The 55,795-nt window shown below is 63.4% G+C and carries 58 protein-coding genes and 1 pseudogene (2 of these 59 running past the window's edge); 32 read left to right on the top strand and 27 right to left on the bottom strand.

All coding sequences use genetic code 11. The annotated features are described in order from the left end of the window. On the top strand, positions 1-156 hold the 3' portion of the coding sequence (locus O7B34_RS12490; protein WP_337146337.1) for a hypothetical protein. The gene continues 21 nt to the left of window position 1, outside the view; 156 of the gene's 177 nt are visible here — the last part of the coding sequence; its start codon lies beyond the left edge, outside the window; the stop codon is at positions 154-156. Between the two features lie 3 nt (positions 157-159). Here the strand turns inward: O7B34_RS12490 and O7B34_RS12485 are convergent, their stop codons facing one another. Then, complete coding sequence (locus O7B34_RS12485) at positions 160-1,104, bottom strand: glycine--tRNA ligase subunit alpha (protein ID WP_337146336.1); 945 nt, start codon at positions 1,102-1,104, stop codon at positions 160-162. A gap of 198 nt (positions 1,105-1,302) precedes the next feature. On the opposite strand from O7B34_RS12485, the gene O7B34_RS12480 reads away from it, so the two are divergent. Next, positions 1,303-1,764, top strand: coding sequence for a GNAT family N-acetyltransferase (locus O7B34_RS12480; protein ID WP_337146335.1), 462 nt, complete (start codon positions 1,303-1,305; stop codon positions 1,762-1,764). 100 nt (positions 1,765-1,864) lie between these two features. Here the strand turns inward: O7B34_RS12480 and O7B34_RS12475 are convergent, their stop codons facing one another. The 5 genes from O7B34_RS12475 to O7B34_RS12455 all read right to left on the bottom strand — a co-directional run bounded on the left by O7B34_RS12475 (position 1,865) and on the right by O7B34_RS12455 (position 6,723). Continuing rightward, positions 1,865-3,640, bottom strand: a complete 1,776-nt coding sequence (locus O7B34_RS12475; RefSeq protein WP_337141630.1) for a tetratricopeptide repeat protein — start codon at positions 3,638-3,640, stop codon at positions 1,865-1,867. Between the two features lie 143 nt (positions 3,641-3,783). After that, positions 3,784-4,233, bottom strand: coding sequence for a DUF1284 domain-containing protein (locus tag O7B34_RS12470; protein WP_337146334.1), 450 nt, complete (start codon positions 4,231-4,233; stop codon positions 3,784-3,786). After that, positions 4,230-4,823, bottom strand: coding sequence for a biotin transporter BioY (locus O7B34_RS12465; RefSeq protein ID WP_337146333.1), 594 nt, complete (start codon positions 4,821-4,823; stop codon positions 4,230-4,232). Before O7B34_RS12465 ends, O7B34_RS12470 begins: the two co-directional genes overlap by 4 nt. A 107-nt stretch (positions 4,824-4,930) precedes the next feature. Further along, complete coding sequence (locus tag O7B34_RS12460) at positions 4,931-5,599, bottom strand: GntR family transcriptional regulator (RefSeq protein ID WP_140507868.1); 669 nt, start codon at positions 5,597-5,599, stop codon at positions 4,931-4,933. Positions 5,600-5,706: 107 nt separating this feature from the next. After that, on the bottom strand, positions 5,707-6,723 hold the full coding sequence (locus tag O7B34_RS12455) for a polyprenyl synthetase family protein (RefSeq protein WP_337146332.1): 1,017 nt from the start codon (positions 6,721-6,723) through the stop codon (positions 5,707-5,709). A gap of 189 nt (positions 6,724-6,912) precedes the next feature. Between O7B34_RS12455 and O7B34_RS12450 the strand changes: the two genes are divergently transcribed. The 6 genes from O7B34_RS12450 (at position 6,913) to moaB (ending at position 10,617) form a co-directional block, all read left to right on the top strand. After that, positions 6,913-7,137 (top strand): putative signal transducing protein, encoded by a 225-nt coding sequence (locus O7B34_RS12450; RefSeq protein WP_027142312.1) that lies wholly within the window; start codon positions 6,913-6,915, stop codon positions 7,135-7,137. Further along, on the top strand, positions 7,137-7,937 hold the full coding sequence (locus tag O7B34_RS12445) for a tRNA1(Val) (adenine(37)-N6)-methyltransferase (protein WP_337146331.1): 801 nt from the start codon (positions 7,137-7,139) through the stop codon (positions 7,935-7,937). Before O7B34_RS12450 ends, O7B34_RS12445 begins: the two co-directional genes overlap by 1 nt. 77 nt (positions 7,938-8,014) lie before the next feature. Next, complete coding sequence (locus tag O7B34_RS12440; protein WP_140507976.1) at positions 8,015-8,878, top strand: S49 family peptidase; 864 nt, start codon at positions 8,015-8,017, stop codon at positions 8,876-8,878. Positions 8,879-8,961: 83 nt separating this feature from the next. Further along, positions 8,962-9,147, top strand: coding sequence for a hypothetical protein (locus O7B34_RS12435; protein WP_127277518.1), 186 nt, complete (start codon positions 8,962-8,964; stop codon positions 9,145-9,147). 26 nt (positions 9,148-9,173) lie between these two features. Beyond that, entirely contained in the window at positions 9,174-10,061 is an 888-nt protein-coding gene (locus O7B34_RS12430; protein ID WP_337146330.1) for a 4-(cytidine 5'-diphospho)-2-C-methyl-D-erythritol kinase, read from the top strand. 1 nt (position 10,062) lies between these two features. Next, positions 10,063-10,617, top strand: a complete 555-nt coding sequence (moaB, locus tag O7B34_RS12425; RefSeq protein ID WP_337146329.1) for a molybdenum cofactor biosynthesis protein B — start codon at positions 10,063-10,065, stop codon at positions 10,615-10,617. A 31-nt stretch (positions 10,618-10,648) separates the two neighbouring features. Here moaB and O7B34_RS12420 read toward each other — a convergent pair whose 3' ends face one another. After that, on the bottom strand, positions 10,649-11,176 hold the full coding sequence (locus O7B34_RS12420) for a glycosyltransferase (protein WP_337146328.1): 528 nt from the start codon (positions 11,174-11,176) through the stop codon (positions 10,649-10,651). Between the two features lie 151 nt (positions 11,177-11,327). Between O7B34_RS12420 and O7B34_RS12415 the strand changes: the two genes are divergently transcribed. Next, the gene (locus O7B34_RS12415) at positions 11,328-12,482 is read left to right on the top strand and encodes a PA0069 family radical SAM protein (protein ID WP_337107942.1); all 1,155 of its coding nucleotides are present in this window, start codon (positions 11,328-11,330) and stop codon (positions 12,480-12,482) included. Between the two features lie 152 nt (positions 12,483-12,634). Continuing rightward, complete coding sequence (locus tag O7B34_RS12410) at positions 12,635-13,333, top strand: ribonuclease HII (protein WP_337141547.1); 699 nt, start codon at positions 12,635-12,637, stop codon at positions 13,331-13,333. Between the two features lie 118 nt (positions 13,334-13,451). Here the strand turns inward: O7B34_RS12410 and O7B34_RS12405 are convergent, their stop codons facing one another. The 7 genes from O7B34_RS12405 to O7B34_RS12375 form a co-directional block, all read right to left on the bottom strand. After that, on the bottom strand, positions 13,452-13,943 hold the full coding sequence (locus O7B34_RS12405; RefSeq protein WP_337146327.1) for a F0F1 ATP synthase subunit B: 492 nt from the start codon (positions 13,941-13,943) through the stop codon (positions 13,452-13,454). Positions 13,944-13,953: 10 nt separating this feature from the next. Then, positions 13,954-14,553, bottom strand: a complete 600-nt coding sequence (locus O7B34_RS12400) for a F0F1 ATP synthase subunit B (RefSeq protein ID WP_140507881.1) — start codon at positions 14,551-14,553, stop codon at positions 13,954-13,956. A 62-nt stretch (positions 14,554-14,615) separates the two neighbouring features. Continuing rightward, positions 14,616-14,840, bottom strand: coding sequence for a F0F1 ATP synthase subunit C (locus O7B34_RS12395; protein WP_013896722.1), 225 nt, complete (start codon positions 14,838-14,840; stop codon positions 14,616-14,618). 85 nt (positions 14,841-14,925) lie between these two features. Then, positions 14,926-15,684, bottom strand: a complete 759-nt coding sequence (locus O7B34_RS12390; protein ID WP_337146326.1) for a F0F1 ATP synthase subunit A — start codon at positions 15,682-15,684, stop codon at positions 14,926-14,928. Positions 15,685-15,741: 57 nt separating this feature from the next. Next, on the bottom strand, positions 15,742-16,143 hold the full coding sequence (locus O7B34_RS12385; protein ID WP_140759954.1) for an AtpZ/AtpI family protein: 402 nt from the start codon (positions 16,141-16,143) through the stop codon (positions 15,742-15,744). A gap of 257 nt (positions 16,144-16,400) precedes the next feature. Beyond that, positions 16,401-17,582, bottom strand: a complete 1,182-nt coding sequence (locus tag O7B34_RS12380) for a cell wall hydrolase (RefSeq protein WP_337146325.1) — start codon at positions 17,580-17,582, stop codon at positions 16,401-16,403. Positions 17,583-17,725: 143 nt separating this feature from the next. Continuing rightward, positions 17,726-19,018: an MFS transporter gene (locus tag O7B34_RS12375; RefSeq protein WP_337146324.1), complete on the bottom strand. Its 1,293-nt coding sequence runs from the start codon at positions 19,016-19,018 to the stop codon at positions 17,726-17,728. Between the two features lie 116 nt (positions 19,019-19,134). On the opposite strand from O7B34_RS12375, the gene O7B34_RS12370 reads away from it, so the two are divergent. After that, entirely contained in the window at positions 19,135-20,055 is a 921-nt protein-coding gene (locus O7B34_RS12370) for a LysR substrate-binding domain-containing protein (RefSeq protein WP_337146323.1), read from the top strand. An 18-nt stretch (positions 20,056-20,073) separates the two neighbouring features. Here the strand turns inward: O7B34_RS12370 and der are convergent, their stop codons facing one another. Together der and O7B34_RS12360 are read right to left on the bottom strand one after the other, a co-directional pair. Continuing rightward, a complete protein-coding gene (gene der / locus O7B34_RS12365) occupies positions 20,074-21,504 on the bottom strand; it encodes a ribosome biogenesis GTPase Der (RefSeq protein ID WP_337141536.1) in 1,431 nt (476 codons plus the stop codon). Beyond that, positions 21,501-22,166, bottom strand: a complete 666-nt coding sequence (locus tag O7B34_RS12360; RefSeq protein WP_027142295.1) for a tetratricopeptide repeat protein — start codon at positions 22,164-22,166, stop codon at positions 21,501-21,503. The genes der and O7B34_RS12360 overlap by 4 nt, the downstream gene beginning before the upstream one ends. 192 nt (positions 22,167-22,358) lie before the next feature. Here O7B34_RS12360 and O7B34_RS12355 point away from each other — a divergent pair, with 192 nt between their 5' ends. After that, positions 22,359-23,366, top strand: coding sequence for a polysaccharide deacetylase family protein (locus O7B34_RS12355; RefSeq protein WP_337146322.1), 1,008 nt, complete (start codon positions 22,359-22,361; stop codon positions 23,364-23,366). A gap of 30 nt (positions 23,367-23,396) precedes the next feature. On the opposite strand, the gene sbmA is transcribed toward O7B34_RS12355, so the two are convergent. The 3 genes from sbmA to O7B34_RS12340 all read right to left on the bottom strand — a co-directional run bounded on the left by sbmA (position 23,397) and on the right by O7B34_RS12340 (position 26,231). Beyond that, positions 23,397-24,656, bottom strand: coding sequence for a peptide antibiotic transporter SbmA (gene sbmA / locus O7B34_RS12350; protein ID WP_337146321.1), 1,260 nt, complete (start codon positions 24,654-24,656; stop codon positions 23,397-23,399). A 114-nt stretch (positions 24,657-24,770) separates the two neighbouring features. Continuing rightward, positions 24,771-25,931 (bottom strand): YbfB/YjiJ family MFS transporter, encoded by a 1,161-nt coding sequence (locus O7B34_RS12345; RefSeq protein WP_337146320.1) that lies wholly within the window; start codon positions 25,929-25,931, stop codon positions 24,771-24,773. A gap of 75 nt (positions 25,932-26,006) precedes the next feature. Continuing rightward, on the bottom strand, positions 26,007-26,231 hold the full coding sequence (locus tag O7B34_RS12340) for a hypothetical protein (RefSeq protein ID WP_337146319.1): 225 nt from the start codon (positions 26,229-26,231) through the stop codon (positions 26,007-26,009). Between the two features lie 96 nt (positions 26,232-26,327). Here O7B34_RS12340 and O7B34_RS12335 point away from each other — a divergent pair, with 96 nt between their 5' ends. From O7B34_RS12335 to O7B34_RS12325, 3 genes are read left to right on the top strand one after another with little or no spacing between them, the layout of a single operon-like run. Further along, entirely contained in the window at positions 26,328-27,320 is a 993-nt protein-coding gene (locus tag O7B34_RS12335) for a LysR substrate-binding domain-containing protein (protein WP_337146318.1), read from the top strand. Next, the gene (locus O7B34_RS12330) at positions 27,317-28,582 is read left to right on the top strand and encodes an aminopeptidase (RefSeq protein ID WP_337146317.1); all 1,266 of its coding nucleotides are present in this window, start codon (positions 27,317-27,319) and stop codon (positions 28,580-28,582) included. Before O7B34_RS12335 ends, O7B34_RS12330 begins: the two co-directional genes overlap by 4 nt. 14 nt (positions 28,583-28,596) lie before the next feature. After that, positions 28,597-28,953, top strand: coding sequence for a DUF488 domain-containing protein (locus O7B34_RS12325; RefSeq protein ID WP_337146316.1), 357 nt, complete (start codon positions 28,597-28,599; stop codon positions 28,951-28,953). Positions 28,954-29,014: 61 nt separating this feature from the next. Here the strand turns inward: O7B34_RS12325 and O7B34_RS12320 are convergent, their stop codons facing one another. Continuing rightward, a complete protein-coding gene (locus O7B34_RS12320; protein ID WP_337146315.1) occupies positions 29,015-29,368 on the bottom strand; it encodes an ArsC family reductase in 354 nt (117 codons plus the stop codon). A 116-nt stretch (positions 29,369-29,484) separates the two neighbouring features. After that, positions 29,485-29,838, bottom strand: a complete 354-nt coding sequence (locus O7B34_RS12315; protein ID WP_337146314.1) for a nuclear transport factor 2 family protein — start codon at positions 29,836-29,838, stop codon at positions 29,485-29,487. Between the two features lie 166 nt (positions 29,839-30,004). Here O7B34_RS12315 and O7B34_RS12310 point away from each other — a divergent pair, with 166 nt between their 5' ends. Continuing rightward, a complete protein-coding gene (locus tag O7B34_RS12310) occupies positions 30,005-30,709 on the top strand; it encodes an SOS response-associated peptidase (RefSeq protein WP_337146313.1) in 705 nt (234 codons plus the stop codon). Between the two features lie 449 nt (positions 30,710-31,158). On the opposite strand, the gene O7B34_RS12305 is transcribed toward O7B34_RS12310, so the two are convergent. The 5 genes from O7B34_RS12305 to O7B34_RS12285 all read right to left on the bottom strand — a co-directional run bounded on the left by O7B34_RS12305 (position 31,159) and on the right by O7B34_RS12285 (position 35,819). Further along, complete coding sequence (locus O7B34_RS12305) at positions 31,159-32,244, bottom strand: ABC transporter ATP-binding protein (RefSeq protein WP_337146312.1); 1,086 nt, start codon at positions 32,242-32,244, stop codon at positions 31,159-31,161. Then, complete coding sequence (locus tag O7B34_RS12300) at positions 32,234-32,842, bottom strand: cupin domain-containing protein (protein ID WP_337146311.1); 609 nt, start codon at positions 32,840-32,842, stop codon at positions 32,234-32,236. Before O7B34_RS12300 ends, O7B34_RS12305 begins: the two co-directional genes overlap by 11 nt. Before the next feature lie 173 nt (positions 32,843-33,015). Beyond that, positions 33,016-34,086, bottom strand: a complete 1,071-nt coding sequence (locus O7B34_RS12295) for an ABC transporter substrate-binding protein (protein ID WP_337146310.1) — start codon at positions 34,084-34,086, stop codon at positions 33,016-33,018. A gap of 27 nt (positions 34,087-34,113) precedes the next feature. Then, entirely contained in the window at positions 34,114-34,935 is an 822-nt protein-coding gene (locus tag O7B34_RS12290) for an ABC transporter permease (RefSeq protein ID WP_337146309.1), read from the bottom strand. Next, entirely contained in the window at positions 34,932-35,819 is an 888-nt protein-coding gene (locus O7B34_RS12285; RefSeq protein ID WP_337141511.1) for an ABC transporter permease, read from the bottom strand. The genes O7B34_RS12290 and O7B34_RS12285 overlap by 4 nt, the downstream gene beginning before the upstream one ends. 197 nt (positions 35,820-36,016) lie before the next feature. Here O7B34_RS12285 and O7B34_RS12280 point away from each other — a divergent pair. From O7B34_RS12280 to O7B34_RS12250, 7 genes and pseudogenes are all read left to right on the top strand, one after another. Next, positions 36,017-36,377 (top strand): annotated as a pseudogene (locus O7B34_RS12280) (SDR family oxidoreductase); the annotation flags it as partial. Continuing rightward, complete coding sequence (locus O7B34_RS12275) at positions 36,364-37,263, top strand: aldose 1-epimerase (protein ID WP_337146308.1); 900 nt, start codon at positions 36,364-36,366, stop codon at positions 37,261-37,263. The pseudogene O7B34_RS12280 and the gene O7B34_RS12275, both read left to right, overlap by 14 nt. A 96-nt stretch (positions 37,264-37,359) precedes the next feature. After that, positions 37,360-38,517, top strand: a complete 1,158-nt coding sequence (locus O7B34_RS12270) for a fumarylacetoacetate hydrolase family protein (RefSeq protein ID WP_337146307.1) — start codon at positions 37,360-37,362, stop codon at positions 38,515-38,517. A 292-nt stretch (positions 38,518-38,809) separates the two neighbouring features. Next, positions 38,810-39,745, top strand: a complete 936-nt coding sequence (locus O7B34_RS12265; RefSeq protein WP_023794606.1) for a substrate-binding domain-containing protein — start codon at positions 38,810-38,812, stop codon at positions 39,743-39,745. Positions 39,746-39,860: 115 nt separating this feature from the next. After that, a complete protein-coding gene (locus O7B34_RS12260) occupies positions 39,861-40,847 on the top strand; it encodes an ABC transporter permease (protein ID WP_337146306.1) in 987 nt (328 codons plus the stop codon). A 3-nt stretch (positions 40,848-40,850) separates the two neighbouring features. Then, positions 40,851-41,642: an ATP-binding cassette domain-containing protein gene (locus tag O7B34_RS12255; RefSeq protein WP_337129943.1), complete on the top strand. Its 792-nt coding sequence runs from the start codon at positions 40,851-40,853 to the stop codon at positions 41,640-41,642. Between the two features lie 27 nt (positions 41,643-41,669). Continuing rightward, a complete protein-coding gene (locus tag O7B34_RS12250) occupies positions 41,670-42,692 on the top strand; it encodes a LacI family DNA-binding transcriptional regulator (RefSeq protein WP_337146305.1) in 1,023 nt (340 codons plus the stop codon). A gap of 315 nt (positions 42,693-43,007) precedes the next feature. On the opposite strand, the gene O7B34_RS12245 is transcribed toward O7B34_RS12250, so the two are convergent. After that, entirely contained in the window at positions 43,008-43,598 is a 591-nt protein-coding gene (locus O7B34_RS12245; protein WP_337146304.1) for a TetR/AcrR family transcriptional regulator, read from the bottom strand. A 508-nt stretch (positions 43,599-44,106) separates the two neighbouring features. On the opposite strand from O7B34_RS12245, the gene O7B34_RS12240 reads away from it, so the two are divergent. The 9 genes from O7B34_RS12240 to O7B34_RS12200 all read left to right on the top strand — a co-directional run. Continuing rightward, positions 44,107-47,283: an efflux RND transporter permease subunit gene (locus O7B34_RS12240; RefSeq protein WP_337146419.1), complete on the top strand. Its 3,177-nt coding sequence runs from the start codon at positions 44,107-44,109 to the stop codon at positions 47,281-47,283. A gap of 15 nt (positions 47,284-47,298) precedes the next feature. Further along, positions 47,299-48,450, top strand: a complete 1,152-nt coding sequence (locus O7B34_RS12235; protein ID WP_337146303.1) for an efflux RND transporter periplasmic adaptor subunit — start codon at positions 47,299-47,301, stop codon at positions 48,448-48,450. Positions 48,451-48,640: 190 nt separating this feature from the next. Further along, positions 48,641-49,333, top strand: a complete 693-nt coding sequence (locus tag O7B34_RS12230; protein ID WP_337146302.1) for a GntR family transcriptional regulator — start codon at positions 48,641-48,643, stop codon at positions 49,331-49,333. A gap of 35 nt (positions 49,334-49,368) precedes the next feature. Next, positions 49,369-50,475 (top strand): mandelate racemase/muconate lactonizing enzyme family protein, encoded by a 1,107-nt coding sequence (locus tag O7B34_RS12225; protein WP_337146301.1) that lies wholly within the window; start codon positions 49,369-49,371, stop codon positions 50,473-50,475. A 259-nt stretch (positions 50,476-50,734) separates the two neighbouring features. Continuing rightward, complete coding sequence (locus O7B34_RS12220) at positions 50,735-51,319, top strand: hypothetical protein (RefSeq protein ID WP_337146300.1); 585 nt, start codon at positions 50,735-50,737, stop codon at positions 51,317-51,319. A 58-nt stretch (positions 51,320-51,377) separates the two neighbouring features. Next, positions 51,378-52,142, top strand: a complete 765-nt coding sequence (locus tag O7B34_RS12215; RefSeq protein ID WP_337146299.1) for an SDR family oxidoreductase — start codon at positions 51,378-51,380, stop codon at positions 52,140-52,142. Between the two features lie 435 nt (positions 52,143-52,577). Then, positions 52,578-53,552, top strand: coding sequence for an ABC transporter substrate-binding protein (locus O7B34_RS12210; protein WP_337146298.1), 975 nt, complete (start codon positions 52,578-52,580; stop codon positions 53,550-53,552). Between the two features lie 77 nt (positions 53,553-53,629). Next, complete coding sequence (locus O7B34_RS12205) at positions 53,630-54,700, top strand: quaternary amine ABC transporter ATP-binding protein (protein WP_337146297.1); 1,071 nt, start codon at positions 53,630-53,632, stop codon at positions 54,698-54,700. Next, a protein-coding gene (locus O7B34_RS12200; RefSeq protein ID WP_337146296.1) for an ABC transporter permease crosses the window boundary here: on the top strand, positions 54,697-55,795 show its 5' portion. The gene runs 884 nt beyond the window's last position; only the first 1,099 of its 1,983 coding nucleotides appear in the window; it begins with the start codon at positions 54,697-54,699; its stop codon lies off the right edge, out of view. Before O7B34_RS12205 ends, O7B34_RS12200 begins: the two co-directional genes overlap by 4 nt.

The raw sequence follows: 55,795 nt of genomic DNA, 5'->3' as shown, positions 1-55,795 counted from the left end.
CTACAGATCCTCGCGCTCAGCGCCTGCTTCGCCGCGCAGGCTCACGGCGCCTTCTCGATGCCGGGAGTGCGGCAGGCGCTGCGGACGATGGCTGGTCCGGGCGGTCAGATCCTGCCGCCGATCAACGCTTCCCTCGAAATGATCAACGGCGGTTGAGACTCAGGCCGCCAGGCCACCGGCCTGCGTCTTCAAGAACGCCTCGCCGCAGGCTTTCGCCAGATTGCGCACCCGCAGGATGTAGCTCTGGCGCTCGGTGACCGAGATCACACCACGCGCGTCGAGCAGGTTGAAGACATGGCTCGCCTTGATGCACTGGTCGTAGGCCGGGAAGACCATCTTGTGCATCGGCAGATTGTCGTTTGAGGCAGGCGCGCCGGCCTCGAGCAGCGCCTTGCACTCGGCCTCGGCGTCTTCGAAATGCCTGAGCAGCATCGCCGTGTTGGCGTATTCGAAATTGTGGCGCGAATATTCCTGCTCGGCCTGCAGGAACACATCGCCATAGGTGACCTTGTCGGCGCCCTCGCGCCCATTGAAGTTGAGGTCGTAGACATTGTCGACGCCCTGCACATACATGGCCAGGCGCTCCAGGCCGTAGGTGAGTTCGCCCGCGACCGGCGCGCATTCGATGCCGCAGACCTGCTGGAAGTAAGTGAACTGCGACACTTCCATGCCGTCACACCAGCATTCCCAGCCGAGGCCCCAGGCGCCCAACGTCGGGCTTTCCCAGTCGTCCTCGACGAAGCGGATGTCGTGCAGCAACGGGTCGACGCCTATCGCCGCAAGCGAGCCGAGGTAAAGCTCCTGCAGGTTCGGCGGATTGGGCTTCAGGATCACCTGATACTGATAGTAATGCTGCAGCCGGTTGGGATTCTCGCCGTAGCGGCCGTCCTTCGGACGTCGCGATGGTTGGACATAGGCGGCGTTCCAGCGCCTGGGCCCGAGCGCGCGCAGCGTCGTTGCGGGATGAAACGTGCCGGCCCCGACCTCCATGTCATAGGGCTGCAGGATAACGCAGCCATAAGCCGCCCAGTAATTGTGCAAGGTCAGGATCAGCCCCTGGAAGGAGCGGCTGGGATGCAGATGGGCTGATATTTCAATCGTCACGGTGGCCTCGGCGACACGGGCTAGCTTGCGGCCACGTCCTAGAGACACGGCGGCGAAGCGTCAAGCAAGGCGCGTCCGATGCCGGCCGCCGTGGGCATGCCGGGCGATGTTGAAGACTTTGCGTGCGACTGGCCCATTGCTCGCCGCCACGGTCCGCGATCCAACAAAGCGTCCGCTTCAAGCACAGCAGGTTCAGCCATGTCCAACCCGATCACCATCCGCCCCGTCACGCGCCAGGATTTCGACCGATGGATGCCGCTGTGGGACGGCTACAATGCGTTCTATGGCCGTTCGGGCGAGACGGCTCTGGCAAGCGACATCACCGCGATGACATGGTCGCGCTTCTTCGACGCCTACGAGCCGGTCCATGCGCTGGTCGCCGAGAGCGGGGGCCAGCTTCTTGGCCTCGTCCATTACCTGTTCCACCGCAGCACCACGGCGATCGCGCCGAACTGCTATCTGCAGGACCTTTTCACCCACGAGGGCTCGCGCGGCAAAGGCATCGGCCGGGCCCTGATCGAAGGCGTCTACGAGCGCGCCCAGGCGGCTGGTTCCGGCCGGGTATATTGGCTGACGCATGAAACCAATCACACGGCGATGAAGCTCTATGACACGGTCGGCGAACGCTCGGGCTTCGTCGTCTATCGTAAGATGTTCTGAGGACGTTTCCGGCGCGCCGGCAGGCATTTTTGAGCGGAACGGATATCAAAACGAAAACGGGGCCCTGAGAGCCCCGTTCGCATTCCAAAAAAGGCGATTTTCAGCCCTTGGGGGCCGGAACCGGCTCAGGCTTGACCTTCGGGGTCTCCTGCGCCGTGTTGGATTCGATCGGCGGCAGGCCCTTCATCAGCTTCTGCTGCAGGGTGGCCAGCACGTCGGGATCGGGCTTCAGGTCGCGGGCCTGGTTCCACTGGAAGGTGGCTTCCAGCTTGCGGCCGACGCGCCAATAGGCGTCGCCGAGATGGTCGTTCAGAACCGGATCTTCCGGCTTCAGCGCGACCGCGCGTTCCATCTCGCGCACGGCGTCATCAAAGCGGCCGAGGCGGAAATAGGCCCAACCCAGGGAATCGACGATGTAGCCGTCGCTTGGCCTGAGATCGACGGCCTTCTGGATCATCTCCAGGCCTTCCTTCAGGTTGGTGTTCATGTCGACCCAGGAATAGCCGAGATAGTTCAGCACCTGCGGCTGATCCGGCTGCAACTCCAGCGCCTTGCGGAAATTCGGCTCGGCCTTCGGCCATTCCTTCAGCCGCTCATAGGCGATGCCGCGCTGATAGAAGATGTTCCAGTTGGCGGCGGTTGGCGTCTTCAGCGCCTCGACGGCCTTGTCGTAGAGATTTGCGGCGGAGCGGAAATCATCCTTCGAGGAGTAGACACCGCCGAGCGCCAGATAGGCGCGCATGTCGTTGGGATGGGCTTCGACGAAAGCCTTCAGATGCGTGATCGCCTCGTCATGGCGGTCGAGGTCGGCAAGATTGAGGCCAAGCTGCAGGTCCGAAATCTCCTTCAGCGGCGAAGAGTCCGGGATGCGCCGATAGAGCGCGATGGCGCCCTCGCCGTCCTTCAGCTGCTCGGCGACGGCGGCGAGCTGCACGAGGGCCGCGTCACTGTCGGGCTTCAGGGCCAGGGCATATTGCAGATAGAGGCGCACGAATGGCTCGCCGCCGCCGCGGTTGAGCGCGGTGGCAAGATCGAGCAGGATTTCGGAAGCACCGTCGGACGGACCAGACACGAAGGGCGAAATCTTGTCGCCCTTGCTGATCCTGTCACGCAAGGCGACGATTTCCAGCTTGCCCGGCGAGAACGCCTCGGCCTGGTCGAGCACCGAGATCGCCTTGGCCTTGTCACCCTTGCGGGCCAGGAACGATGCATAGGCCTGCGCGTTGCGCATCCAGGTTTCAGGCGCCGCACCGCCGGCCGTGGTATCCTGCATCGTCGCCGCATAGATCGCCTCGGCCTTTTCGGGCATACCAGACGCATCGGCGATCAGGGCGCGGTGGAAGGATTTGAACAGGCCGAACCAGTCCGGCCCCTGCAACTTGTCGATCGAAGCCATCGCTTCGCTGGCCTGGCCGGCACCTTGTTCGGCCCAGCCGGACATGACGCCGGAGATCAGCCGGTCGAGGTCGGATTCCAGCGACAGCTTCAGCCAGTACTGCGCCTTGGTGAAATCCTTCTTGTGGAAGGAATCGACAGCCAGCGCCAGGCGCGAGAAGCGCTCCACATCGGGCACTTCCTTGAGCTTGTCGGCATAGACCAGCGATTCGTCGAAGCGGCCTTGCGCGATCAACGATAGCATCAGGCTCTGCTGCAGTGCGGTGTCGCTCGGATTGAAGGCCAAGGCCTGCTTGTAGTAGGCGATGGCGCTGTCGAGGTCGTTGTCGCCCTCGGCGATCCGGGCAGCCAGATAGGCGCCCGAGAACGACGAGATCTTGACCGGTTCGGTGGATTGCTTGGCATAGGCCGGCAAAGCCGAGATCGCCATGCCCGTCACAATTGCCAGCCTTGTCAGCCAGCGCGCACGTCCTTGCTGCATCATATCCCTTTCAGCCAGGCGCCATCTCCGCATCAGCGGGATCGACCCAGACTCGATCTTTCCAGGCAAAGCATGGCCTTTTTGGGGTCGCGCTTCAATCCGCCCGAAATTCACAATCGGGTCACCCGATTAACAAACCATGGCTAAAAGGGACAGTTTTGCGTCTCAACGGGCCGTTGCAACCGCGTATCGCGATAGCCGCCACTTGCCACCGTGCCGCACAGCCCGCTCCATTCGCAGCCCCCGCATGCCTTGCGCACGTGGCCGGCCGAAAACGCCAGCCGCAGCCGCATCAGGGTCGCGGCATCGAGATCGAGGCGGGCGCCGTCCCGGATCGGCCGAGCCAGCAGCGCTTCCACGTCATCGCCGGCCTGCCGGTCCCGCCCGGCCGCGCTGTCGCGCAAGCAGTGCGGTTCCGGCTCGCCAAGCAACGGGGCGCAGATGTCGTCCGGGCCAGAGACGAGGAGGATGTCCTCGCCCCGGCTCAGGCGCTCCGCGATCCCGTCATAATTGGCGGTGAAAGCGGGGCTGTATCCCTTGCCCACATAGGTGAGCAGGCAAAGGAGATGATGGGCGCGAAGCCTGATCGTCACGGCTTCGGCAAGTTCATCTTGCCGCGCGGGAGCGCCATCAGCGTCGCGGCGCCAAGCGCCGACTTCAGCAACCCGCCGACGATGAACGGCACGAAGCCGAAGGTGATGGCCTTCTCGGCGCCGATTATGACGGCAAGCCAGGCCGTGCCGAGAGCCAGGCAGGCGAGGTTGCCGAGCAGCATGGCGGCGAAAGCAAGCAAAACCCTGTTGCCGTTCCAGCCGCGTTCGGCCAGCCAGCCGACCAGCGCGCCGGTGATCGGGAAGGCAAAGAGATAGCCGCCCGTCGGGCCGACGAAATGCTGTATGCCGGCAGCGCCGCCCGCCAGGACCGGGAAGCCGGCAGCACCTTCGACCAGCCAAGCGGCGATCGTCACCGCGCCAAGCCGCCAGCCATAGAGCGCGCCGATCAGCGTTACCGCGAAGGTCTGCATGGTCACGGGAACAGGCACCATCGGCACCTCGATGTAGGAGGACAGCGCCAGGAAGAGCGTGCCGAGCACGACGGCGCCGGCCTGCCAGCCGAGCGATCGCTGCTGGAGGCGCAGCGGGCTGAAGGATGGTCTGGCGGACGAGAATGCGAGGTTGGTCATAGGCTTCCCTTTGGTCAATCCAAAATTATAGATAATTTATGCTTTCGATCTATTATCGAATCCACATTTTTGGAGCGATAGCAAGCCCAGGCTTGGGAAAAGGGCGTTTAACCCACGATCGCGAAGGCTTCGCGCGTGGCGCCGGACGCTGTTCTGACCGGCTTGCGGCCAATCCATTGGACATGCCGTCCCAGTGTTGCCGCGGCCGATTCGGTATTTCCCTGCCGCAAGGCGCTGAGGATCGCCCGGTGGTCCTGATCGGTGCGCGTCTCCCACTCCGAGCGCCATGCCGCGAACAGGAAGCGCGCGCTTGCCGCGTGCAGGTCGTCGATGGTGGCAAGCAGGCGCGGCATGCCGCATGGCGCCAGGATCAGCCGGTGAAAGGCGCGATTGGCCTCCTCCCACGACCTGACATCGCGGGATTTGTCGCCGGCCTTGGTCGCCTCCTCGGCCTGGTCGAGAATGGCCGAGGTCAGATGCGGCGCGGCGTGGCGCAGTGCCAGCACTTCGAGCGCCGCCCGCATTTCGGCGACCTCCTTGACCTCACCCAGATCGAAGGCCGCCACGCGCACGCCACGGCGCGGCTCGCTGACGGCGAGCCCCTGCGCCTCGAGGCGGCGGAAGGCCTCGCGCACGGGAACATGGCTGGTGTTGAATTCCTCGGCGACATGATCCTGCCGCAGCCTCGCCCCCGGCTCGATCGCGCCGGAAATGATGCGATCCGCCAATACCTTGCTGATGCGCACCGCTATGGTGTCGTCCGTGCCCTTTGCCATGATTTATAGATAATTTGCGGCAAGGCGGCTTGTCGAGACGGCAGGGTCGAATTCACAGGCGTCTTTCCGCTGGCGCAGCCCGGGAAGCCCAGCGAAAGCCGGTCGCCTCAGTTCACCCGGCTGATGCAGAAATCGATGACGTCGATCAGCGCCGATTTCTGCGGCGTCTCTTCCAGAGGCGCCAGCGCGTCGCGGGCGATCTCGCCGAAATGGCGGGCGCGCCCGATCGTGTCGGCAATGGCGCCATGGCGGGTCATCAGGCCGATCGCCTTTTCCAGCCCGGCGTCGTCGACCACATTGTCTTCGATGGCACGCTTCCAGAAGGTGCGTTCGGCCTTGCTGCCGCGCCGGTAGGCGAGGATGACCGGCAAGGTCACCTTGCCCTCGCGGAAATCGTCGCCGACATTCTTGCCAAGATCCTTGCTGGTGCCGCCATAGTCCAGCGCATCGTCGATGAGCTGGAAGGCAAGACCGAGATTCATGCCGTAGGAGCGCAGCGCAGCGCGATCGTTGCGGGTCGCCTGGGCGATAACCGGGCCAACCTCGGCGGCGGCCGAAAACAGCGCTGCGGTCTTCGCCTTGATGACGGCGAAGTGCTCGTCCTCGGTGGTTTCGAGGTTCTTGGCGGCGGCAAGCTGCATGACCTCGCCCTCGGCGATGATCGAGGCGGCGCTCGACAGGATGTCGAGCGCTTCGAGCGAGCCGACATCGACCATCATGCGGAAGGCCTGGCCGAGCAGGAAGTCACCAACCAGCACACTGGCCTGGTTGCCCCAGATCATGCGGGCGGTCTTCTTGCCGCGCCGCATGCCGCTTTCATCGACAACGTCATCATGCAGAAGCGTGGCCGTATGCATGAACTCGACCGAAGTGGCGAGCTTGACGTGGCCCTCGCCGGCATAGCCGAACATCTGCGCCGCAGCCAGCGTCAGCATTGGCCTGAGCCGCTTGCCGCCGGACGAGATCAGATGGTTGGCGACTTCGGGAATCATCTCGACGTTGGAGCCGGCCTTGGACAGGATTAGTTTGTTGACGCGCCCCATATCGGCCGCCGTCAGATCGATCAAATCCTTGATGGAGGCGGGCTCCCGCTTCCCGTTTTCGATGTTGAGAACGACACCCACGACAATCACTCCCGTCTTGGTATAACGCGTGCGACGGCACCCTTAGTCCCGGCACGGACTCTAGGGCGGCGGGCACGGCCACGGCAAGTGGCGAATTGGCGCGGCGGCGACGACAGCCTGTCAACGTCGGCAAATGCGGGAGTGCGGCCGCACGTTTACATGCATGCTGCAACCTGCGAGTTTCTTGCGATGATAGAGCTAATCCGCACCAACGACGCCGTCATCATCTCGTTTGTCGAATCGCTGATGCGCGACGCCGGCATCGGCTGCTTCGTCGCCGACCAGAATATGAGCGTGCTCGACGGCTCGCTCGGCATCCTGCCGCGGCGCGTCATGGTCGACGCCGACCAGGCCGACGCAGCGCGACGCATCCTGACCGACGCCGGCATCGCCAACGAAATCCGCCAGAAATAATGTCCGCCGCGCCAGCCACCCTTGACACGGATATGCCGGCCCATACGGTCGATGCCTTCCACCGCGGCCGGTTCTGGCTCGTGCAGCCCAAGCATGGCGGCCATCGCGCCGGGATGGATGCGATGATGCTGGCCGCATCGGTGCCATCCTCGTTTGGCGGGCGGCTCGCCGATTTCGGGGCCGGCGCCGGTGCTGCCGGTCTGGCAGTGCTGTCGCGCTGTCCGGACGCCCAGGCCGTGCTGGTCGAACGCGCGCCTGAGATGGCTGCCTTCGCGGCGGCCACGCTTACCCATCCCGGCAATGCGCATCTCAGCGATCGCGCGGCCGTGCTTGTCGCCGATGTCACCGTTTCGGGCCGGGCCCGGGCCGCCGCCGGCCTTGCTGACAATGATTTCGACTTCGTCATCATGAACCCGCCTTTCAACGCCGCACGGGACCGCGCCACATCGGACCGCCTGCGAAAAGAGGCCCATGTCATGGAGGATGGCCTGTTCGAAAACTGGATCCGCAGTGCGGCAGCGGTTGTCAGGCCGCACGGCGGGCTTGCCGTGATCGCCCGGCCCGAACAGCTCGGCTCCATTCTCGACGCGATTTCAGGCCGCTTCGGCGAAGCCGAGATGCTCGCCGTGCACCCTCGCCCCGACGCGGCGGCAATCCGCATTATCGTGCGGGCGGCGCTTGGGGCGCGGGGAAAGCTCGCCATCCGTCCGCCCCTGATGCTTCACGCGCGATCGGGCAACGGCCCCGACGAGCGCAGCGAAATGATAACCAACGGGCTCGCCTCGCTGTTCGGAGACTGAGCTGTTGGCGGCCTGAACATTGCCGTTGGCCGGGAAATCCCTACATGCCTGCAACCATCGCCGGAGACCACTTCATCGTGAAACGCCTTTTCAACCGTCTGCTGCCGAAGTCCTGGCGCTCCACCGTCGACACCATTCCGGTCATCCGGCTGCACGGTACCATCATGGCCGGCGGCGGTCCGTTCCGGCCGAGCCTGTCGCTTGCCTCCACCGCCGGACTGATCGAAAAGGCGTTTTCCTTCGATGCGCCGGCGGTCGCGATCTCGATCAACTCCCCCGGCGGCTCCCCGGTGCAGTCGCGGCTGATCTTCAAGCGAATTCGTGACCTTGCGGTCGAGAAGAACAAAAAGGTGCTTGTCTTCGTCGAGGATGTCGCGGCGTCTGGCGGCTACATGATCGCTGTCGCCGGCGACGAGGTCTTCGCCGACCCCTCCTCCATCGTCGGATCGATCGGCGTGGTATCGGCCTCGTTCGGTTTCCCGGAACTGATGAAGAAGATCGGCATCGAGCGCCGTGTCCACACCGCCGGCCAGAACAAGGCAGTGCTCGATCCGTTCAAGCCCGAGAAAAAGGAAGACGTCGAGCGGCTGAAGGTGCTGCAGCTCGAAGTACACGAGACCTTCATCGATCTGGTCAAGGAGCGGCGCGGCACGAAGCTGGCGGACGATCCGGAGCTGTTCACCGGACTGTTCTGGACCGGCAAGAGAGGCCTGGAACTCGGCCTCGTCGATGCGCTCGGCGACATGCGCACGGTACTGAAGACCCGCTTCGGGCCGAAGACCCAGCTCAAGCTGATAACGGCGCCGCGCGGTCTGTTCGGCCGCTTCGGCCTGTTCGGCTCGAGCAAGGGCTTTTCAGCGCCCGATATCGCCGCGGCAGCGGCCAGCGGCGTCATTGATGCGGCGGAAGAGCGCGCATTGTGGGCGCGCTTCGGGCTTTGAAAAAGCCATGAAAGCGTCTAGCATGGTTGCCCGAAAGACCCGACCGGCCGCCCTTACCGGCCCAGCGTGGTAGGAGTTTTGACATGCCGCAACTCATTTTCTTTGCCGTCGTCGGCGTTGCCGCCTATTTCGGCTACCGCACCTTCCTGCGCGAGGCTGAGCGCGTGACGGCCAAGGTACGGCGGACCGAAAAGCAGGCGGCCAACGGCGCGATGGGAACGCTGGTCAAGGATCCGAAGACCGGCGAATACCGGCTGGCCAAGGACTGACCCTCATTTCACTCGCAATCGAGACTGTGGAGTCCGGTCCGCATGTCCGGACATGGGCAGCACCGGCCAAGATAAACCTTGCCCTGCACGTCACCGGCAGGCGCCCCGACGGCTATCATCTCATCGAAAGCCTGGCTGTGTTCACGCGCTTTGGCGACAGGATAGAGATCGCGCCGGCTGAAGGCGACGATTTCACCGTATCCGGCCGCTACGCGCCGGACGTTCCGCCCGATGGCGGCAATCTGGTGCTCAAGGCACGCGACGCGTTACGGCAGGCCGCTGGTCTTCGGAGCACGCCGCCCGTGATCATCAGGCTCGAAAAGAACCTTCCAGTCGCGTCCGGCGTGGGCGGAGGGTCGAGCGACGCGGCGGCCGTGCTGCGCGGGCTGGCCGACAGCTGGGGGCTGGACATCGATAGCGCCGAGCTGGCGCGGATCGGTCTCTCGCTTGGCGCCGATGTGCCGATGTGCCTGGCGGCAAAGCCGCTGGTGGCGCGCGGCATCGGTGAGGAGCTGTCGATGGTGCCGGATTTTTCGGCGCTGGGTCTGGTGCTGGTCAATCCGGGCACGCCGGTCTCGACGGCGGAAATCTTCGCAGCACTGTCCCGGCGCGACAATGAGCCACTGCCGCCGCTGCCGCGCAGCATCGAGTTTCACAGCCTGCGCAACTGGCTGGAGATCACCCGCAACGATCTCGAACCTGCGGCCCTTGCGATGCGGCCCGCCATAGGCAGGGCGCTTTCATGGCTTGATAAGGCCGGATCGGGTTTTTCACGAATGTCCGGATCGGGCGCGACATGCTTCGGCCTGTTCGAGACCGGCAATGTCGCCAAGCGCGCGGCGGCCGAGATCCGCAGCCGCCAGCCCGACTGGTTCGTCGCGGCAACACGCAGCATTGCATCGGAGGCTGAGTGAGATGGCCAGGATTGACGAGAGCCGTGCCTTCATTCCGGTGCGCATCGCGGTGCTGACGGTTTCCGACACACGCAACCTCGCCAACGACAAATCCGGCCAGACGCTGGCCGATCGCATCACCGAGGCCGGCCACATCCTGGCCGGCAGGGATATCGTCACCGACGACCGCGAAAAAATCCGTGACACCGTTCTGGCGTGGTCGCGGGACAAGGCCATCGACGTCGTGATCACCACCGGCGGAACCGGTTTCACCGGCCGGGATGTGACGCCCGAGGCGCTGGAGCCGATTTTCGAAAAGCGCATGGATGGCTTTTCGGAAGTTTTCCACCGCATCTCCTACGACAAGATCGGCACCTCGACGATCCAGAGCCGGGCGACCGGCGGCGTCGTCAACGCCACTTTCGTCTTCGTGCTGCCGGGCTCGCCCGGCGCCTGCAAGGATGCCTGGGACGGCATCCTCAAGGCACAGCTCGACTACCGGCACATGCCCTGCAACTTCGTCGAGATCATGCCGCGCCTGGACGAACATCTGCGGCGCGGCAAATCGGCCCCTTAAAAAGCAACGCCGCGCAGAGCAGCTGCAAAAATCACCTCGGAGAGCGCTGCGCCTGCCTCGGTGGCGCCACCCAGATCTCGGCGTCGAGCTTCTTTGTCGCCAAGCCGCGCGCCAACGCCTCGGCGGTGCCGGCTTTTTTGGACAGAGGTGCCGCCTGCCGCTTGCTGATCACCAGTCCGTCGGCGAGAGCACGGTTTGCGGAAAAGACCCGGGCCAGGAACGGCGTACGGCTGCCCCGCGCCCGGGAGAACCGGGCGGCCATGGTCTGCCTGGCCGTATGGGCGACGACCGCGTCGATCCAGCCCTCTACCAGCCTCGCACCCGGTTCGAGAAACAGCAGCCAGTCACCCTTGGCCTGGCGGATGCCGGCGGCGATGCCGCCGCTCCCCACATAGTGGCAGCCAGCATGCTCAGCGACACTATGCGTGTGGTCGGTGGAGCCGTTGTCGCAGACGACGACCTCTCGCACCACGCCCTCGACCGCGCCGCCAATCAGCGTCGCCAACGTGCGGGCGAGACCCTCCTCGTCATTATGCGTTTCGATGAGAACACTGAGCATCGTGAGCCGAATAGCGGAAACCACTGACCGACGCCAGTTTTTGCATCGCGCCGTAGAAAAGTTCTTGCTTTGTTCTCATCAATAAAATAGGAATAATTTCATGAGCAGAGCGATTCGACACAACATGGACAGTCCCTGGGAGCGGGCGAAGATGGAACCGATCATGCGCGCCGATATTGCGGCCTTCGGAGCAGGACGAGCCGAGATGGCCAACGCGATGATCGAGCAGAGTGGCATGCGGGTCCGTCCGGACCGCAACCGTGGCCGATCGGCGGGCATCAATCCGTCCGGCCGGTTCGAACCTGTCAGCCGGCATGTCTTCGACGATGGGTGGAGTTCGCTGGAGGAGTTGCCCCCGTTCAAGACCGAGGTGCAGGTGGAGAAGCCGCGCACCATCATCACCCGCAACGAATCGCCCGACATCTCTTTCGACCGGTCGATCAATCCCTATCGCGGTTGCGAGCACGGTTGCGTATATTGCTTCGCGCGGCCGACGCACTCGTTCATGGGCCTGTCGCCGGGCCTGGATTTCGAATCCAAGCTGTTCGCCAAGCCGGATGCGGCACGCCTGCTCGACAAGGAGTTGTCGAAGGATGGCTACCAGCCGCGCACCATCGCCATCGGCACCAACACCGATCCCTACCAGCCAATCGAGAAGCAGTACCGGATCATGCGCGAAATCCTCGAAGTGCTGGAGGCACGCGGTCATCCGGTCGGCATCGTCACCAAGTCAGCCCTGGTGGTGCGCGACATCGACATTCTGTCGCGCATGGCCGAGCGCGGGCTCGCCAAGGTGGCGCTGTCGGTGACGACGCTTGACCGCATGCTGGCCAGGACGATGGAGCCCCGCGCATCGACGCCGACCAAGCGGCTGGAAGCGATCAGGCAGCTTTCGGAAGCCGGTATCCCGGCTTCGGTGATGGTGGCGCCGATCATTCCGGGCCTGACCGACCAGGAGATGGAACGCATCCTCGACTCGGCACACCATGCCGGTGCGCGCGAGGCCGGCTATGTGGTGCTGCGCCTGCCGCTGGAGGTCAGCCCGATCTTCAAGGACTGGCTGCTGCGCCACTATCCCGACCGCTATCGCCACGTGATGTCGCTGATCCGTTCGATGCGCGACGGCAAGGACTACGATTCGGAGTGGGGCAAGCGCATGAAGGGCGCCGGACCTTATGCCTGGCAGATCGGCCGGCGCTTCGAGATCACCGCCAAGCGGCTCGGCCTCAATGCTGAACGGCGCACGCTGCGGACCGACCAGTTCGTCGCGGCCGGTAAGGACCAGGAGCAGTTGATGCTGCTCTGAAGCCGAAAGACACCGCGGCTGTTCATTGCCGCCCTGCAAAAAGATCCCGTCCGGCCTGCCCCGGCCTGCAGACGGTGCCCTCCCGGTCCGGCGCCCCACCCGACCCGGAGGGACTTGCGGAGAATCAGAGCCGATGCGAACCTCGCCGCAACATGGCTCGCGCGCGTTCTGATTCTCCGCCTCTCTTCGAAATCGTCGAGAAACCCGATTTCTCCTTCGAGACGAAGGCGATGGCCGATGGCCTGTGGCCGGTCGCGGGGATGGACGAAGCCGGCCGTGGCCCGTTGGCCGGGCCGGTGGTCGCGGCGGCAGTGGTACTCGACCCCGCCAACATTCCCGAAGGGCTCGACGATTCCAAGCGGCTTAGCCACTTGCAGCGCGAAGCGCTGTTTCTGCGCATCATCGGCTCCGCGCTCGGCGTCTCGATGGCGTCGGTCAGCGCCGAGGGCATCGATGGCAGCAACATCCTCAAGGCGAGCCTCGAAGCGATGCGCCGCGCACTGGTCGGGCTGCCCATCCAGGCAAAGCTCGCGCTGGCGGATGGGCGCGACGTGCCGCCGGGACTGCCCTGCGAAGGACGCGCGCTGATCAAGGGCGACCAGCGCTCGCAATCGATCGCCGCAGCCTCGATCGTGGCCAAGGTCATGCGCGACCGCATGATGTGCGGCTGCGGCAATCATCACGACCGCTACGGCTTCGAAGTCCATATGGGCTACGCCACGGTCCGGCACCGTACGGCGATCGAGGCGCATGGCCCCGTCGCTCGGCTGCACCGCATCTCGTTTGCGCCGTTCCGGTTGGGCGGCGCCGAGGTGACGGAAGAAGAAGAAAGCTTCGCCGGGCTGGAGTAAGGCGACGGCAGTGGTGATTGCCGATCTCCCCCACGAGCGGAGATTGGCAGCGTTGACGCACCGCACAAAAAAGCCGCCAGGTTGCCCGGGCGGCTTTGATTTGCTTGATGCTGTCAGCTTAGTTCAGCTTTGCCTTCACATCCTGCAGCGCGGACCTGAACAGGTCGGCTCCGGCCTTGGAGTCGACCTTGGCGGCGAGCAATGCGCGTGCCGCCTCGACAGCGATGTCGACGGCGCTGGCGCGCACTTCGCCGATCGCTTCGCGTTCGGCCTGGCCGATCTTCTGCTCGGCAAGCGCGGTGCGCCTGGCAACGTAATCCTCGGTCTTCTTGTGGGCATCGGCGGCCAGCAGATCTGCCTCGCGCTTGGCGGCCGCGACAATGTCGGCAGCTTCCTGCTCGGCTTCCTTGCGCTTCTTCTTGTACTGACCGAGCAGTTGCTGGGCTTCTTCGCGCAGCTTGCGTGCCTCGTCGAGTTCACTGCTGATCCTGGCGGCGCGGGCGTCGAGCGCCTTGGCGATCATGCCGGGCACCTTGATATACACGGCGATGGCCAGGAAGATGATCAGGGCAATCGTGGCCCAGAGCGTTGCGAGAGATGTAGCGTCCATGATGCGCTCCTCACCGGGCCACGGATTTGACCGCGGCCGCGATCTCGGCCTTGCTGGTCTTGCCGCCAACCAGTGCCTCGACGATCGCCGAAGCTGTGTCCTCGGCGATGCTGCCGACTTCCTTCATGGCGTTGGCCTTGATGGAAGCAATGCGTGCCTCGGCCTCGCCAAGCTTGGCGTCGAGCGCGGCCTCGATCTTCTTGCGCGCGGTCTCGGCTTCCGCCTTGGCCGCATCGTTGGCCTGCTGGCCGATCGAGTTGGCGTTCTTCTTGGCTTCAGCCAGTTCCTGCTCGTAAGCGGCAACGGCGGCGTCCGCCTCGCCCTTCAACTTGGCTGCCTGGTCGAGATCCTGGCTGATGCGGTCGTTGCGGACGTCGATGATGCCCCCGACGCGCGGCATCACGACCCGCTTCAGGAAGAGGTAGAACAGCCCGAACGTGATCGCCAGCCACAGAAGCTGCGACGGAAACGTCTCCGGATTGAATGGCGGAAACGTGCCGTGCGCTTCGGCAGGCACGCTGGTGCCGGAATGCGTGTCGCCTCCGGTCGCAGCGTGGCTGGTGTCGGCTGATGGCGCGGACTCTTGCGCGAAGGCAGATGTCACGAACATGGACTATCCCCAGATATCAGGCCCGCCGCTAGCGCGGCCGGCCTGTCCAATCTTCTCAGTACTCAGCCGAACAGGGCCAGCAGCGCGATGAGAAGCGAGAAGATGCCCAGAGCTTCGGTCACGGCGAAACCGAAAATCAGGCGGCCGAACTGGCCGTCGGCAGCCGACGGGTTGCGCAGCGCGCCCGAGAGGTAGCTGCCGAAGATGTTGCCCAGGCCAATGCCCGCGCCACCCATGCCCAGGCAAGCGATGCCGGCGCCGATGTACTTTGCTGCTTCTGCGTCCATTTGTTCAACTCCTTTGGATCTGAAAATTCCGTTGCGATTTCATCCGGCACCAATGTTGGAAACTCTTGGGCCGGAACTCTTGGCCTCAGTGCCCGGGATGCAGGGCGTCGTTGAGATACATGCAGGTCAACACGGCAAAGACGTAGGCCTGCAAGAAAGCGACCAGCAGTTCAAGCGCCGTCAGCGCCACCGCCATCGCCAACGGCAGGATCGAACCCGCCACACCGACCGCGCCCAGCGCGGAGAGGCTGACGACGAACCCAGAGAACACTTTGAGCGTGATGTGGCCGGCAAGCATGTTGGCGAACAGACGAACAGAGAGGCTGACCGGGCGCGACACGAAGGAGATGACCTCGATCAGCACCACCAGCGGCAGCAGGAACACCGGCACGCCATGCGGCACGAACAGCTTGAGGAAGCCAAGACCATGCTTCATGAAGCCGTAAACCACCACGGTTCCGATCACCAGGGCCGCGAGGCCGAAGGTGACGATGACGTGGCTTGTGACAGTGAAGAAATAGGGAAACAGGCCGAGCAGATTGGCGACCAGCACGAACATGAACAGCGAGAACACGAAGGGGAAGAACTTCATGCCCTGCGTGCCGGCGGCGTCGCGCAGCATGTTGCCGACGAATTCGTAAGCCATTTCGGAGACCGACTGCAGTCGGCCTGGAACCAGGCTGCGGCTCGACGTCGTCAGGAACAGGAACGCCGCGGCAACGACCACGGTGGCGACCATGAACAGGGCGGAATTGGTGAAAGACAGGTCATAGCCGCCGATCTCGATCGGTATCAGCTTGTTGATATGGAACTGGTGGATCGGATCGACCTTGTCAGCTGCCACGTTCAAACCCCGTCAATGCCGCGTACGGCTAAATTACCATTGCCGCCTGAAGGGCGGTCATTTGCTGTCATCCCGGTCACGGCGCGGCTTGGCACCTTGTCCGAATTCCGCCACAACGCCAGCCGAACGCATGACATTGAGCACGCCGGCGCCAAAACCAAGCAGCAGGAAAACGATCAGACCCCACGGCGATGTCCCCGCCATACGATCGATGATCCAGCCGATGCCGGCGCCCACCACCACCCCTGCGATAAACTCGCTGGATAGTTTGATCGCCTGACCGTATCCGGTCACTGGTTTCGCGTCGTCTTTCCCCTCGAGCCGGTTCGGCAGCCTGGTCGCAAGCGATGCTCCAAGTTCACGCCGACGTCGCTCAAGATCGTCGTCGCGGATTTCGGGGTCATGCTCTTTGCCGCGGCCGGTTTCTCCGGTTCCGTCTGGCCCCTTTTTTTCGGCCATCGCAACCCCCCTGCCCGGGCAGACCGTCACCGTCCGTCCGCTTCTAAAGTCGCCGGCAACATAGTTAGAGGGTTTGCGCCCGTCAAGCCACGGACGGAACTTCCGAGCTGTGTATTTTAGACAATGAAATCAATGTACTAGCGAGGTGCGACATCGTGCCCGCGGCGATCAGGGGGATGCGCCGCGCGAATCCCCCAGACAATGGCTCTCCGATCGACCGTGCGACCGCGCGAAAAGAGCGGCGGGCGGCGGGCCGCTCAACTCCAGCCGCCACCATAGGTCCGGTAAAAGATATGCAGGCCGATCTTGGTCATCTTCTGCATTGTGTGCGCCCAGCCGGGATGGACATAGTTGGCATAGTAGTGGGTGGACGATCCTACTTCCGGAATGAAGATCTTGCCGGCGGTGACGGCCATGCCGATGTCCTGCGCGGTCTGGTAGGCGACAGGATTGTCGATGCGCTTCTTCCTGCCGTCGCAAGCGAATGAAAACTGACAGCGGTTGAACCAGCTGTCGTTCTGGTAGACGACGCCGCAGATCGAATTGGGATAGGCGGGATTGCGGACCCGGTTGAGGATCACCTGGGCAACGGCGGCCTGGCCGCGCACTGCTTCGCCGCGTGCCTCGAAATAGATGCCGTTGGCCAGGCATTTCTGCTCCGGCTTGGAAAAGACGCCGGCAGGAAGCGGATTCTGGATCCAGGCGTGATCGCCCTTGGCCATCGGCGGAATGAAGCGGCCGCTGTTGGGCTGCTCGTCCTGAAGCAGGGCTTCAAAGGGCGAGGCCTTGGCATAGTCCGGCGCGGATTGCGCATAGGCGGTCGCCAGCACATCGGGATGGTCGTTGTTGACGAGGGCTGCAAGCATGGCCGGCACGCCGGGTTCCGGCTTCCTGTCCTCACGCGCGTGGAATGCGGCGGCGATCTGGATTTCCTTGCCTTTGATCTGAGGCTTGGCGAATGCCATTTTCAGGTCGCTGTCCATGCTCGGCCGCATCAGCGAGGAGGTCCGCTGGAAGATCGAGCCGGCATTGAAGTTCTTCGGCGGCGCTACGGGAGAGACCTGGACGATGCGGCCCTTCTTGTCGGCGCGCACGACGCGATCCTCGTCGGGCGTCCCGCTGACTTTGCCGCCCTTGCCGCGGAACGAAACGGAGCCGATGCCGGGAAGGCGAACGCCGGAACCCGAGATCGAGCCGGTGATGTCGGACTCGACGAACGGCATCTCGGCCGCGTGGACCGAACCGGCGACGGATTTCTCGACATAGGAGTTCCAGCGCGCGGTCGGCGATTCGAGGCCGGAAACGAGGCTGGTCATGTCCTGGTAGGCGACGACGGTCGGAAAGCCGATCCAGATACCGAGACCGATGATGAACGGAGACACAAGGCTGCGTTTCTCACCGGCGGCGGCCATCAGCCGCTTCAACACACGTCGATGCACGGAACTCTCTCCAGGAACGCAACTGACCCCACTGGAGAGCAAAATGATGCATTAACCTTGATGGGACGTTAACGGGATCGGTCGGGTTTTCCCGGTCGGCTCAAGGTCGTGGCTTCGAAGTCCGGCGGTTTTGCGGCGGGAACTCAGGCCCGCCGCAGGAAGATCGGCCAGGCGATCAGCGCGCAAACCGCGGCCGACAGCCAGACGCCGGGCCAGGACCAGAGGTGCAGCAGCCCCGGAATGGCTACCGGCACCAGGAAGAAGCCGACGAAGACAAAGCTGTTGGCGAGGCTGAGCGCGGTTCCGACATGGCCGGCACCGGCCAGCGTGGCAAGCTCGGTATAGGCAACGCCGTGCCAGGCGGAGACCGAGATGCCGGCGACGACAAGCACCAAGGGCAGGACAGCGATCAGGAAGGATTGGCTGCCAGGCATTGCGGGTACGGCCAGAACCAGCACCCAGAGCATCACGAAGGCCAAGGCGCTCAGCGCACTGCACAAGCGAAGGAACTGACGGCGGTTGCCGTGGCGATCGGTGAAGCGGCCGCTCCAGACGCGCATGACCATGGCACCGACCTGCACCGCGGCGAGGCTGGCGCTGATCGCCGTCGTGCCAAGTCCGGCAAAGTCGTGCAGGAACACCGACGCGAAAGTGAGGACCGCCACTTGCGGAAAGCAGAGCAGGCCGATGGCGGTCGAAATGCGCCAGACCTCTGTGTTGCGCAATGGCGCCGGGCCGGCCACCTCGGACGGAACGGCGTGGCCGCCACCCGCCGCCGGCGGTTCGTGCAGCCAACGCCAGGCGAACATGGCGGAGAGAGCGGATGCCGCCGCCAGGAGCCCGAACACCGCGGCAAAACCGAAAGCCAGGGCAAGCGAAGGCAGGACGAGCGCGCCGAGGCCGCCGCCAAGCGGCACCGCCGTCTGCCTGATGCTCATGGCAAAACCGCGCTCATTCTCGCTGAACCAGGCCATGATGGCGCGACCGCTCGAACCGTTGACACTGCCGCCGAGCAGTCCCGTGACGAGTAGGCTTGCCGCCAGCAGCGTGACATCGGGAATGCCCGATCTTGTCGGCACGACGAGCATCGCCATTGCAAGCAGCCACGCCGCCGTCGCGCCAAGCCCGATCAGAAGCACGCGGCGATCCCCCCAGCGGTCGGTGAGCAGACCCCATGGCAGTTCGCTGAGCGCGACCCCCAGCCCGAGAAGGCCGAGCGCCAGGCCGAGTTCGGCATTGTTCAAGTGATAGCCTTGGCGAAGCACGACCGCCGTGGCCGGTATGCCCGAGAAAGTGGCCGAGAAACCGGCATTCGCGGCAACCCCGATACCCAGGACCTTCCAGCGATGATTAGGCCCGAAGGTCCGGCCGGCAGCGGTGGCGGCAGCGCCTCGCCCGGATGGGTGGCAATCGTTGCGAGTGACGGTGGCAGACATGATTCCATTCCCGTGACGCCGGTCGAGCGGCCTTGACGGGATGGATGTAGCGCCATAGCTTCATCCATAAAATCAGGAAGTTTTTGACTAATAATCCTGAAAACAAGGACGACCCAATGCGACGTGTCACATTCGATCTTGACGTGCTGAGAACTTTCATCACCGGGATGGAACTGGGAAGTTTCGCCAGGGCAGCCGAGCGGCTTGGCCGCTCGACCTCCGCCGTCAGCGCACAGTTGAAGAAACTGGAGGAGCAGGCCGATACGCCGATCTTCCGCAAGGCGGGGCGCGGCCTGTCACTGACCGAAGCCGGCGAGACGATGCTCGGCTATGCGCGGCGCCTGATCGAGATCAATGACGAGGCAGCATTGGCCATCCGTGACGTCGAACTGGAGGGCTGGGTGCGGCTCGGCCTGCAGGAGGACTTCGGCGAGGCCGTGTTGCCGGAAGTGCTCGGGCGCTTCGCCCGTGCCCATCCCAAAGTTCGGATCGAAGCACGGATCGGGCGCAGCCACGAATTGGCCGGGCGTATCCTCTCCGGCAATCTCGACATCGCGCTCGCCTGGCATGACGGCACGAAGCTGCCATACAGCCGGCATGTCGCCGACGTGCAGGCGCGCTGGATCGGCCCGGCAAAACCGAAGGAGGCAGGCCCCCGCACTGACGAGACGCTGCAACTGGTTGTGTTCGAGGCGCCTTGCCTGCTGCGCACCGTGGCGACCGAGACGCTGGATCGTGCCGGGCGGCCCTGGCGCATGGCGTTCTCCAGCCCTAGCCTTGGCGGCATATGGGCGGCGGTGGCAGCAGGCCTCGGGCTGACGATCCGCACCGATATCGGCCTGCCCGCGAATGTCAGGGCGCTCGCGCCCGGAGTGCTCGGGCTGCCGCCGCTGCCGAAGATGGCGCTGCACCTGCATCAGAAGGATGCCGAGCTCGATCCGGTCGCGGCGCGGCTGGCCGACATCCTGCTGCAATCGGCGTTCGAGGCGTTGCCTGAGGGCGCCGAGACGAAAGAGAACCTGCTGAAAGTCGCTTAAGCGTTGCCGAGCCGAGCCTCAGCGCTTCTTCGCCCGGCCGGCGAAGGGGTTGTCGGACGTCCTCAACGCGATGCGGATCGGCACGCCGGGCATGTCGAAGGCTTCGCGCAGGCTATTGGAGAGATAGCGGACATAGCTTTGCGGCATCGCATCCGGCCGCGAGCACTGGACCACGAAGCCCGGCGGCCGCGTCTTGGCCTGGGTGACGTATTTGACCTTCAGCCGGCGCCCGGCAACGGCGGGCGGCGGATGATGCGTCAGGATGGCTTCGAGCCAGCGGTTGAGCTTGCCGGTCGAAACACGGCTGTTCCAGACCTTGTGCGTCTTCAGCACCGCATCCATCAGCTTGTCGAGGCCGCGTCCGGTCTCGGCCGAGACCGGCACGGCCTGGATGCCGCGCGCCTGCGGCAACAGCCGCTCGGTCTTCTCGCGCAGTTCGGCCAACAACTCCTGCGGGTTGTCGATGAGGTCCCATTTGTTGAAGGCGATCACCGGTGCCCGGCCCTCGCGGATGATCAGGTCGGCGATCTGCAGATCCTGCTTCTCGAAGGGAATGGTGGCGTCGAGCACGATGATGACGATCTCGGCGAAGCGGATGGCGCGCAAGCCATCCTGCACCGACATCACTTCCAGCTTTTCATGGATCCTGGCCTTGCGGCGCATGCCGGCCGTGTCGAACAGTTTTATGCGGCGGCCGCGCCAGTCCCAGTCGACGGAGATGGAATCGCGGGTGATGCCGGCTTCCGGTCCGGTCAGCAGCCGCTCCTCGCCGATCAGTGCATTGATCAGCGTCGACTTGCCGGCGTTAGGACGGCCAACGACGGCGATGCGCATCGGCTTGGTGTCGTCATAGGCCGGCTCGGCATCCGGATCGGCGATGTCCTCGCCGATCAGCACTTCGTTGGCGGCGGCTTCTTCGTCTTCGCCGTCCTCGTCTTCACCGAAGGCGCGCGCCTGGCCAAGCGCTTCGATCACCGCGTCGCGCAGGTCGGGCATGCCCTGGCCGTGCTCGGCCGAAACCGGGATCGGCTCGCCAAGCCCGAGCTCCCAGGCTTCCAGCATGCCGCCTTGGGCGCCCTTCGCCTCGGCCTTGTTGGCGACCAGCACGACCGGCTTGCCGGATTTGCGCACGATCTCGGCAAAGGTCCTGTCATCCGGCAACAGGCCGGACTTGGCGTCGATGGTGAAGAAGATCAGATCCGCCTCGCGGATGGCGATTTCGGTCTGCGCGCGCATGCGGCCCGGCAAGGTCGAAGCGCCGGCATCCTCGAAGCCCGCTGTGTCGATGACATCGAAATGCAGATCGTAAAGCTTGGCGGCATGGACACGGCGGTCGCGGGTAACGCCCGGCGTGTCGTCGACAAGCGCCAGCTTCCTTCCCACCAGCCGATTGAAAAGCGTCGACTTGCCGACGTTAGGTCTGCCTATGATGGCGACTTTGAAGGTCACGATGCACTGCCCGACCCGCGGATCAACTCGGACATCAAGGTCGCCCGCTCTCGCGTGTTGCGCGGGGCGCCGTCATCGGAGGCGATCTGGTCGAACAGTTTCAGGGCGTCCTGGGTCTTGCCTTCCTTCCAGGCGGCAAGCCCGAGCGCCTCGCGCGCGCTGTGGCGCAGCGTGTTGGTGTCCGATGTCAGCGCCTCGACGCGGCTCGACACGTCGGCGAAGGAGCCGTGATCGACGAGCAGGAGCGCCGCCCTCAGCCGCGCCATGTCGCGCAGACCCTGGGGAATAGCGGTGTCGGCGGCGACATCGTCGAAATCCTTGACGGCGGCATCGACGTCGCCCTTGTTGGCCTTGACGGTCGCGGCGCGCATGCGGGCGAGCAGCGGATAGGCGCCGTAGCCATCCTTCTCCAGTTGAACGAGCGCGGCCAGCGCGTCATCGTTCTTGCCGTCATTGGCGAGCTTCAGCGCCTGCGAGAAGGCGTCGCCGGAGCGGTTGGCACGTGTCTCGTCCCAATAGCGATAGCCGACGAAGGCGGCGGTACCAAGCACCACCAGGATGGCAATCACAAGCAAGGCCGGGCCGAAACGGTCCCACAGCTTCTGCGCCTGTTCGCGACGCATCTCGTCATTGACTTCGCGGATAAAACTGTCGTCGGACATCAATCAAACCATTCCTGCCCCGGGCCGGGGCGGTTCATGAGCCCGCGTTTTAGCGAAATTTTGTCGGCATGGAAGGGGTTCGAGCGGAAAATCGGCTATTGCCGGGGCAAACCAACGAAAACCCCAATCGCACCGGCGCCACATTTGCGCGATAGCCGGCTTGCCGACCACCCGGAGCCCGTGAATTTGCCGATGCCTTGTTTGTCCCGCATTGTTGCGTTCTCGCTTGCCTCGTTCGCCACCGCCGGCGCGGCCCTAGCCGATCCGCCCGCGCCACCAGCACCGGCAAGGCCGAAGCAGGTCGTCATCATCTCCTTCGACAGCGCGCGCGACATCGCGCAGTGGAAGCGCAGCAGGGCGCTGGCCCAGCGCACCGGCGCGCATTTTACTTATTTCCTGTCCTGCGTCTTCCTCCTGTCGCCCGAGACACGCGGCCAATATACCGCGCCGGGCAAGAGCGCGGGCAAATCCAACATCGGCTTTGCCGTCTCCAGGCAGGAAGTGGCCGAGCGGCTGGAACAGATCGGCCTCGCTGCCCACGAGGGCCACGACATCGCCAGCCACGTCTGCGGCCATTTCGACGGCAAGGACTGGACCAAGGCCGACTGGCTGAAAGAGTTCGGCTCCTTCGAGCACATTCTCGAGAACGCCTATGCGATCAACGGCATCGCGCCCGAACCGGAGGGCTGGCGTGATCTCGCGCGGCATGCGGTGGTGGGTTTCCGGGCACCGTATCTGTCGACAGGCAAAGCGCTTTACGAGGCACTGCCGGCGGCCGGCTATCAGTTCGACGCCAGCGGCGTTTCAAAGGGCCCTGCCCTGCCGCCGACCGTCGGCGGCATCACCCGTTTTTCCCTACCGCTAATCCCGGAGGGACCGACATCGCGGCCGGTGATCGCCATGGACTACAATCTCTATGTCAGGCATTCCGGCGGCTTCGAGCGGCCGAGCAAGGCCGGGGAGTTCGCCGACCGGACCTATCAGGCGTTTCGCACCGCCTTCGATGCGCAATATCAGGGCAAGCGCATTCCGCTGGAACTCGGCTTCCACTTCACGCTGATGAATGACGGCGCCTACTGGAACGCGCTGGAACGCTTTGCCGGCGAAGTCTGCGTCAAGGCCGATGTCGAATGCATCAGTTTTCGCGATTATGTCACGCGACAAGGTGGCGGCCAGAAGCAGGCAGCGGTTGGCGGCTGAGCCGCCAACCCGTGTTTCGTCAGAGCATCCTCAAGCCGGATCCTCGACGCCCTGCCTTGCCAGGTAGCGCTGATCGATGTCCGGCAGCGGCTCACCCAGCAGCGTCGCCTCAAAGGCGCGCAGGCGCTTGTGCACCGACTGCAGTTCGACGATGGTCGACCACGAGGTGAGCAGGAATTGCAGCGAACCCGTCACCTTGCCGAAGGCGTTGGAGATCTGGTTCAGCGCACCGAATGTTATCTTGTGCGCGACCAGCGACGGACCCAGGATCAACAGCGAGAAAATATTGTCGGCCTGCAGGTAGGTGTACCGGACGACGTTGAAATAGATATAGTGGAAATAGAGCCTGAAATAATTGTGCCGGACATTGGCGAACAGCTCGGCGGTGGTGGCGGGTTGCGCCCTGTCCGCATGATCCTCGCCATAGACCAGTTCCTTGCGGTAAGCGGCTTCGACGCGCTGGTTGCGGAATTGCAGCCCCGGAAGCTTCATGCCGGCAATCATCACCGAGATCGTGCCGAACAGACACCAGGCAAGTGCCGCGACCACCAATGGCTGCGGGATCGCGCCGACGATCGGCAGTTCGCTGATATGGGCCTGCAACTGGATCATGACCGGCAGGAAGGCGATCAGGGTCATGATCGACTGAACGAAGCTGGAACCGAGATCCTCCATGATCTGGGAGAACCGCATCGTATCTTCCTGGATACGCTGCGAGGCGCCCTCGATATGGCGCAGCCTGCTCCAGTTCTCGATAAAGTAATTGTTCATGGCCGTGCGCCAGCGGAAGATCCAGTGGCTGACGATGAAGGCGTTGACCACCTGCACGTTCATGCCGATCAGCGCCAACCATGAGAAGTCGGCCAATCCGATATAGAACTCCGCGTTCGTCGACTTTCCGGTCCCCGACATCAACCCCTGTACATAGTCAAAGAACGGACCGTACCAGGCGTTGACGGCCACGCTGACCTGCACATTGAAATAGATGAAGAACAGGATGACCGCCGTCATCAGGATCGACCAGCGCTGCCATGGATGCGGCGAATACCAGCTCCAGAACGCGTAGAAGATGGCCACGCACAGCGCGAAATAGATATAAAACCAGATGAACGGTTTCGAAGCCAGCACGGCGATGCCGATGATGGGCGCCGCATCGGCGGCTGCCGGCGGAAGGCCCACAAGGCCTCCCAATTGCTCCCCGCCGAAAAACCAGAACAGGATCGCCGCAAGGCTCCAGATGGCGGCCGAAGAGAAGAAGAGCTTCGGCTGCGGGAAGAAGGATACGAACACTGTGGCGAATTCCTCGATCTATGCGCAAATCAGGTGGGTTCGGCGGGCATAAGGTCACACATTAGGTGGAAAGAAAATGCCTGCCCGATCTCAGGCGCGGAGCAAGACGGCAAATCATGGCGATTTTGGCGCAGCCGACCATGTGACGGCGCCGGAGACGACCAGGACGGCCGCGGCGACGATGGAGGCGAGGAAGAAATCGCCCGACGCCTGGGCCAGAAGCCCGGCCGCGATCGGGCCGATGATCTGGCCAAGACCGAAGGAGGCGGTCATCAGGGCAAAGACGCGCCGGGGTGACCCTGGGGCCTGCCGCCGTGCCGCCTGCAGGCCAAGTGCCGTGATGGCTATGAAGGTGCCGCCGAGCAGCACGCCCCCAAGCAGCGGCCCCGTGCGCCCGCCGGCGGCGACGCTCGCGGTAACGCCGACAACTTCGACGAAGCATCCCAAGGCATAGGCGGCATAGAGCCCGATCCGCGCCGCTATCTTCTGCCACAGCCAGACCGAAGGGAAACCGGCAAGGCCGGCAACCATCCACACCACGGCCTCGAAGACGCGGCTGCCGCCGCCTTGCCGGACAATGGCGACGAGGAAGGTCGCCGTCACCACATAGCCGAAACCGAACAGACCATAGGCGACGATCACCTTGATCAGCGACCGGTCTTTCGGCAGCGCCGGTTCAGGGAGGGCTTCGCCATTGGTGAGCGGACCCTGGTTCGCCAGCAGCGCCACGGCGACGAAGCCGCAAGCCGAAATCGCACCTGACCACAGCCAGCCCTGCGCCCACCCGGCGTGACCCGTGACCAGTACGGCCATCATCGCCGCCGATATAGCGATGCCGAGGCCAACGCCGCCGAAATGCCAGGCCTGCAGGTCGCCGCGCCCGGCCGCGGCGATATGGCTGAAAACGATGCTGGCCATGAACACCATGACGAAGGCGCTCGCCAGACCGGCCAGAAAACGGATGGCGAGAAAGGCGGCCATGGTGTCGGTCAACCCCATCAGGGCGGCCAGCATGGCGCTGACACCGAGGGCGACGAGCATCAGCAAACGCTCGCGTCCATGCGCCCAGTTGCCCGCCGCCGCCAACGCGCCGACGAGGTAGCCGAAATAGTTGGCCGAGGCGATCCAGCCGGCATCGGCCGGCGACAGATGCAGTTCCTCCATCATGCCGGGCAGGATCGGCGTGTAGACGAAGCGGCCGATGCCCATGGCGACGGCCATGGCGATCATTCCGGCGAAGGCGTAACGCAGCGCTGTCGATTGGGGCGAAGTCATTGCAGTGCACAATAAATGTGCGGGCGAGTGAAACAATCCGCCTTATGTTGGGCCAGGTCAGTGCCCTGATCGCGCTCAGCAGCGCCCGCCGAAACCGGCGCTCAGTGAAACGGTCTCATGCTCGGTCCGGCGCGCGGTCAAGCGGAACGGCACATCACCGAGCTCGCGCTCCGACATAGCGTCAAGCGCCGGATGCGCAAGCGGATCGGTCAACCACCTCAGCGTATCGATGTCGCAGCGCGTATCGTCGGAAGAAGTGGCGGCGAACAGGACCTTCAGCGACGACAATATCCTCAGCATTTCCGGCTCCATAGGGCCTGTCTCCATCCATAAAGTCCGCCGTTTCGATATCTCTTTCAATTGAGATTTCGGGCGGATCGGTTTAGAAAATCTCAAATGGCCATGCTCAACCGCGTTCATCTCAACGGCCTTCGCGCCGTGGAAACCGTCGCCCGTCTCGGCTCGCTCGCGAGCGCCGCCGGCGAACTCAATGTTTCCGTCAGCGCCGTCAGCCAGCAGATCAGCCGCACCGAAAAACAGCTCGGCCAGGCACTGTTCGAGCGCACGACCAGCGGTCTCGTGCTGACCGAATTCGGCGCCGTCTTCGCGGCCCGCCTTGGCGCTGGATTTCGCGAGCTTGCCCAGGCCGTGGCACTGGCCGACGAGGCGACCCAATGCACATTGGTCGTTTCGGCAGCACCGGCCTTCGCCTCCAAATGGCTGTTGCAACGGCTGTCGCGGCACTTCGACCGGCATCCCAACGTGCTGTTGCGTATCGACGCCTCGGTGCGGCTGGCCAATCTCGATCGCTCGGACGTCGACATCGCCATCCGGCTTGGCGATGGCAAATGGCCGGGCGGAAAGGCGGAGCTGCTTTTGGCGCAGGAAGTCTTCCCGGTCTGCGCGCCTGGCATTGCAAGAAAACTGAAGTCGATCGGCGACCTGGCGCAGACCTGCGCCATCACCGACGAGCGGGCGATGATCAACTGGGAAAGCTGGTTCGCGGCCGCCGGCGTTCAACCCGTCACCTTCCAGAAAGGTGCGCGCTTCACCGACCCGATGCTGTGCCTGGAATCGGCAATCGCCGGCCATGGCGTGATGCTGGCCTGGCAATTGCTGACGGCCGATGCGCTGGCCGACGGGCGGCTGGTGGCACCGTTCGGAATCCGCGCCCAGAGCGGACTCGGCTACTGGCTGGTGACCTCCACCACCAAAGCCGAGAGCCGCAAGGTCCGGGACTTCAAAATCTGGATCAAGGAAGAGATCGCGGCGACGATGGCGCAGTTCGGATCGTCGGTCGCGGAGCCCAGCGGCGCGATCGCGGTGGAAAGCACCGCGGCACCGGTCTATGTTCAATCAAACATCCCACTACGACAGGCAGGATCATGACCACACATTCGCGCGGCGTTTCCGCAACGATCGACCCGGTGAAGCTCGACAGGCTGGCGGAGGTCGCAATCAAGGTCGGGCTGCAATTGCAGCCCGGACAGGATTTGGTGCTGACATCGTCGATCGCGGCGCTGCCGCTGACCAGGCGCATCGTCGAGCATGCCTACAAGGCCGGCGCGGGGCTGGTGACGCCGATCTTCAACGATGACGAGATGACGCTGGCGCGCTACCGTTTTGGCGCCGACGCCGGCTTCGACCGCGCCGCCGGCTGGCTCTATGAAGGCATGGCGAAGGCCTTTTCCAACAATGCGGCCAGGCTTGCCGTACGCGGCGAGGATCCGTCGCTGCTGTCGGCGCAGGATCCGGCGAAGGTGGCGCGTGCCAACAGGGCCAATTCGATGGCCTACCAGCCGGCGCTGGAGAAGATCACCGGCTTCGACATCAACTGGAACATCGTCGCCTATCCGGATCTGGCCTGGGCAAAACAGGTATTTCCGGGCGAGCCCGACGATGTCGCGGTGGCGAAGCTGGCGGACGCCATCTTCTCCGCTTCGCGCGTCGACGTCGAGGATCCGATCGGCAACTGGAAGGCGCATAACGCAGCGTTAGCCGAGCGCACCAAGTGGCTGAACGAGCATAACTTCCATTCGCTGCATTTTGCCGGACCGGGCACCGACCTGACGGTCGGGCTGGCGGATGGCCATGAGTGGATGGGCGGCGCCTCGACCGCCAAGAACGGCATCACCTGCAACCCCAACATCCCGACGGAAGAGGTCTTCACCACGCCGCATGCGAGGCGGGTCGAGGGCCATGTCTGTTCGACCAAGCCGCTGTCCTACCAGGGCACGCTGATCGACGACATCTCGGTGCGCTTCGAGGAAGGCAGGATCGTCGAGGCCAAGGCTTCGAAAGGCGAGGACGTGCTGAAGAAAGTGCTCGACACCGACGAAGGCGCGCGCCGCCTCGGCGAGGTGGCGCTGGTGCCGCATTCCTCGCCGATCTCGGCCAGCGGCCTGTTGTTCTTCAACACGCTGTTCGATGAAAACGCCGCCTGCCATATCGCGCTGGGCCAATGCTATTCGAAGTGCTTCGTCGACGGCGCCTCGCTCAGCCAGGACGAAATCGCGGCGCGCGGCGGCAACAAGAGCTTCATCCACATCGACTGGATGATCGGGTCGGACAAGATCGACATTGACGGCGTCGCCAGGGATGGCAGCCGCGTGCCGGTGATGCGCAAGGGCGAGTGGGCCCAGGGGCTCTAGCCAGCGGAGGTGTGATGGCCTTCGACATCGCGGTCGAGCGCGTCTACGAAGCACCCGGGAAGGACGATGGCCAGCGGGTGCTGGTGGATCGGATATGGCCGCGCGGCGTCGCCAAGAAGGATGCGGCGCTGACGCTGTGGCTGAAGGAGATCGCGCCGAGCGACGAACTGCGCAAATGGTTCGGGCATGAGCCGGCGCGCTGGGCGGAGTTTCAGAAGCGGTATCGTGGCGAGCTGGATGGGAATGAAAAGGCGGTGGCGCAACTGCGCGCCTTGCTCGGCGACGGCAAGGTGACGCTGCTCTATGGCGCTCATGACGAAGCGCATAACAACGCCGTGGCGCTGGCGGGGTATTTGCGAGCCCAAGCATGACATCGAGACGCCGGCGGGACAAAGGGGGCGCGAAAGGATCGCGGCGCGGGTGAGATCGGTTCTACTTCCCGCCCACCGCCCCTTCATAAACATCCGGCTTGAACCCGACGAGGATACTGTCGCCGACTTCCAGCACCGGACGCTTGATCATCGTCGGCCTGGCCAGCATCAGCGCTTTCGCCTTCTTCTCGTCGAGGCCTTGCCTGTCCGCCTCCGGCAGTTCGCGAAACGTCGTGCTGCCCTTGTTGAGCAGCTTTTCCCAACCGACCTTGCCGACCCAGCCATTCAGCCTGGCTGCCTCGATCCCTTCGGCGCGATAGTCGTGGAACCGATAGGCAACGTCATGGCTTTCCAGCCAGACGCGCGCCTTCCTGATCGTGTCGCAGGTGGTGATGCCGTACATGGTGATCGTCAAAGCGAGGTCCCCTGGCTGACAGTCGAATCCGCCCACAGCCTAAAACCGCCCTTCCCGCTTTGCCAGCAAATCGTAGGCGCGAAGTGGGCCGGAACCGATCGTTCCGGCCCGGGAGCTCAATAGTAGAATCGCTCTTCGGTGATCTTGCCGTTCTTGACCGTGTAAAGGCCGACCTCATCCATGGTGACACGCTGGCCCGTGGCCTTGGGCGTTATGTCAAACGTGAAGCGCACCGCGAACTGGTCGCCATTGACATAGGGACCCTCGACCGAACCGCCATGCACTTCGTTGTTCTCTTGCCACCACTGGCTCTTGTCCTTGAGAGCCGCCTTGCCATGGCTGACGGCCATTGGCCCCTCCATGGCTTCGTAGCTGGCGATATCGTCGGCATTGTACTTCTCGGCAGCGCCGTCATTGTCGCCCTGCTTGAGAAGCTCGGTGAAATCCTTGGCAATTTCCGCTGTCGTCATTTGTGTTCCTCCTGTTCGAACGCATTGGAAATAGGGAACCGCCTGCTGGCCGACCACCGCCGGACCGCTCGATAGCTGACATGGCGCTGTCAGGATGGGTGCCTGGCCATCCTATCGCGGATCGACTTCGGTTGCAGACGCAAGCCAATTCCGCAATGCTGGGTGAATGTGCAACCTCTACAACATCACCACGACGCAAGAGGCGGTCCGCCAATGGACACGCACCCTGCGCGACGTCATCGGCAATCTCGAGCCTTCAGTGGACATCTATCCCAATCAGCTCGGCCCGGTTGTTCGCAACACGCCAGAGGGGAATCGGGAGCTAGCGAAACTGCTTTGGGGTTTGCCGACGCCGCCGGAGCGTATGAAAGGTAAGGCCGATTACGGCACCACGAACGTTCGCAATCCGCAATATTCGCACTGGCAACAGTATGTCGGCATCGAACACAGGTGTGTCGTGCCAGTGACCAGCTTTGCCGAACCCAGCCCTACATCGAACGACAAGGACCCAGAAACAGGGATTCAGCGAAATTACTGGTTTGCCCGTGGCGAAAGCCGAGCTTTATTCTTCTTCGCTGGTTTCTGGACTCGCTGGCAGGGCGTTCGAAAAGTCAAGGATGGGCCGGGCGACTTTGAACTATACGCCTTTATGACAACCAAGCCGAACGCCCTTATCGCGCCGATCCATGAGAAGGCTATGCCTGTGATCCTGACCACACCGGACGAGACGGAGACCTGGCTGACAGCGCCGTGGACGGAAGCCCGGCATTTGCAGCGGACGGCTCCCGACGACGCGTTGGTCATCGTTGAGAAGCCACCCACACAGATCAAGTTCCCGCAGCAGGTGCCAGTCCAAGGATCTCTTTTCTAAGCCAAGGATTACCCTGCCAGCCGCTCCTTCAATCGTCGTCTCGCCAGATCACTCGGCGAACCATGCGAATCTCGACAAGGCGCCTGATACGAATTTTCAAACGTTCGGCCGCGCTTGGCAGAATGATGCCCGCGTCAAGCTCGCGAAGTTTGCAGCGCTCGCATCGCATGTGCCGTTCAACGTCCCAAAAGGGGATGTCACCGACCAGCTTCGCTAGATCGCCCGGCAGATAGTACCGAGTGATGTTGCAGTTCCTGCATCGGACACGAATTAGCTGCCCGACTTCGTGGGCCAAGCAAAGGGTTTGCACATTTCGGCGCGGCCGGCTGCTGGGTTCGGGCATCCGCCAAAATAGGAATTCATTCCTGGACGAGTCAATTCCTACTTAATTCCAATGTTCTTTTGTTGACCACATAGCATGGAACCAGCCCCATAGCGGCGACCCACAACTACCCAGGCAACATAGGGCAGTTGGCGCCACGGCGAAGGCTGATATGCGCCACGTCGCCGGCGCTGAATTGAAAGCCCTCGGCCTGGCGCGGCGCGTCGATGACAACGGGCATGCCTTGCCCCAGTTCGGCGTGCAGGCGCAACGTACGGCCATGGAAGACGATGCTGTTGACCCGTGCCGGCGCCGTACCGGGCGTGGCCTCGGCGGCCGCCAGCAAATCCTCCGGGCGCACACCTATGGTGCGCATCTCGCCCTCGCGAGGCTGATCGGCGGTGTCGGGGACAGCATCCAGCGGCAAGGCGCCGGCGGTGAAACGCAGGCGATCGCCATCGCTGCCGACAAAGCGCGACTGCAACAGGTTCATGGTGCCGATGAAACTTGCCACAAACTTGGTGGCGGGGCGGTCGTAAAGCGTCGCCGGCGGTGCGGTCTGCTCGATGCGGCCTTTGTTCATGACGACGATGCGGTCGGAGATCGACAGCGCTTCGGTCTGGTCATGCGTGACCATGACGAATGTGGTGCCGAGCCGCGACTGCAGCCGCTTCAATTCGACCTGCATCTGTTCGCGCAGATGCGCATCCAGCGCCGACAGCGGCTCGTCGAGCAAGAGCACGCGCGGCTCGCAGACGATGGCACGCGCAAGCGCGACGCGCTGGCGCTGGCCGCCCGACAATTCGGAGACGCGGGCGCGCAGCTTGTCGGCAAGGCCGACCATGTCGAGAGCCTCGGCGACGCGTCTTGCCTGTTCGCCGCCGGCCAGCTTGCGCAGCGACAGGCCGAAGCCGACATTTTCGGCGACATTCATATGAGGAAACAGCGCATAGTCCTGGAACACGGTGTTGACCGGCCGGTCGAACGGCCGCAGCGCGGTGATGTCGCGGCCATCGAGCAATACTCTGCCGCTCGAAGGGCTTTCGAAGCCGGCGATGACGCGCAAGCTGGTGGTCTTGCCGCAGCCGGACGGGCCCAGAAGGGTCAGGAATTCGCCGCCGACGATGTCGAGATCGACGGCATCGAGCCCGACTATGCCACCCGGAAACACCTTCGACACCGCCTGCAGCCGCACAATTGGATCAGGCGCCATCGCGAACCTCGGAGGGCTTGGTCGTGTTGACCCAAAGGATCCGGCATTGCTCGCCACCGGGGTTGCGGAAGGCATGCAGAAGCGTGCTCTTGAAAGCAAAACTGTCGCCGGCCTTCAGCAAATATTTCGTCGAATCCACCACCAGTTCGACCTCGCCCGCGAGTACACAGCCGAATTCATGGCCGGCATGCGCATAGGCTTCCGCCGTGCCGCCGCCGGCTTCCACCGTCACCAGCATGCCGGTCAGCGTGGCGCCGGGCGGAGACAGCAGCGCCTTGGCGATGCCTTCCGACTTCACGGGGATCGAACGCCGCTTGTCGGCCCGCACGCAATAGAGATCATTGACGGCATCGCCGCCGTCGGCGATCAGCGCAGACGGCTCGATGTCGAGGGCGGCGGCAAGCGGCCAGATCACCTTGACGCGCAGCGAGGACATGCCGCGTTCGATCTGGCTGAGCGCACCGATCGATATGCCGGTTTTTGCCGCCAGTTCTGCCAATGACAAGCGGCGCTCGAGTCGCAACGCCCGCACGCGGCGGCCGACGCGAACGTCGGCATCGTCCTTCGGCTTTGATGGGGGTTCGTCCAGTATGTCCATCGTCGATCCTCGTTGTTTTTCCCTTCTCCCCTTGTGGGAGAAGGTGGATCGGCGCGCAGCGCCGAGACGGTTGAGGGGTGCGTGACGGAACACCGTCGGTGCCAAGCTGGAACACCCCTCATCCGTCGCCTTCGGCGACACCTTCTCCCACAAGGGAGAAGGAAAGACCGCGCTTAACCGCCCGCCTTCACCTTCTCGAACATCTTGGCGACATCGTCGTTCTGTTTCATCGGCCCGGTGAAGATCGTGCTCTTCAACATCACTTCCGGGTCGGACGGCAGTTGCAACTTTTCCAATTCGTCCTTCGGCACGCCGGCGAAGGCGGTCGAGAGCGAGCTGCCATAGCCGTAGGACTCGATCAGGAATTTGCCGGAATCGGCGTCCAGCCGGCTGTTGATGAAGTCATAGGCGAGATCGACGTTCTTGGCGTCCTTCAGCATGACGAAGCCGCAGGCCCAGGTCAGCATGCCCTCCTTCGGCTTCATGAACTCGACCGGCACACCCTGCTTCTTGAGCGAGGTGGCCGAGGCATTCCAGGTCATGGCAGCGACCAGCTGGCCGCTTGCAAGCGCCTGCTCGACCGAGGTCATGTCGGTCGTGTAGCTCGACAGCAGCGGGCGCTGTTCGCGCAATTTTGCTGCGACCTTATCCATCTGCTCCGCCGTCATATCGAAGGGGTTTACGCCGGCCAGAAGTGCGGCGACGATCGGCGTGTCGTGCACCGCATCGATGGTCGCCATACGGCCGGCATATTGCTTGTCCCACAGAAGGTTCCAGCTCGCCTCGGGGTTCTTCACCAGATCGGTGCGGTAGAGGATCGAGGTGTTGCCCCAGTCCCATGGCACCATCCAGACCTTGCCGTCGCCGGCCTGCAGGTCGGGCAGGTTCTTGAACACCGGGAAGATCGAGTCCCAGTTCTTGATGCGCTTGGTGTCGATCGGCTGCAGCAGGCCTTCCTTGTTCCAGCGCGCCACCTTGTCGTAGCAGGGGTGCGCGATATCGGGCCGGAAGCCGGCCTTGACCTTGGTGAAGGCATCGTCGTCGTCGCCGAAGATCGAAGCCTCGACGCCATCGGGGTGCGCGGCAAGGAAGCTCTTGTTGAAATCGGGCAGCTCGTAGCCCGACCAGGTGAAGTACTGCAGCTTCTCGGCGGCGAGCGCCACGGTCGAAGACAGTGCTAGCGCAAGTGCTGCGAGGCCGGCCCGGGCCTTGTGTCCCGATATCGATTTCAGGTGGACTATCATTTTGTTCTCCTCTCTCGTTGTTGTGGTTCAGGCTGGATTGCGGCGAACTGCGCCGAGCCCGCGATGGCGCAGGATTTCGGCGGTTCCGGCGATGATGAAGGACACGGCCAGGATCACTGTTCCGAGTGCCATGACGGTCGGCAGCGAGCGGGGAAAGCGCAGCTGGCTCCAGATATAGAGCGGCAGGGTCGGCTCCGTGCCGGCGAGGAAGAAGACGACGATGAACTCGTCGAAGGAGATCAGGAAGGCGAGCATGAAGGCCGACAGCACGGCAGGCAGGCTGAGCGGCAGCATGACGCGCCGGAACGTCGTCCAGTCGGAGGCGCCGAGGTCGAGCGCCGCCTCGCGAACCGTCCTGGGGATGGCGGCGAAACGGCTGCGCATGATGACCACGGTGGTCGGCAACGCGACCAGGATATGGCCGAGCACGATGGCGACACGCGATGGTCCGAGGCCGACGAGATTGACCAGGATCAGCAACGATATGCCGACGATGACCCCGGGAATGAGGATCGGCAGCCGCGCGATGGCGCTGATCGTGGCGGCCAGCGGCGAGCTGCCATAGAGATCCATATAGGACACGGTGATGCCGCACAGCGTGGCGCCCGAGGCAGCAATGGCGCCGATGACGAGACTGTTGACGAGTGCACCCGACAGGGCCGGATTGCCGTAGAGCGTGGCATACCATTGCAGCGTGAAGCCTTGCAGGGGAAACGCGGCCTGGATGGAATCGTTGAAGGAAAACAGCGGGATCAGCAGGACCGGCAGATAGAGGAAGACCAGATAGGCAACCACATACAGGCCGAGCCAGCGGCCATCCCGTTTCATGTTGGCGTGCCCTGCTTTCATGTGCGGCTGCCAAACCGGCGGTCGGCGCCACGCGCGACCAACACCACGAGCAGGATGACCAGCATGACGCAGACCGAAAGTGCGGCGCCGAACGGCCAGTCATTGGCCTTGCCGAACTGCGACTGGATCAGCGAGCCGATCATGGTACTGGCCGGGCCGCCGACCATGGCCGGCGTGACATAGTCGCCGACGGTCGGCACGAAGACGACGAGGGCGGCCGCCAGGACACCCGGCATCGAATTGGGCAGGACGACGCGGCGGAACGATGTGAATGGCCTGGCGCCAAGGTCGGAAGCGGCTTCGAGCAGCGATTTCGGAATGGTATCCAGCGCCACATAGATCGGCAGTATGGCGAAAGGCGCGTAGGCGTGGGCGAGCGTGACGACAACAGCGGCCGGCGTGTTGAGGAATGCCAGTGTCGGCTCGGACCAGATGCCACTTTCAATCAGCGCCGAATTCAGCACGCCATTATAGGCCAGCACGATCTTCCAGGCGAAGACACGCAGGAGATAGCTGGTCCAGAACGGCAGCGTCACCAGGAACAGCAGCAGGCCGCGCCTGCGGCCGGCATGGAAGGCCAGGTAGTAGGCGACGGGATAGGCGGTGACGACCGTCGCCATCGTCACCAGGCCGGCGATGACCAGCGAGCGCAACGTCACCGTCCAGTAGAGAGGGTCCGAGGCCACGGTGATGAAATTCGACAGGCTGAAACCGGCGCCGAGCAATGAGCCGTCATTGCCGCGTAAGGCAAGGAAAAGCACGAGGCCAAGGGCGAACAGGATCAGCAGGAAAGTGACCAATGCGCCGGGCAGCAACATGGTGAAGCGGAACACCGGCGAAGAGCGGAATTCCGGCAACGGCTGATTTGCTGCAAGGGTCGACATCGACCTGCCTGTAAGATTATGAAATCGCCTTAGCCTTTTTCATATTCATGAAACTGTCAAGCTGAATCACGACCTCGCCTGATCGGCGCCCCATCAACCCAGCCTTCGAACGCGTCCAGCGTCGATACCACTTGATGGTCGCGGCCACCCCCGTCGGAAGGCGTGGACGGGATGGGCGCACGGGTGAAGGTGGAAACGGCATGAAGGCGAAGCCACATGGTAAAATCGTGAACCTCTGCTCGATCACACTCAATGGCCGGCTACGTGCCTTATGTCGCATCGAAGGGCGCGATGCTGGGCCTCACGAAATTGCTGGCACGGGAACTGGGGCCGCATGGTATCACCGTAAATGCAGTGTCGCCGGGCGCAGTCGTTTCCGAAGCAGAGGGGCGCGTGTTCGGCGAGCGGCTCAAGGAATACAGTGATTGGATCATGGCCAACCAGAGCCTGAAGCGCCGCATCGAGCCGCATCACGTCGCCGATCTTGTGCTGTTTCTTGTTTCGCCTGCCGCGGACATGATCAGTGGTCAGGATATCCACGTCGATGGCGGCTGGTAGTCGTGTTATCCCGTCGATGACGAACATCGACACGATCGAACTTGCCGACGAACGCGCCAGGGTGGTTGTCAGCCCTCGCCAGGGCGCGGCAATCCTGCGCTACGACGCGCTTCGCTCCGACGGCGTGGTCACACCGGTGATAAAGCCGTCGGAAGGATTGCTGAAATTCGGCTCCCAGTTGCTGGCGCCATGGTCGAACCGGATTTCCGGCGGCGGCTTCGAGTTCGACAAGCGTTTCCATGCGATAGAACCCAATGTCGAAGGCGAGCCGTTCCCGCTTCATGGCGACGCTTTTCAAAAGCCTTGGCGTCTGACGCGGCGGACGGGGACCGAGGCTGAGTTTGTTCTGGGCGATGGGTCGATCGGACCCTATCGCTACTATGCGAGCGTGCTCTATGGACTGGAGAACGGCGCGTTGAGCGCTACTTTGACCATTGAGAACCGGGCCGAGATCCGGCTGCCTTATGGGCTTGGCTTCCATCCATGGTTTCCGCGCAAGGCGCACACGTCGCTCCAGGCATCGGCCAAGAGCGTCTGGCTTGAGGATGAACGCCACCTGCCGACCAGGATGGTGCCACTCACCGACCACCTCGATTGGGATTTCTCGAGACGTGCGCCGCTTCCCGATACCTGGGTAAACAATGCGTTTGAGGGATGGGATGGACGCGCCTCGATCGTCCAACCCGATGATGCCATCGTCGTCTCGATCGAGGCATCGCCGCCGCTCGGCGTCTTCATTCTCTATTCGCCGGCACGAGACGCCGGTTTTTTCTGTTTCGAACCTGTCTCGCATACAGTGGATGCTCATCACATCGGCGGCCTGAGGACACTCGAGCCGAGGGAATCGATGACCTCGCGGATGCGACTGCGCTGGCATGAGCTTTGATGCCGGCAAAGCGTGTGGCCTTCGGTGCGATTTGACTTGAAGAGAGGCCGCCGGAATTTCACAATCCGATTTGTCCCGCCCAACAACGAGAGAACGATGACGAACACGATTAACATTCCTGGTGACGGTGTCTTTCTCGGCCGCGCTCGATTACTGCCCGCATCGCATCCCATGGTGGTCACGGTGCGCGACGGCACGGTTTTCGACATCACGTCGAGCGCGGCGCCCACCGTGCGCGACGTCTGCGAATTGGCCGATCCGGCCGGCCATGTGCGCTCGGCCAAGGGCACGCCGATCGGTTCACTCGACGATATCGCGGCCAACAGTTTCGAAGCCACGCGCGATCCGGCAGAACCCTTTCTGCTGTCTCCGGTCGACCTGCAGGCGATTAAGGCATCCGGTGTCACTTTCGTCATCAGCCTGCTCGAGCGGGTGATCGAGGAACAGGCGCGCGGCTCGGCGGAAAAGGCCGACGCTATCCGCGCCGACATTGCCGGTCTGATCGGTCATGACCTGTCGAAGCTCAAGCCCGGTTCGCCCGAGGCGATGGAGATCAAGGCCAAGCTGATTTCGCGCGGCGCCTGGTCGCAATATCTGGAAGTGGGCATCGGCCCGGATGCCGAGATCTTCACCAAGTGCCAGCCCATGGCCTCGGTCGGCTTCGGCGCCGATGTCGGCCTCCACCCGGTGTCGACCTGGAACAATCCGGAGCCGGAGATCGCCATGATCGCCACGTCAAGCGGCAGGATCGTCGGCGCTACCATCGGCAACGACGTCAATCTGCGCGACGTCGAAGGGCGCTCGGCGCTGCTGCTCGGCAAGGCCAAGGACAACAACGCCTCGGCCTCGCTTGGCCCTTTCATCCGGCTGTTCGACGACACGTTCTCCATCGCCGATGTGAAGCAGGCCGTCGTGCGCCTGAAGGTCGAGGGCGAAGACGGATTTTCGCTGGAGGGCGCAAGCTCGATGGCCGAGATCAGCCGTTCGCCGGAGGAGCTGGTTGCGGCGGCCATGGGGCCGCACCACCAGTATCCGGACGGGCTGGCGCTCTATCTCGGCACGATGTTCGTGCCGTCGAAGGATCGCGGCGAAAAGGGCAAGGGGTTCACGCACAAGGTCGGCGACATCGTCACCATCTCGTCGGAAAAATTCGGCGCGCTGGTCAACCGCGTGCGGCTGTCGCCCGATTGCCCGCACTGGACCTACGGCGCCAGCCATTTGATGCGGGATCTCGCCAAGGCCGGCCTGCTCTAACCGGCTCTTCGGGGGCTTTCGCCCCAAGTGACCGCCCAAACTGGCCAGGACAGTCCGCCCGGCTGAGCCTCGGCGACGATCATTCGGCTGCCTGGAAAAAATCATCCCAACTGATGCGATCTGATGGGGTCGTTGATGGCGCCCCGTCAGGCGCCGACTACATCTGCAGATGGAGGCTTGCCATCCGTCGAAAAAGGGAATGCTCTTAGGCATCCGAGCGGCGCTGGCAAAAGACGCAATCCGGCTGAAGCCGGAACAAGGGACGGATCATCTTCAACCGGGAGGAAATCAAATGCTGACGAGATTAAGACTTGTGCTCTACGGCCTGCTGATCGCGCTGACGGTCATTCCGGCAGCCGCGCAGGCCAAGACGTTCTACTGGATTTCACATGGCGGGCCGGCCGACCCGGTCTGGACCTACTTCCTCGCCGGCGCCAAGCAATGGGCCAAGGACACCGGCAACACCGTCAACACCTCGTTCCACAATGGAGACGTCGCCTCGCAGCAGGAAGCGGTGCGCGCCGCCCTCTCGGCCAAGGCCGACGGCATCGTCACCACCAGCCCCGATCCGGGCAGCCTGGTCGAGATCGTCAAGGAAGCGCGCGCGGCCAACGTCCCGATCATCAACTTCAACACGCCCGATCCCAAGGCCAATTTCAACGCCTATGTCGGTGGCGACAACGTCACCTTCGGCAAGCATTGGGCGCAGTACCTGGTCGACAAGGGCCTGGTGAAAAAGGGCGACTTCGTCTGGATGCCGGTCGAGATCCCCGGCGCCACCTACGGCGTCCAGGAAGAAGAAGGCATCAAGAGCGTCTTCGGACCGCTCGGCATCACCTATGAAGTGACCGAGGCGACGCTCGACCAGGCCGAGGTGATCAACCGCATGGTCGACTACCTCACCGCCCATAAGGGCAAGGTCAAAGCCATCATCGGCCTGGGCGACCTCGTCACCGGTTCGATCAAGCGCGTGTTCGACCAGGTCGGTGTCAAGCCGGGCGAAATCCCGGTCGTCGGCTGGGGCAACTCGCTCGACACCACCCAGGAAGTGCTGAACGGCTATGTCAATGCCGGCCAGTGGCAGGATCCGCAGGCGACCAGCTATGTGGCGCTGTCGCTCGCCAACATGGCGGCCAGCGGCATTCCTCCGGGCTTCAACGTCATCACCGGCGCGCTCTACGAGAAGGACACCGCGGCGGTCTACGACAAGATCCTGTCCGGAAAATAATCCGCGATCGCTGGCGCCGCGCATCTCGTGCGGCGCCAGATACCTTCATGGCCGCGGCATCTCCACCCGATGCGGTGGTGGTCGCGGCCCGTTCCAACCATGTCGCGGGTTCCCAGTGGAAAATCATTCGCTCACTCAACGCCTGATCGCGCGGCCGGAATTCGGACCCTTCGTTCTGCTCATCGTCGAGATCGCCGTTTTCTGGGGTTTCAACCACGACTTCCTGTCACCGCAGAACATCTCCAACACACTGGCCTTCACGGTCGAACTCGGCCTGATCGCGCTGGCGATGACGCTGCTGATGACGTCGGGCGAATTCGACCTTTCCGTCGGGTCGCTGTTCGGCTTCTCGCCGGTGCTGATGTGGACGCTGTTCAATGCCGGCGTCACCTCGCTGGAGATGGGCTTCGTCGTCGCGCTGGTGGTTGCCGCCTTGATTGGGCTGGTCAATGGCTGGTTCGTCACGCAGCTCAAGATCCCGTCCTTCCTGGTGACGCTCGGTATGCTCCTGGTGGTGCGCGGCAGCGCGCTTTTCATCACCGACGGGTTTCCGCAGCGCACCTGGAGCGCCGAGGGCAGCTGGCTGGCGGAGGCGCTGGTCGGCGACTTCTTCATCGGGCCGTTCCGCATCTACATGTCGCTGTTCTGGTTCATCGCCGCGGCGATCGCGCTCGGCTATGTCTTGACGCAAAGCCGGACCGGCAACTGGATCCAGGCGGCGGGCGGCAATCCCAACGCGGCGCGCGCCCGCGGCGTCAATGTCAACGGTGTCAAGATCGGTCTGTTCGTCCTGTCGTCGCTCATGGCCTCGCTTGCCGGCGTCATCTCCTCGCTGCGCACATCCGCCGCCAACCCCAACAGCGGCACCGGCTATGAGCTCGAGGTGATCGCCATGGTGGTGATCGGCGGCACGGCGCTGACCGGCGGGCGCGGCACCATCATCGGCACCGTGCTCGGCATCCTGATCCTGCGCGTGATGCGCAACGGCATCGTGCTGATCGGCGTGCCCGGCCTTGCCTACAACATCTTCATCGGCGCGATCATCCTTGGCATGATGGCGTTGCATTCATGGCTGGAACGCCGGCATCAGGCGGGGACTTGAACCATGGCCGAGCCACTGATCCGCATGCAGAACATCCGCAAGTCCTATGGCCGCGTGCAAGCGCTGGTGGACGCCAATTTCCATGTCAACGAGCGTGAGATCGTCGGCCTGCTGGGCGACAATGGGGCCGGCAAATCGACGCTGATCAAGGTTCTCTCCGGCGCGGTGCCGCTGACCAGCGGCGATATCTTCATCCGCGGCAAGAAGGTCACCTTGCGCAGCACCAGCGACGCCATCGCCCAGGGCATCGAGACCATCTACCAGGACTCCGCCCTGGTCACGCAATTGTCGATCGCGCGCAACCTGTTCCTGGGTCGTGAACCGATCAAGCCGCCGCGCTTCCTCAACCGCATGGACCAGGAGGCCATGAACACGGTCGCCCGCGACCTGCTCAAACAGGTCGGCATCTCCAAGAACATCCCACCGACGACGCCGATCGGCTCGCTCTCCGGCGGCGAGCGCCAGGCGGTCGCGATCGCGCGCGCCATGCATTTCGACAGCGACCTGATCATTCTCGACGAGCCGACCAACAATCTCGGCGTCGCCGAGACGCAAGGCGTGCTGAGCTTCGTGCGCAACGCCCGCGATTCCGGCCACTCCTGCATCTTCATCGCGCACAACATCCACCATGTCTTCCAGGTGGTCGACCGCATCGTCGTCATGCGCAGGGGCAAGGTGGTCGCCGACGACATCGATCCGAAGACGACAACCGTGACGGAGGTCGAACGCATCATCACCGGCATGTCGGACAAGGACATCCGCGACGCCCTCGCCGACGGCAAGCCGGGGCACTGAGGAGGCATCGACGCACAGGGTCGCGGCATGAAGGCCACCGTCTCCGACATCGCCAGGAACTGCGGGCTGTCAACCGCAACGGTCGACAGGGTGCTCAACAATCGGCCCGGGGCGAGTGCCGCCAACCGGCAACGCGTCATGGAGGCCGCCAAGCAGCTCGGCTATCTGCCGGCCGCCGGCCAGGTGACGCTTCCCTCGAAACCCGCAAACCTCGAATTCTTCCTGCCGATCGGCAGCAACGCCTTCATGCAGGACCTGGCAAAGCATATCGAGGACTACGCCTCGCGCCTGCCGCTGGTGGCGTCCTGCCGGATCCACAATCTTGCCGGCATCTCGCCCAATGCCCTGCAGGCAGCGGTCGAAAAACTGTCGCTGCGGGCCAACGGCGTCGGTGTCATCGCGGTCGATCATCCCAGGACACGCAACATCCTGCGCGACATCGTCGAGGCCGGCATCCGCCTGGTGACGCTGGTGTCCGATATTCCGGCCACACCCCGCTCGGCCTATGTCGGGATCGACAACCGCGTGGCCGGACGGACGGCGGCACTTTTGATGGGACGCTTGCTGGGCGGCCGCGAGGGGCAGCTGGCGATGGTCGTCGGCTCGCGCTCCTATCGCGGCCATGAAGAGCGCGAGATGGGCTTCCGCTCGGTGCTTGGCGAGGAGTTTCCCAATCTCACCGTCAGCAGCGCCGTCGAGATCAACGACGAGCCCGGTGCCAGCTATGCCGAAACCATGAAGGCGTTGCGCAACGAGCCGGAACTGCTCGGCATCTATTGTGTCGGTGCCGGGCGCTCCGGCATTGCCAAGGCGATCCGGGAAGCCAGGCCCAACCGCAAGCCGGTGTTCATCTGCCACGACCTGACAAGGGAGACACGCGGCTATCTCGTGGACGACCTCGCCGACGTCGTCATCGACCAGAACGCCAGGCTGATCGCGGAGCAGTCGGTGATCCAACTGCTCGGCTCGATCGCATCGTCGGCGCCCTATCTCACGCGCAAATTCATCGAGCCGCGACTGATTTTCAGGGAAAACGTGCCGGTGCAGTGAGGTCGCATTTCTCGAATTCACGCGGCGCCACGGCGAATCTGCACAGCAGCTATGCACAATTCATTGTTGCCGAATCATTGGGCAACTCGTAGTTTCTGGTTGTCGGCCATCTACTCCTCCCAGATGCGATGCCGACGCTGAATGGGGTGCACCTCCTCCCGCACCACATTCGAAATCGAGCCCGCTGCCACCTCCTCCCGGCAGCGGGCTTTTTTCGTTCTGATCCGCAGCAATTACGACGCCGCCGCGCCAAAAGCGCGCGGTCCGGTCCGTCCGGTCACGGAATCGCACAGATCGTTGGCAGTCCGGCAGACGTCAGCCTGCCGCGGTGCCCCTGAAGGAAATGATCAGCCCTTCGGCCATACGCACGAACTGCGTGCTCGGGCCCTCGGCACCGACGGTCTGCACGCTGACGCGCGCGCCTTCAAACAGCAGCGACAGCGTATCGGCGAGAAGTTCGGCCTGACCGATGCCGGCATCCCGGCAGAGCCCAACCAGGCGTTCGCGCTGGGCTTCCTTGAGTTCCTTGATCACGCGCCTTGCCGGGTGATCGGGTTCGGTCAGTTCGGCGGCGGCGTTGGCCATATCGCAGCCGCGGCCGTCGGTGTTGAGCATGGCGGCGGCCTTGCGAACCCAGGCATGAAGCTGGGCGAGTTTGTCGCCCGGATGCTCGCCCTCGAACGTTTCCCACATCGCGCCGGCTTTCAACGCATTGGCGCGCAGGCATTCGACGATCAGTTCGTCCTTGGATTCGAAGTGACGATAGAGCGTCATCTTGTTCGTGCCGGCAGCCTCGGTGATAGCGTCGACGCCGACGCCCTTGATGCCGTGCTTGTGGAACATGTCACGCGCCGTCTCCAGGATCCGATCCCGGGGACGAGAGCGCTCCACGACGCCGTCTGTCATCATGAACTCCTTATCGTTTCCAAAAAACCCTCGGCCACCTCTTGACTAGGGTGTTACCGGTCTGTAACTTCCAGAATGTTACTTACTGGTAACACCTATGTAGTCCGTCGTCAATAACAAGGTCGTGAACTGGTCCTGCCAGATTGGGATCGGGCCAGATCGAGATGGACGAAAAGACTGCCAATCATGCGGCTTCGGCCGGTGAAGAGATGAAAAACGGTTCGCGAGCATAGGCTGCGAATCGACAGACAAGGAGCCGGCCAATGCCACAGCGCCGCGATCTTACCATAGATGAGGCCGTCCGGGATCCGATGATCCGGCTGGTCATGAAAGCAGATGGGGTCGACCCCCGCGCATTCGAGAACATGTTGCGCTCGCTCGCCGATGGGCAGCGTCGCGAGGTGCCGTTGCTGCGTTCACGGGAAGGGTCCCGTAACGGGCACGGCCAATTGTCCAGGGTCGCCAGCGCCTTCGGGCGGGCAAGAGCGGCCGGAGAGGCGTGTGTGTCGTGGTAAACTTCTTCATCCATCGTCCGATCTTCGCCTCGGCCATCGCCATTATCATGGTGCTCGCCGGGACGATTTGTTATTTCCTGCTGCCCGTTTCGCAGTTTCCCGACATCACACCGCCTCAGGTCGTGGTCAGCGCCCACTATCCGGGCGCCAGCGCGCAAGTGGTGGCAGACACGGTGACGACGCCGCTGGAGCAGCAGATCAACGGCGTACAAGGCATGACCTACATGTCGTCGACGAGCTCCAATGACGGCTCGTCGACCGTCACCATCACCTTCGATGTCGGCTATTCCCTGAGCACTGCCGCCGTCGACGTGCAGAACCGCGTCTCCCAGGCGGCCTCGTCGCTGCCGGCGATCGTCAACCAGGGCGGCGTGACGATCAAGAAGCAGAACCCGAACTTCGTCCTGATCGTCAACCTGACCTCGCCCGACCATTCCGTCGACCCGGTGGCGCTCTCCAACCTTGCCTATCTGCAGGTGGTGGATCCGTTGAAGCGGCTGCCGGGTGTCGGCGACGTGCAGATCTTCGGCGAACGGCGCTATTCGATGCGCGTCTGGCTCGACCCGGACAAGCTCGCCAATCTCGGCATCACCGCCGTCGACGTCCAGAGCGCCATCGCCGAACAAAACGTCCAGGTGGCGGCCGGCAAGATCGGCCAGTCGCCGGCGCCCGCCGGCACCGCCTTCGAGATGCAGGTCAACGCCGTCGGCCGGTTGAGCGACCCCAAGGAATTCGGCGACATCGTCGTGCGTGCCAACACGGATACGGGTTCGCTGGTGCGGCTGCGCGACGTCGCCCGTATCGAGCTTGGCGCCTTGCAATATTCGTCCTCGGCCTTCTTCGGCAAGGACCCGACCGTGGTGCTCGCCGTCTATCAGATGCCCGGCTCCAACGCGCTCGATCTACAGCAGCGCGTCAAGGACAAGATGCAGGAACTGTCGGCCCGTTTCCCCAAGGGCGTCGACTATGCGATGCACTACGATACGACGCGCTTCGTCTCGGCCTCGATGCATGACGTGCTGATCACGCTTGGCGAAGCCCTGGTGCTCGTCGTGGCGGTGGTGTTCATCTTCCTGCAGAGCTGGCGCACGACGATCATTCCGACCATCGCCATTCCGGTGTCGCTGGTGGCGACACTCGTCATCATGGAGATGATGGGTTTCTCGCTCAACATGCTCTCGCTGCTCGGCATGGTGCTGGCGATCGGCCTCGTCGTCGACGACGCCATCGTCGTGGTCGAGAATGTCGAACGACAGCTCGAGGCCGGACTGAAACCACTGGCGGCGACAAAAGCCGCCATGGCCGAGGTCACGGGTCCGATCATCGCGACAACCGCCGTGCTGATGGCCGTGTTCGTGCCGGTTGCCTTCATTCCCGGCGTCTCCGGAAAACTCTACAACCAGTTCGCGCTGACGGTGGCGATCTCCGTCGGCATCTCCGCCTTCAACTCGCTGACGCTCAGTCCCGCGCTCAGCGCTGCCTTCCTACGGCATCGCGGCGAGACGCAGTTTGTTCTGTTCCGCTGGTTCAATACGGGTTTCGACAAACTGTCGCATGCCTACGCCCATGGCGTGCGCTTCCTGATCCGCCTGCGCTGGATCATGCTCGGCTTGTTCGCGGCCGGTCTGGTCGCCACCTATTTCGTCTGGCAGAAGCTGCCCTCGACCTTCCTTCCGGTCGAGGACCAGGGCTATTTCTTCGTCGTCATCCAACTGCCCGACGGGGCTTCTCTGGAGCGCACCGATGCGGTGGCACAAAAGGCGCGCGACATCCTGCAGGCGACGCCCGGCGTCGACATCGTCGGCTCGATCAGCGGCCTGAACTTCCTGACCAGCGCGGCGCAGTCGAACTCGGCGGTCGAGTTCGCCATCCTCAAGCCATGGGAAGAGCGTGGCCCCGACCAGAGTGCCTCGAAGCTCGTCGCCGACGTGCGCGGCAAGCTGATGCAGATCCCGGAGGCGTTCGCGCTCTCCTTCGATCCGCCCTCCATCCCCGGCATCGGCACCACGGGCGGCTTCGAATTCGTCGTCGAGGACCTCACCGGCCGCGGCAGCACGGCCCTCAACGACGCCACGCAAGCGGTGATCGCCGAGGCGCGCAAGCAGCCGGAAATCAATCCGCAACAGCTGTTCTCGCCGTTCTCGACCTCGACGCCGCAGTTCAACTACGATCTCGACCGCGCCAAGGCGAAGCTGCTCGGCCTCAACCTGCCGGACGTCTTCAACACGCTGCAGATCTATCTCGGCTCGCTCTACGTGAACGACTTCAACCTGTTCGGTCGCACCTTCCGGGTGACCATCCAGGCCGACAAGGATTCACGTGCGGGTGCCGCAGATATTTCACGGCTCTATGTGCGCAATGCTTCCGGCGGCATGGTGCCGCTCAGCACGCTGGGCAAACTGGTGCCGTTCGTCGGCCCGGAAACCGTGCCGCATTACAACAACAACGCCTCGGCCACCATCAATGGCGGCGCCGCGCCCGGCTATTCGTCGGGCCAGGCGGTCGCCGCCATGGAGCGGGCCGCGGCCACCGCGCTGCCCAGGGATTTCGGTTTCGAATGGACCGGCATCACCTTCCAGGAGCTCAAGGCGGGATCGATCGCGTCGGTTGTGTTTGCCCTCGCCATCGTCTTCGTCTTCCTGATCCTGGCGGCGCAGTACGAAAGTTGGGCGATGCCGTTCATGGTGCTGCTGGCGGTGCCGCTCGCCCTGTTCGGCGCGTTCGCCGCACTTTGGGCGCGCGGCATGCAGATCGACGTCTATTCGCAGATCGGTTTCGTCATGCTGATCGGTCTGGCGGCCAAGAACGCCATCCTGATCGTCGAATTCGCAAGACGGCGGCGCGAGGAAGGCCTCACCATCATCGAGGCATCGATGGAGGCCGCTCGGCTGAGACTGCGGCCGATCCTGATGACCGCGTTTGCTTTCATCCTCGGCGTGGTGCCGCTGATGATCGCCACCGGCGCGGGTGCCGCAAGCCGTCAGTCGATCGGCACCACCGTGTTCGGCGGCATGGTCGCGGCGACCATCCTGTCGCTGGTGTTCGTGCCGGTCTTCTACGCGGTCATCGAACAGCTGCGCGAACGGCGCGGCGGCGACGAGCCCGCCTCTCAACACACTGAACCAACGGCCAAACCCGCCTTCCCTCCCCTGGCGGAAGCGGCCGAATAAGATTGGAGAATGATTATGCGTAAATGGAAAATCGCGTTGGGAACGGCTGTCGCGCTGGGTGCGATCTCGGTTGCCAGCGTCCACCTGCTGGACATGGGCAATATCAGTCTGAATGCCGGCACGGCCGGGGCCGCGCCGGCTCCAGCAGCCTTCGTCATGCCGGTGCCGGTGGCGAGCGTGGTCAAGAAGACGATTCCGATCTACCTCGACTATGCCGCCCGGACCGAGTCGATCCGCAGCATCACGCTGCAGGCGCGCGTCCCCGGCTACCTGCAGGAACAGACGGCGCAAGACGGCGCCGACGTGCGGCAGGGCGACTTGCTCTACAAGATCTCGCCTGACGATTTTCAGGCCGCGCTCGACCAGGCGAAGGCACAGGTGCAGCGCGATACGGCGACGCTCGATTATGCGCGTTCCAATCTCGGCCGCGGTACCGAGCTCGCCAAGAGCGGTTACCTGGACAAGGACAGCTTCGACCAGCGCACCAGCACCTTGCGCGGGGCGCAGGCTTCGCTGGCGCTCAACCAGGCTGCCGTGCGCACGGCCGAGCTCAATCTGAGCTATGCTGAAATCCACGCGCCGTTCCCCGGACGCCTGGGCCGCAACCAGGCTTCCGTGGGAACGCTGGTCAGCGTTGCCGGCACCGTGCTCAACACGCTGGTGCAGCTCGATCCGATCTACGTCACCTTCAATCCGAGCGAGACGGATCTGGCGCAAATCGAGGAAGCGCGCGCTGCCGGCCCGATCGAGGTCGAGGTCCTGCTTCCGGGTGAGACCGAAGCCCACCAGAAGGGCGAGCTCACCTTTATCGACAACACGATCGATCACTCGACCGGCACGATCACCGCCCGCGCCACCATCGGCAACGCCAAGTTCACGCTCTTGCCTGGCCAGTATGTTCGCGTGCGGCTGCACGTCAAACAACAGCCCGATGCGCTGCTGGTGCCGCAGGTCGCGCTGGGATCAAGCCAGCTCGGCAAATATCTCTACGTCGTCGGCAAGGGCAATACGGTCGACCAGCGGCTGGTTTCGCTCGGGCCGACCAGCGGCGATATGGTCGCCATCCTCAGCGGCGTCGCCGAAGGCGACCAGGTGATCACAGGCAACCTGCAGAAGATCGGCCCCGGAATGCCGATTTCGCCCCTCCCACAGAAACCGGCTACCTGACTCCCCCGCAGGCCCGGTTTCCGCGCGGCGCCCTCGACCTTTCCCAGGGTCGCGGGCGCCGTTTTCATGAGCAGACCGACCAAGGCGGCGACGTCGGCGACGCCGCAAACCGAAAAATCGGACCACGAACTCTTGTTAGATTGTCGACAATCTGATTGTCTTGCCTTCTGTTCCCGCTGGAGTGGACCGGATGGTGAAGACGGAGTTCAGCCCGATTGCCGACACGACGCGCCGCGCCGAAATCGTGGCACTGCTGCGGCGCGCGATCCTGACTGGTCAGCTTGAGCCCGGCCAGAAGCTCAACGAACTCAGGATTTCCGAACAGATGCGGGTCAGCCGTGCGCCGCTGCGCGAGGCGATGCGCGAGCTGGTGCAGGAAGGCATCCTGACCAGCATCCCCTATGCCGGCACCTTCGTCATCAATGTCACCGCCAAGGACATCGACGACGCCTATTCGCTCAACAAGGTGCTGGACGAGTTCGCCATCGAACGGACGTGGAAGCAGCGCGACCAGCGTTTCTTCGAAGAGCTTGACCGGCGGCATGAGGCGGTGAAACAGGCGACCCGCGACCGCGACACCACAAGGCAGATCGAAACCGCGCTGCAACTGCATGGTCTGATCCATGAATGGGCCGACAATTCGGTGCTCCTGGAAACCTGGCAAAGGCTGACCAGCCGTTTGCAGATGTACTTCGCCCTGCACCAGCAGGCGCGAAAGGAAGCCGTGCCGGCCGAAGATATCCATGAAACCTATGTGGCGCTGCTCAAGGGCGACGACATGCGTGCCGCCCAGCGCCATGCCCGCGAGCATATCGACCTCGATTTCGAAGAGCTTCTTGCCTATGCGCGCGGCCTCGAAAGGCGCCCGTCGAAAGGCGCCTGACCCCCTTCCCTCATCGCGGATAATGGATACCCCACGTGCAGATCGAAACCATCAAAGCCTTTCACGTCGTGCAGCCCTTCGTAGACGGCCCCTATCGCATGTCCAAGGGACGCGTGGCCGACTGCTTCGACGCCGTGATCGTCTCCATCACCTCCGACAGCGGCATCGCCGGATGGGGTGAGATGGCACCGCTCGGCAATTTCTACTCGGCCGCCTTCCCCGCCGGCACAAGGGCCGGCGTGCCGGAGATCGCACCGCATCTTATCGGCCAGGACCCGTGCGGGCTGGCCAGCATCGGCCGGCTGATGGACACCGTGTTCAAGGGCCATACCTACATCAAATCAGCGCTCGACATGGCCTGCTGGGATCTGGCGGCGCGCGCCGCCGGCATGCCGCTTGTGACGCTGCTCGGCGGCAAGGAAAGCGACACGGCGGAACTCTACAAGGTCGTCACCCATGGTACGGTCGATCAAATGGCCGCACTTGCCGGGCGCATCGTCGAGGACGGCTTCCGCCGGCTGCAGGTCAAGGTCGGCGGCAATGTCCATGACGACATCGAACGCGTCACCGCGGTCGCCGCCTCGGTGCCGAAAGGCACTGTCATTTTCTGCGACGCCAATGCCGGTTGGACACCTTACCAAGCGCGGCAGTTCGCCGATGCGACGCGGGCAATCGACTATACGTTCGAGCAGCCCTGCACGACCATCGACGAGAACATGTCGGTGCGCCGCATGCTCGACAAGCCGATGGTGCTCGACGAATCCGTCACTTCGCTCGAGGCGATGCTGGAAATCCATCGCCTCGGCGCGGCCGACGGACTGACGCTGAAGATCTCGCGGCTCGGCGGCGTCACCAAGACCCGGCTGATCCGGGACGTCGCCGTCGACCTCGGCTTCATGATCACGGTCGAGGATACCGGCGGCGCCGAGATCGACACATCCGCCATGGCGCATCTGTCGCTGTCGACGCCGGAGGAGCGCCGGCTGCACGCGATTGCCTTTCATGAATGGGTGACGGTTCGCACCGCGTCGAACGCGCCGCCGGTCACCGGCAGCCGCATGGGCATTCCCGCCGGGCCTGGCCTTGGCATCGACGTCGTTCCCGACCTGCTCGGCAAGCCGTTCTTCGAGGTCGGTCGGTGAAGATCCGCGGCATCAAGGCCATGCCGCCGAGGCCGGGGGCGACCGTCATCATCAATGATGTTCTCGCCCAACGGCCGGCCGGCCGACACTCCTTCGACATTGCCTGCCTTCCGGACCGGCGATCAACGACCGCACCCGCCCTCGCACGGATATTTCTGAAGCCGTCACGTAGCCGGTTGCACTCGAGGTCTGCCTGGGTTTCGTATTTTCCTCCGTCCCGGTCGGTGTTAGGCTGAACACTCACGGCGGACGACTGCTCATGACGGCATTTCATCACGCGGCCCTTGGCTGGCTCGTTGGCCTCATCGCGCTGCCCGCACCGGCGTTTGCCGAAAGTCCGCCAGCGTTCGAGCTCAAGCTTGATATCGACCAGGACGGCAAGATGGATCGGGCGAGGGTGATGCAGGAGCTTGGTGCGCCGGCCGATCTCTATATTTACCTGGCAACCGGCGAGCAGAAGCTCGATTCCTCGCGTCGCCCCGATTTCGTCAGGAAAGGACTGACGGAAGATCGGGTCCTCGACCTTGAAATCAAGGGCAAGGGATCCCTGGCGATAACGTCCTGCTTCGGATGCGGCGCCAGCAAGTCGACAGAAGAAACCATGACGATCGTCTATCGCCGGGGCCAATTCCTGGTCGGTGGCTACAGCCGCAGTTGGGACTGGAACCAACAGACGTCGGATGGCGTCAAGACGACGCTCGGCGGCTGCGACATCAACTATCTCACAGGCGTAGGCATCGTCTCCAAGGACCTTGAAGAGGGCAAGCCGATCAAGGGCAAGTTCAAGCCCGTGCCGCTCAAGGCCTGGTCCAGTGACCGGCGCCCAAATGCTTGCGACTTCTGATGAGATTGATCAAAGGACCGCAATGCGCATAACCTCCCTCGACAAGGGAGGCAAAGCAATGGATCTTTTCAAACTGGAGGGCGATGTCGCGCTGGTCACTGGTGCCGGCAGCGGCATTGGCCAGGCAATCGCGATCGGGCTGGCCGAGGCAGGCGCCGATGTCGCTTGTTTCGGCCATACGTCGAAGGGCGGGCTGGACGAAACCGCTCACCGGATCACCGCACTCGGCCGCCGGGCGCTGGTGCTGACCGGCACCGTGACCTCGGATAGCGATCTCGCGGCGGCTATCGATCGCGTGGAAGCCGAACTCGGTGCGTTGACGGTCGCTGTCAACAATGCCGGCATTGCCGGCTCGGAACCAGCGGAGACACTGCCGCTGGAAAAGTGGCGGAAAGTGCACGAAGTCAACGTCGCCGGTGTGTTCCTGTCCTGCCAGGCCGAAGCGCGCAAGATGCTGGCGCGGGGCAAGGGCTCGATCATCAACATCGCCTCGATGTCGGGCACCATCATCAATCGCGGGCTGACGCAGGCGCACTACAATTCCTCGAAGGCCGCCGTCATTCATATGTCGAAGAGCCTCGCCATGGAGTGGGCCGATCGTGGGCTGCGCGTCAACGTCGTCAGCCCGGGCTACACGCTGACGCCGATGAACAAACGGCCGGAGGTGGCCGAACAGGTAAAGATCTTCAAACGCGACACGCCAATGGGACGCATGGCGGCGCCCGAGGAAATGGTCGGGCCGACGGTGTTCCTGGCCAGCCGGGCGTCGAGCTTCGTCACCGGCCTCGACCTCATCGTCGATGGCGGCTACGTCTGCTGGTAACGGGACATGCGAGCCATGTCCCGCCGGCTTCGCCTGCGGTCTGAAATTCCGGCGCAAGCGTGGCGTTAGTCGTTGCGCGGCATGAACGTTGGTATATATAATTTCATCCTATGAAACAGCGCTGGCGAGACGGGGCTTGCCAGGGCTATGGCCGAGAGCAATTCCGCCGGAAATGCTCGGGATCATGGGACCTTGATGGCTCGCACCTTGCAGGGCGCCGCAGGACTGGCAATTGATCCGCGGATCGCCGTCGCGACGATCGATCGGCCATGAGACTGCCCGCCTCGGCAGCGTCCGTCATCACCGAAATCGAGCATCGCCGCGCCTGCGCCGGCGATAACGGCCTTGCGCAACAGCCGGCCTTTCCAACACAATCAAGAAAGACGCAAAAAGGGAACGACCAACAATCGTCACAGCTTGAAGGAGAACCAAGCAATGCCAATTCGCAGTGTGATTTCGAAATTCTCAATGGGAGCTTTTGCACTTGCCGCGGCAAGTGTGCTGACGCCAACAGCGCAGGCAGCGGCACCGGAATCCAACGACCCGATCAAGATTGCCTTGTTCGACTGGACCAGCGTCAACCTCAACGCCAAGATCCTCGGCGGCATCCTGGAAAAGCTCGGCTATACCGTCGAATACCCGACCGCCGACTATCTCTCCAGCCTGACAACCGGCCTCACCAATGGCGATATCGATGTCGGCCTGGAGTTCTGGGACACCACCGCCGGCGAAGCCATGAAGGCTTCCGACGCCACGGGGCAGACCGAAAGGCTGGGCAAGCTCGGACCCAAGGCCAAGGAAGAGTGGTGGTTTCCCGAATACATGAAGGAGAAATGTCCGACCTTGCCGGATTGGCACGCGCTGCTCGACGCCAACTGCGCGGCATCGTTCTCGACCGCCGAGACGGCGCCGAAGGGGCGCTACCTCGGCGGCCCGGTGACCTGGGAAGGTTTTGACGACGAACGCGTCGCGGCACTGAAACTGCCCTTCACGGTCATCCATGCCGGCACCGATGCGGCGATGTTCGCCGAACTGGACTCCGCCTATCAGCGCAAGGCGCCGATCATGCTGTGGATTTATTCGCCGCATTGGGCGCCCGCGAAATACAAGGGCGAATGGGTGCAATTCCCGGAATACACGCCCGAATGCTACAACGACCCGAAATGGGGCGTGAACCCGGACGCCAAATACGACTGCGGCAAGCCGCATGGCGAGATCTGGAAATACTCCTGGAACGGCATGAAGGACAAATGGCCGGTCGCTTACAAGGTGGCCAAGGCCTACACGGTCGATACCGACGAGTTGAACAAGATGAGCGGCGAGATCGACCTCAACGGCAAGACGCCGGAAGACGTCGCCGCCGCCTGGATCGCCGCCCACGAGGCAGACTGGAAAGCCTGGGCGCAGTGATCGCTCCGACTGGAAAAGGGAGACCCGGCTGTTGAGTAGCCGGGTCTCAATTCCTGATGCTCCAGAAGGACCACTGAATGACGGAAGCGATTGAACAGGCATCGAATGCGGAAAAGAATCCCCGCCCGATAAAACTTGCCTGCCGTAATGTCTGGAAACTGTTCGGCTCGAACGCCGCCGATTTCATCCGCGAGCGCGACGGCAAGGCCAGCATGGCGGACGTCTCGGCGGCCGGGCTGGTGGGTGCGGTTCGCGCCGTCGATCTGGAGATCCGGCAGGGCGAGATCTTCATCATCATGGGGCTTTCGGGCTCCGGCAAATCGACGCTGGTGCGCTGCATGTCGCGGCTGGTCGAACCGACGCATGGCAAGGTCGAGTTCGAAGGCAAGGACCTGCTCAAGATTTCCGATGCAGCGCTGATCGAACTCAGGCGTCATCGCATGGGCATGGTGTTCCAGAACTTTGCCCTGCTGCCGCATCTCAACGTGCTCGACAACATCGCCTTCCCGCTCAGCATCCAGGGGCAGGATCGTTCGACACGCGAGGCGCGCGCCCGCGAAGTCATCGAACTCGTCGGCCTGCGCGGGCGCGAACATTTCTACCCGCGCGAATTGTCGGGCGGCCAGCAGCAGCGCGTCGGCATCGCCCGCAGCCTCGCAACCAAGCCCGAGATATGGTTTCTCGACGAGCCGTTCTCTGCGTTGGATCCGCTCATCCGCCGCGAAATGCAGGATGAGTTGATGCGGCTGCAGACCATGCTGCACAAGACCATTGTGTTCATCACCCATGATTTCGACGAGGCGATCAGGCTCGCCGACCGCATCGCCATCATGAAAGACGGCGAGGTGATCCAGATCGGCACGCCGGAAGAACTGGTGGTCAATCCGGCGACAGACTATGTCGCCGAGTTCACCCGCGACGTCGACCGCGCCAAGGTAATCTCGGCACGCAGCCTGATGCGTGACTGCGATGGCGCCGAGCATGGCGGCACGGTGGCGCCGGAGGCCAAGATTGCGAGTTTTTCCGCCAGCATCGTTGCCGCCGGAAAACCGTTCGCGGTGATCAACGGCACCGGCACGCCGATCGGCGAAGTGACGCCGCAAGCGGTGATCGATCTGCTGGCCGGCATCGAGCGAGCCGGCGCATGACGGTGACGGCAAGCGCCAGCCAGACAAGGCCACCAATTCAGCGGTGGCTGGTGATCTGGGTGCTCGCGCTTGCCGCCGTGCTGGCGGTGTTCCTGCTTCAGGACAGACTGCCATGGGCCGTCAACTATCCGGTCGAGGCGGTCGTCCCCGTCGCCGACTGGGTCAGCGCGCTGATGGGCTGGATCAAGTCGAACCTGTCCTGGCTGACCCGCTCGGTCACCGCGGTGCTCGGCGTCCCGCTCGACTTCGCGCTCAATCTCTTGGCCAAGAATTTCAAGTTCGGCCATGGCGCCGACGCTTTCGTGTTGCCGCGTTTGTCCTGGGTTGGCGTCTGCGCGGCGGCGTTCCTTGCCGGCTATGCGGCCGGCGGCAGAAAACTCGGCCTGCTGGTTGGCGGCTGTTTCCTCTACATCGCGCTGTTCGGCCAATGGACCAGCGCCATGCTGACCCTGGCGCTGATCTCGATCGCCGTGCCGTTCTGCATCGTCACCGGGCTATTCGCCGGGATCTGGGCGTGGCGCAAGCCGTGGGCGGAGCGGTTCGTCGTCTCCCCTGCCCTCGACCTGATGCAAACCATCCCGACCTTCGCCTATCTCATCCCGATGCTGCTGCTGTTCGGCAACAGCCCGGTCTCGGCGATGATCGCCACCGCCATCTTCGCCACGCCGCCGATGGTGCGGGCAACGATGCTGGGCCTATCGCGGGTGCCGTCCGAGATCGACGATTTCAGCGAAATGGCCGGCTGCACGGCGCGGCAGAAATTGTGGCGCGTGCTGTTGCCCTCGGCACGGCCGACGCTGATGGTGGGCGTCAACCAGGTTATCATGCTGGCGCTGAACATGGTGATCATCGCCTCGATGATCGGCGCCGGCGGGCTTGGCTACGACGTGTTGCTCGCCCTGCGCGCGCTCAAGGTCGGCGAAGCGATGGAAGCCGGACTCGCGATCGTCGCGCTCGCCATCGCGCTCGACCGGCTGAGCCAGGCCATCGCCCACAAGCAGGCAACAGGCAATGTCCACCGGTCGTCCGCGAGCCCGCGTTTCTGGCGGCGCTACCCCAATCTGACGCTGGCCATCGCCATCCTTGTCGTCACGA

The sequence above is a fragment of the Mesorhizobium sp. Cs1299R1N3 genome, assembly GCF_037179625.1.
GTDB lineage: Bacteria > Pseudomonadota > Alphaproteobacteria > Rhizobiales > Rhizobiaceae > Mesorhizobium > Mesorhizobium salmacidum.
Note: the sequence above shows the minus strand (reverse complement) of the source record. Positions and strands in the feature narration are given on the sequence as shown.

Coding starts and splice junctions, on each gene's coding strand:
- O7B34_RS12410 (WP_337141547.1), top strand. CDS start 12,635: ATGGCTCGCGCGCGTTCTGATTCTCCGCCTCTCTTCGAAATCGTCGAG.
- O7B34_RS12355 (WP_337146322.1), top strand. CDS start 22,359: ATGCCTTGTTTGTCCCGCATTGTTGCGTTCTCGCTTGCCTCGTTCGCC.
- O7B34_RS12420 (WP_337146328.1), bottom strand. CDS start 11,176: ATGCTCAGTGTTCTCATCGAAACGCATAATGACGAGGAGGGTCTCGCC.
- O7B34_RS12360 (WP_027142295.1), bottom strand. CDS start 22,166: ATGTCCGACGACAGTTTTATCCGCGAAGTCAATGACGAGATGCGTCGC.
- O7B34_RS12235 (WP_337146303.1), top strand. CDS start 47,299: ATGCGTAAATGGAAAATCGCGTTGGGAACGGCTGTCGCGCTGGGTGCG.
- O7B34_RS12295 (WP_337146310.1), bottom strand. CDS start 34,086: ATGATAGTCCACCTGAAATCGATATCGGGACACAAGGCCCGGGCCGGC.
- O7B34_RS12480 (WP_337146335.1), top strand. CDS start 1,303: ATGTCCAACCCGATCACCATCCGCCCCGTCACGCGCCAGGATTTCGAC.
- O7B34_RS12275 (WP_337146308.1), top strand. CDS start 36,364: ATGGCGGCTGGTAGTCGTGTTATCCCGTCGATGACGAACATCGACACG.
- O7B34_RS12315 (WP_337146314.1), bottom strand. CDS start 29,838: ATGACGACAGCGGAAATTGCCAAGGATTTCACCGAGCTTCTCAAGCAG.
- O7B34_RS12415 (WP_337107942.1), top strand. CDS start 11,328: ATGGAACCGATCATGCGCGCCGATATTGCGGCCTTCGGAGCAGGACGA.
- O7B34_RS12265 (WP_023794606.1), top strand. CDS start 38,810: ATGCTGACGAGATTAAGACTTGTGCTCTACGGCCTGCTGATCGCGCTG.
- O7B34_RS12210 (WP_337146298.1), top strand. CDS start 52,578: ATGCCAATTCGCAGTGTGATTTCGAAATTCTCAATGGGAGCTTTTGCA.
- O7B34_RS12460 (WP_140507868.1), bottom strand. CDS start 5,599: ATGGCAAAGGGCACGGACGACACCATAGCGGTGCGCATCAGCAAGGTA.
- O7B34_RS12330 (WP_337146317.1), top strand. CDS start 27,317: ATGACCACACATTCGCGCGGCGTTTCCGCAACGATCGACCCGGTGAAG.
- O7B34_RS12385 (WP_140759954.1), bottom strand. CDS start 16,143: ATGGCCGAAAAAAAGGGGCCAGACGGAACCGGAGAAACCGGCCGCGGC.
- O7B34_RS12290 (WP_337146309.1), bottom strand. CDS start 34,935: ATGAAAGCAGGGCACGCCAACATGAAACGGGATGGCCGCTGGCTCGGC.
- O7B34_RS12395 (WP_013896722.1), bottom strand. CDS start 14,840: ATGGACGCAGAAGCAGCAAAGTACATCGGCGCCGGCATCGCTTGCCTG.
- O7B34_RS12450 (WP_027142312.1), top strand. CDS start 6,913: ATGATAGAGCTAATCCGCACCAACGACGCCGTCATCATCTCGTTTGTC.
- O7B34_RS12205 (WP_337146297.1), top strand. CDS start 53,630: ATGACGGAAGCGATTGAACAGGCATCGAATGCGGAAAAGAATCCCCGC.
- O7B34_RS12285 (WP_337141511.1), bottom strand. CDS start 35,819: ATGTCGACCCTTGCAGCAAATCAGCCGTTGCCGGAATTCCGCTCTTCG.
- moaB (WP_337146329.1), top strand. CDS start 10,063: ATGGCCAGGATTGACGAGAGCCGTGCCTTCATTCCGGTGCGCATCGCG.
- O7B34_RS12305 (WP_337146312.1), bottom strand. CDS start 32,244: ATGGCGCCTGATCCAATTGTGCGGCTGCAGGCGGTGTCGAAGGTGTTT.
- O7B34_RS12215 (WP_337146299.1), top strand. CDS start 51,378: ATGGATCTTTTCAAACTGGAGGGCGATGTCGCGCTGGTCACTGGTGCC.
- O7B34_RS12375 (WP_337146324.1), bottom strand. CDS start 19,018: ATGTCTGCCACCGTCACTCGCAACGATTGCCACCCATCCGGGCGAGGC.
- O7B34_RS12255 (WP_337129943.1), top strand. CDS start 40,851: ATGGCCGAGCCACTGATCCGCATGCAGAACATCCGCAAGTCCTATGGC.
- O7B34_RS12405 (WP_337146327.1), bottom strand. CDS start 13,943: ATGGACGCTACATCTCTCGCAACGCTCTGGGCCACGATTGCCCTGATC.
- O7B34_RS12245 (WP_337146304.1), bottom strand. CDS start 43,598: ATGACAGACGGCGTCGTGGAGCGCTCTCGTCCCCGGGATCGGATCCTG.
- O7B34_RS12300 (WP_337146311.1), bottom strand. CDS start 32,842: ATGGACATACTGGACGAACCCCCATCAAAGCCGAAGGACGATGCCGAC.
- O7B34_RS12370 (WP_337146323.1), top strand. CDS start 19,135: ATGCGACGTGTCACATTCGATCTTGACGTGCTGAGAACTTTCATCACC.
- O7B34_RS12250 (WP_337146305.1), top strand. CDS start 41,670: ATGAAGGCCACCGTCTCCGACATCGCCAGGAACTGCGGGCTGTCAACC.
- O7B34_RS12340 (WP_337146319.1), bottom strand. CDS start 26,231: ATGCTGAGGATATTGTCGTCGCTGAAGGTCCTGTTCGCCGCCACTTCT.
- O7B34_RS12335 (WP_337146318.1), top strand. CDS start 26,328: ATGGCCATGCTCAACCGCGTTCATCTCAACGGCCTTCGCGCCGTGGAA.
- O7B34_RS12220 (WP_337146300.1), top strand. CDS start 50,735: ATGACGGCATTTCATCACGCGGCCCTTGGCTGGCTCGTTGGCCTCATC.
- O7B34_RS12310 (WP_337146313.1), top strand. CDS start 30,005: ATGTGCAACCTCTACAACATCACCACGACGCAAGAGGCGGTCCGCCAA.
- O7B34_RS12400 (WP_140507881.1), bottom strand. CDS start 14,553: ATGTTCGTGACATCTGCCTTCGCGCAAGAGTCCGCGCCATCAGCCGAC.
- O7B34_RS12435 (WP_127277518.1), top strand. CDS start 8,962: ATGCCGCAACTCATTTTCTTTGCCGTCGTCGGCGTTGCCGCCTATTTC.
- O7B34_RS12325 (WP_337146316.1), top strand. CDS start 28,597: ATGGCCTTCGACATCGCGGTCGAGCGCGTCTACGAAGCACCCGGGAAG.
- O7B34_RS12345 (WP_337146320.1), bottom strand. CDS start 25,931: ATGACTTCGCCCCAATCGACAGCGCTGCGTTACGCCTTCGCCGGAATG.
- O7B34_RS12475 (WP_337141630.1), bottom strand. CDS start 3,640: ATGCAGCAAGGACGTGCGCGCTGGCTGACAAGGCTGGCAATTGTGACG.
- O7B34_RS12465 (WP_337146333.1), bottom strand. CDS start 4,823: ATGACCAACCTCGCATTCTCGTCCGCCAGACCATCCTTCAGCCCGCTG.
- O7B34_RS12445 (WP_337146331.1), top strand. CDS start 7,137: ATGTCCGCCGCGCCAGCCACCCTTGACACGGATATGCCGGCCCATACG.
- O7B34_RS12230 (WP_337146302.1), top strand. CDS start 48,641: ATGGTGAAGACGGAGTTCAGCCCGATTGCCGACACGACGCGCCGCGCC.
- O7B34_RS12270 (WP_337146307.1), top strand. CDS start 37,360: ATGACGAACACGATTAACATTCCTGGTGACGGTGTCTTTCTCGGCCGC.